The sequence below is a fragment of the Marinobacter sp. LA51 genome (genome assembly GCF_030297175.1).
Lineage (GTDB): Bacteria > Pseudomonadota > Gammaproteobacteria > Pseudomonadales > Oleiphilaceae > Marinobacter > Marinobacter apostichopi.
In genome coordinates this window covers 3673243-3730913 of the sequence record NZ_AP028070.1, presented here as the reverse complement: position 1 = coordinate 3730913, position 57671 = coordinate 3673243, and the positions used below count along the sequence as shown (strand labels likewise).

Annotated in this window: 52 protein-coding genes and 1 pseudogene (2 of these 53 only partly in view); 30 read left to right on the top strand and 23 right to left on the bottom strand. The window is 58.5% G+C overall.

Annotated elements, in window-relative coordinates:
• The 7 genes from QUE89_RS17155 to QUE89_RS17125 all read left to right on the top strand — a co-directional run.
• On the top strand, positions 1-2202 hold the 3' portion of the coding sequence (locus QUE89_RS17155; protein ID WP_286221236.1) for a ribonucleoside-diphosphate reductase subunit alpha. It extends 582 nt beyond the left edge of the window; only the last 2202 of its 2784 coding nucleotides appear in the window; its start codon lies beyond the left edge, outside the window; the stop codon is at positions 2200-2202.
• A 30-nt stretch (positions 2203-2232) separates the two neighbouring features.
• Entirely contained in the window at positions 2233-3297 is a 1065-nt protein-coding gene (locus QUE89_RS17150) for a ribonucleotide-diphosphate reductase subunit beta (RefSeq protein WP_286221235.1), read from the top strand.
• Between the two features lie 300 nt (positions 3298-3597).
• Positions 3598-4170: a hypothetical protein gene (locus tag QUE89_RS17145; RefSeq protein ID WP_286221234.1), complete on the top strand. Its 573-nt coding sequence runs from the start codon at positions 3598-3600 to the stop codon at positions 4168-4170.
• Positions 4171-4273: 103 nt separating this feature from the next.
• Entirely contained in the window at positions 4274-5059 is a 786-nt protein-coding gene (locus QUE89_RS17140) for a DUF5677 domain-containing protein (RefSeq protein WP_286221233.1), read from the top strand.
• A 76-nt stretch (positions 5060-5135) separates the two neighbouring features.
• Entirely contained in the window at positions 5136-5441 is a 306-nt protein-coding gene (locus QUE89_RS17135) for a hypothetical protein (protein WP_286221232.1), read from the top strand.
• A 100-nt stretch (positions 5442-5541) separates the two neighbouring features.
• Entirely contained in the window at positions 5542-6105 is a 564-nt protein-coding gene (locus QUE89_RS17130) for an AbiU2 domain-containing protein (protein WP_286221231.1), read from the top strand.
• Positions 6106-6191: 86 nt separating this feature from the next.
• Positions 6192-6509: an antibiotic biosynthesis monooxygenase family protein gene (locus QUE89_RS17125; RefSeq protein ID WP_286221230.1), complete on the top strand. Its 318-nt coding sequence runs from the start codon at positions 6192-6194 to the stop codon at positions 6507-6509.
• Between the two features lie 189 nt (positions 6510-6698).
• Here QUE89_RS17125 and QUE89_RS17120 read toward each other — a convergent pair whose 3' ends face one another.
• From QUE89_RS17120 to QUE89_RS17110, 3 genes are read right to left on the bottom strand one after another with little or no spacing between them, the layout of a single operon-like run.
• Positions 6699-7316, bottom strand: coding sequence for a TPM domain-containing protein (locus tag QUE89_RS17120; RefSeq protein WP_286221229.1), 618 nt, complete (start codon positions 7314-7316; stop codon positions 6699-6701).
• A 60-nt stretch (positions 7317-7376) separates the two neighbouring features.
• Positions 7377-8135 carry a TPM domain-containing protein gene (locus tag QUE89_RS17115; RefSeq protein ID WP_286221228.1) on the bottom strand — a complete coding sequence of 253 codons (759 nt, stop codon included), beginning with the start codon at positions 8133-8135 and terminating at the stop codon, positions 7377-7379.
• The gene (locus QUE89_RS17110; protein ID WP_138438254.1) at positions 8135-8752 is read right to left on the bottom strand and encodes a LemA family protein; all 618 of its coding nucleotides are present in this window, start codon (positions 8750-8752) and stop codon (positions 8135-8137) included. The genes QUE89_RS17115 and QUE89_RS17110 overlap by 1 nt, the downstream gene beginning before the upstream one ends.
• A 339-nt stretch (positions 8753-9091) precedes the next feature.
• Between QUE89_RS17110 and QUE89_RS17105 the strand changes: the two genes are divergently transcribed.
• From QUE89_RS17105 to QUE89_RS17095, 3 genes are all read left to right on the top strand, one after another.
• Entirely contained in the window at positions 9092-9424 is a 333-nt protein-coding gene (locus QUE89_RS17105) for a YnfA family protein (protein WP_286221227.1), read from the top strand.
• A 79-nt stretch (positions 9425-9503) separates the two neighbouring features.
• Positions 9504-9707, top strand: coding sequence for a DUF3565 domain-containing protein (locus QUE89_RS17100; protein WP_286221226.1), 204 nt, complete (start codon positions 9504-9506; stop codon positions 9705-9707).
• A 72-nt stretch (positions 9708-9779) separates the two neighbouring features.
• Entirely contained in the window at positions 9780-10319 is a 540-nt protein-coding gene (locus tag QUE89_RS17095) for a hypothetical protein (protein ID WP_286221225.1), read from the top strand.
• A gap of 45 nt (positions 10320-10364) precedes the next feature.
• Here the strand turns inward: QUE89_RS17095 and QUE89_RS17090 are convergent, their stop codons facing one another.
• Positions 10365-11405 (bottom strand): M14 family metallopeptidase, encoded by a 1041-nt coding sequence (locus QUE89_RS17090; RefSeq protein ID WP_286221224.1) that lies wholly within the window; start codon positions 11403-11405, stop codon positions 10365-10367.
• The gene (locus QUE89_RS17085) at positions 11402-12886 is read right to left on the bottom strand and encodes a glutamate-cysteine ligase family protein (protein WP_286221223.1); all 1485 of its coding nucleotides are present in this window, start codon (positions 12884-12886) and stop codon (positions 11402-11404) included. The genes QUE89_RS17090 and QUE89_RS17085 overlap by 4 nt, the downstream gene beginning before the upstream one ends.
• Positions 12887-12924: 38 nt before the next feature.
• Here QUE89_RS17085 and QUE89_RS17080 point away from each other — a divergent pair, with 38 nt between their 5' ends.
• Positions 12925-13263, top strand: a complete 339-nt coding sequence (locus QUE89_RS17080) for a hypothetical protein (RefSeq protein WP_286221222.1) — start codon at positions 12925-12927, stop codon at positions 13261-13263.
• 84 nt (positions 13264-13347) lie between these two features.
• Complete coding sequence (locus tag QUE89_RS17075; protein ID WP_286221221.1) at positions 13348-13890, top strand: hypothetical protein; 543 nt, start codon at positions 13348-13350, stop codon at positions 13888-13890.
• A gap of 58 nt (positions 13891-13948) precedes the next feature.
• Here the strand turns inward: QUE89_RS17075 and QUE89_RS17070 are convergent, their stop codons facing one another.
• On the bottom strand, positions 13949-14524 hold the full coding sequence (locus QUE89_RS17070; RefSeq protein ID WP_286221220.1) for a PEP-CTERM sorting domain-containing protein: 576 nt from the start codon (positions 14522-14524) through the stop codon (positions 13949-13951).
• A 475-nt stretch (positions 14525-14999) separates the two neighbouring features.
• Between QUE89_RS17070 and QUE89_RS17065 the strand changes: the two genes are divergently transcribed.
• Entirely contained in the window at positions 15000-15593 is a 594-nt protein-coding gene (locus tag QUE89_RS17065; RefSeq protein ID WP_286221219.1) for a PEP-CTERM sorting domain-containing protein, read from the top strand.
• 79 nt (positions 15594-15672) lie between these two features.
• Here the strand turns inward: QUE89_RS17065 and QUE89_RS17060 are convergent, their stop codons facing one another.
• The 7 genes and pseudogenes from QUE89_RS17060 to QUE89_RS17035 form a co-directional block, all read right to left on the bottom strand.
• Positions 15673-17277 (bottom strand): EAL domain-containing protein, encoded by a 1605-nt coding sequence (locus QUE89_RS17060; protein ID WP_434784115.1) that lies wholly within the window; start codon positions 17275-17277, stop codon positions 15673-15675.
• Positions 17278-17424: 147 nt separating this feature from the next.
• Positions 17425-18096, bottom strand: a pseudogene (locus QUE89_RS17445) (response regulator); the annotation flags it as partial.
• Between the two features lie 192 nt (positions 18097-18288).
• Entirely contained in the window at positions 18289-20403 is a 2115-nt protein-coding gene (locus QUE89_RS17055; RefSeq protein ID WP_286221217.1) for a molybdopterin-dependent oxidoreductase, read from the bottom strand.
• 115 nt (positions 20404-20518) lie between these two features.
• Positions 20519-23128 (bottom strand): EAL domain-containing protein, encoded by a 2610-nt coding sequence (locus QUE89_RS17050; RefSeq protein WP_286221216.1) that lies wholly within the window; start codon positions 23126-23128, stop codon positions 20519-20521.
• A 177-nt stretch (positions 23129-23305) separates the two neighbouring features.
• Positions 23306-23956 (bottom strand): DNA-3-methyladenine glycosylase family protein, encoded by a 651-nt coding sequence (locus QUE89_RS17045; protein ID WP_286221215.1) that lies wholly within the window; start codon positions 23954-23956, stop codon positions 23306-23308.
• The gene (locus QUE89_RS17040) at positions 23946-25040 is read right to left on the bottom strand and encodes a DUF2855 family protein (RefSeq protein ID WP_286221214.1); all 1095 of its coding nucleotides are present in this window, start codon (positions 25038-25040) and stop codon (positions 23946-23948) included. The genes QUE89_RS17045 and QUE89_RS17040 overlap by 11 nt, the downstream gene beginning before the upstream one ends.
• A gap of 78 nt (positions 25041-25118) precedes the next feature.
• A complete protein-coding gene (locus QUE89_RS17035; RefSeq protein ID WP_286221213.1) occupies positions 25119-25295 on the bottom strand; it encodes a DUF2897 family protein in 177 nt (58 codons plus the stop codon).
• A 197-nt stretch (positions 25296-25492) separates the two neighbouring features.
• On the opposite strand from QUE89_RS17035, the gene QUE89_RS17030 reads away from it, so the two are divergent.
• Both QUE89_RS17030 and QUE89_RS17025 read left to right on the top strand, forming a co-directional pair.
• On the top strand, positions 25493-25747 hold the full coding sequence (locus tag QUE89_RS17030) for a hypothetical protein (RefSeq protein WP_286221212.1): 255 nt from the start codon (positions 25493-25495) through the stop codon (positions 25745-25747).
• Between the two features lie 70 nt (positions 25748-25817).
• Positions 25818-26918 carry a mandelate racemase/muconate lactonizing enzyme family protein gene (locus QUE89_RS17025; RefSeq protein ID WP_286221211.1) on the top strand — a complete coding sequence of 367 codons (1101 nt, stop codon included), beginning with the start codon at positions 25818-25820 and terminating at the stop codon, positions 26916-26918.
• A gap of 26 nt (positions 26919-26944) precedes the next feature.
• Here QUE89_RS17025 and QUE89_RS17020 read toward each other — a convergent pair whose 3' ends face one another.
• Both QUE89_RS17020 and QUE89_RS17015 read right to left on the bottom strand, forming a co-directional pair.
• Positions 26945-27637, bottom strand: coding sequence for a glutathione S-transferase family protein (locus QUE89_RS17020; protein ID WP_286221210.1), 693 nt, complete (start codon positions 27635-27637; stop codon positions 26945-26947).
• A gap of 15 nt (positions 27638-27652) precedes the next feature.
• On the bottom strand, positions 27653-27919 hold the full coding sequence (locus QUE89_RS17015) for a hypothetical protein (RefSeq protein ID WP_286221209.1): 267 nt from the start codon (positions 27917-27919) through the stop codon (positions 27653-27655).
• A gap of 121 nt (positions 27920-28040) precedes the next feature.
• Between QUE89_RS17015 and QUE89_RS17010 the strand changes: the two genes are divergently transcribed.
• Positions 28041-28952 carry a LysR family transcriptional regulator gene (locus tag QUE89_RS17010; protein WP_286221208.1) on the top strand — a complete coding sequence of 304 codons (912 nt, stop codon included), beginning with the start codon at positions 28041-28043 and terminating at the stop codon, positions 28950-28952.
• A gap of 46 nt (positions 28953-28998) precedes the next feature.
• Here QUE89_RS17010 and QUE89_RS17005 read toward each other — a convergent pair whose 3' ends face one another.
• Together QUE89_RS17005 and QUE89_RS17000 are read right to left on the bottom strand one after the other, a co-directional pair.
• The gene (locus QUE89_RS17005; RefSeq protein WP_286221207.1) at positions 28999-30990 is read right to left on the bottom strand and encodes a TRAP transporter permease; all 1992 of its coding nucleotides are present in this window, start codon (positions 30988-30990) and stop codon (positions 28999-29001) included.
• A gap of 90 nt (positions 30991-31080) precedes the next feature.
• Positions 31081-32238, bottom strand: a complete 1158-nt coding sequence (locus tag QUE89_RS17000; protein ID WP_286221206.1) for a TAXI family TRAP transporter solute-binding subunit — start codon at positions 32236-32238, stop codon at positions 31081-31083.
• Positions 32239-32556: 318 nt separating this feature from the next.
• Between QUE89_RS17000 and QUE89_RS16995 the strand changes: the two genes are divergently transcribed.
• From QUE89_RS16995 to QUE89_RS16970, 6 genes are all read left to right on the top strand, one after another.
• Positions 32557-33708 (top strand): TAXI family TRAP transporter solute-binding subunit, encoded by a 1152-nt coding sequence (locus tag QUE89_RS16995; protein WP_286221205.1) that lies wholly within the window; start codon positions 32557-32559, stop codon positions 33706-33708.
• A gap of 76 nt (positions 33709-33784) precedes the next feature.
• On the top strand, positions 33785-35728 hold the full coding sequence (locus tag QUE89_RS16990; protein WP_286221204.1) for a TRAP transporter permease: 1944 nt from the start codon (positions 33785-33787) through the stop codon (positions 35726-35728).
• Positions 35729-35773: 45 nt separating this feature from the next.
• The gene (locus tag QUE89_RS16985; RefSeq protein WP_286222931.1) at positions 35774-36457 is read left to right on the top strand and encodes a 3-oxoacid CoA-transferase subunit A; all 684 of its coding nucleotides are present in this window, start codon (positions 35774-35776) and stop codon (positions 36455-36457) included.
• On the top strand, positions 36444-37085 hold the full coding sequence (locus QUE89_RS16980; RefSeq protein ID WP_286221203.1) for a 3-oxoacid CoA-transferase subunit B: 642 nt from the start codon (positions 36444-36446) through the stop codon (positions 37083-37085). The genes QUE89_RS16985 and QUE89_RS16980 overlap by 14 nt, the downstream gene beginning before the upstream one ends.
• An 11-nt stretch (positions 37086-37096) precedes the next feature.
• Positions 37097-38422: a hypothetical protein gene (locus QUE89_RS16975; protein ID WP_286221202.1), complete on the top strand. Its 1326-nt coding sequence runs from the start codon at positions 37097-37099 to the stop codon at positions 38420-38422.
• A 94-nt stretch (positions 38423-38516) separates the two neighbouring features.
• Positions 38517-40403, top strand: coding sequence for a monovalent cation:proton antiporter-2 (CPA2) family protein (locus QUE89_RS16970; protein ID WP_286221201.1), 1887 nt, complete (start codon positions 38517-38519; stop codon positions 40401-40403).
• Positions 40404-40409: 6 nt separating this feature from the next.
• Here the strand turns inward: QUE89_RS16970 and QUE89_RS16965 are convergent, their stop codons facing one another.
• On the bottom strand, positions 40410-41114 hold the full coding sequence (locus QUE89_RS16965; RefSeq protein WP_286221200.1) for a substrate-binding periplasmic protein: 705 nt from the start codon (positions 41112-41114) through the stop codon (positions 40410-40412).
• Between the two features lie 375 nt (positions 41115-41489).
• Here QUE89_RS16965 and QUE89_RS16960 point away from each other — a divergent pair, with 375 nt between their 5' ends.
• Both QUE89_RS16960 and QUE89_RS16955 read left to right on the top strand, forming a co-directional pair.
• A complete protein-coding gene (locus QUE89_RS16960; RefSeq protein WP_286221199.1) occupies positions 41490-42599 on the top strand; it encodes a histone deacetylase family protein in 1110 nt (369 codons plus the stop codon).
• 42 nt (positions 42600-42641) lie between these two features.
• Positions 42642-42848 carry an acetyltransferase gene (locus QUE89_RS16955; protein ID WP_286221198.1) on the top strand — a complete coding sequence of 69 codons (207 nt, stop codon included), beginning with the start codon at positions 42642-42644 and terminating at the stop codon, positions 42846-42848.
• Here the strand turns inward: QUE89_RS16955 and QUE89_RS16950 are convergent.
• Positions 42830-45625, bottom strand: a complete 2796-nt coding sequence (locus QUE89_RS16950; protein ID WP_286221197.1) for an EAL domain-containing protein — start codon at positions 45623-45625, stop codon at positions 42830-42832. The two genes, QUE89_RS16955 and QUE89_RS16950, sit on opposite strands and share 19 nt — an antisense overlap.
• Before the next feature lie 33 nt (positions 45626-45658).
• Entirely contained in the window at positions 45659-46729 is a 1071-nt protein-coding gene (locus QUE89_RS16945; protein WP_286221196.1) for a FecR domain-containing protein, read from the bottom strand.
• Positions 46730-46917: 188 nt separating this feature from the next.
• Here QUE89_RS16945 and QUE89_RS16940 point away from each other — a divergent pair, with 188 nt between their 5' ends.
• From QUE89_RS16940 to QUE89_RS16920, 5 genes are all read left to right on the top strand, one after another.
• The gene (locus tag QUE89_RS16940; protein ID WP_286221195.1) at positions 46918-48402 is read left to right on the top strand and encodes a ShlB/FhaC/HecB family hemolysin secretion/activation protein; all 1485 of its coding nucleotides are present in this window, start codon (positions 46918-46920) and stop codon (positions 48400-48402) included.
• Between the two features lie 133 nt (positions 48403-48535).
• Positions 48536-49171, top strand: coding sequence for a transcriptional regulator BetI (gene betI, locus QUE89_RS16935; protein WP_286221194.1), 636 nt, complete (start codon positions 48536-48538; stop codon positions 49169-49171).
• A complete protein-coding gene (gene betB, locus QUE89_RS16930; RefSeq protein ID WP_286221193.1) occupies positions 49164-50633 on the top strand; it encodes a betaine-aldehyde dehydrogenase in 1470 nt (489 codons plus the stop codon). Before betI ends, betB begins: the two co-directional genes overlap by 8 nt.
• Positions 50634-50660: 27 nt before the next feature.
• On the top strand, positions 50661-52346 hold the full coding sequence (betA, locus tag QUE89_RS16925) for a choline dehydrogenase (protein WP_286221192.1): 1686 nt from the start codon (positions 50661-50663) through the stop codon (positions 52344-52346).
• A 238-nt stretch (positions 52347-52584) separates the two neighbouring features.
• On the top strand, positions 52585-53802 hold the full coding sequence (locus tag QUE89_RS16920) for a BCCT family transporter (RefSeq protein ID WP_286221191.1): 1218 nt from the start codon (positions 52585-52587) through the stop codon (positions 53800-53802).
• A gap of 98 nt (positions 53803-53900) precedes the next feature.
• On the opposite strand, the gene QUE89_RS16915 is transcribed toward QUE89_RS16920, so the two are convergent.
• Positions 53901-56003 (bottom strand): PQQ-dependent sugar dehydrogenase, encoded by a 2103-nt coding sequence (locus QUE89_RS16915; protein WP_286221190.1) that lies wholly within the window; start codon positions 56001-56003, stop codon positions 53901-53903.
• Positions 56004-56277: 274 nt separating this feature from the next.
• Here QUE89_RS16915 and ahpC point away from each other — a divergent pair, with 274 nt between their 5' ends.
• Positions 56278-56841 carry an alkyl hydroperoxide reductase subunit C gene (ahpC, locus tag QUE89_RS16910; protein ID WP_286221189.1) on the top strand — a complete coding sequence of 188 codons (564 nt, stop codon included), beginning with the start codon at positions 56278-56280 and terminating at the stop codon, positions 56839-56841.
• Positions 56842-56970: 129 nt separating this feature from the next.
• On the opposite strand, the gene QUE89_RS16905 is transcribed toward ahpC, so the two are convergent.
• Together QUE89_RS16905 and QUE89_RS16900 are read right to left on the bottom strand one after the other, a co-directional pair.
• On the bottom strand, positions 56971-57447 hold the full coding sequence (locus tag QUE89_RS16905; protein WP_286221188.1) for a peroxiredoxin: 477 nt from the start codon (positions 57445-57447) through the stop codon (positions 56971-56973).
• 76 nt (positions 57448-57523) lie between these two features.
• Positions 57524-57671, bottom strand: the 3' portion of a protein-coding gene (locus QUE89_RS16900; RefSeq protein ID WP_286221187.1) for a DUF3581 family protein. The gene runs 575 nt beyond the window's last position; only the last 148 of its 723 coding nucleotides appear in the window; its start codon lies beyond the right edge, outside the window — the gene reads right to left on this strand; its stop codon occupies positions 57524-57526.

Genomic DNA, 57671 nt, shown 5'->3' with positions numbered 1-57671 from the left:
AGCCGCATTGAACGTGAGCCGGACTACAGCGCCGTCACCGCTCGCCTGCTGCTGGAGCAACTGCGCCTGGAAACCGTGTCGGCGCTGGATTTATCCACAGAGGTGCCGCTGGCGGAGATTTATCCACAAGCCCTGAGTGCCTTCATCCACGCCGGTATCCGCTACGAACTGCTGGACGAAGCCCTGGCTGCGTTTGATCTGGAACGTCTGGGCGCGGCCCTGAAACCAGAGCGCGACAGGCAGTTCGGCTTCCTCGGCCTGCAAACCCTGTACGACCGCTACTTCCTGCACTGGAACAAGGCCCGCCTGGAGCTGCCCCAGGTGTTCTTCATGCGCGTGGCCATGGGCCTGGCCCTGCGCGAGGACGACTCCAACGCCCGTGCCATCGAATTCTATGAGCTGTTGTCCAGCTTCGACTACATGGCCTCCACGCCAACCCTGTTCAACAGCGGCACCCGCCATTCCCAGCTGTCGTCCTGCTACCTGACCACCGTGGGCGATGATCTGGAAGACATCTACGGTGCCATCCGCGACAACGCCATGCTCTCGAAATGGGCCGGTGGCCTGGGCAACGACTGGACCCCGGTCCGTTCACTGGGCGCGCACATCAAGGGCACCAACGGCCAGAGCCAGGGTGTGGTGCCGTTCCTGAAAGTGGTGAACGACACCGCGGTGGCGGTCAACCAGGGCGGCAAGCGCAAGGGCGCGGTGTGTGCCTATCTGGAAAGCTGGCACCTGGACATCGAAGAGTTCCTGGAACTGCGCAAGAACACCGGCGACGAGCGCCGCCGCACCCACGACATGAACACCGCTAACTGGGTGCCGGATTTGCTGATTGAACGCATGCGCGAAGACCGGGACTGGACCCTGTTCTCGCCCAGCGATGCGCCGGACCTGCACGACCTCTACGGCAACGAATTCCGCACCCGCTACGAGCACTACGAGGCGCTGGCGGAGCAGGGCAAGATTGCCCTGTTCAAGAAGATTCCCGCCAAGCAGCTGTGGCGCAAGATGCTGACCGTCCTGTTTGAGACCGGCCACCCCTGGATCACCTTCAAGGACCCGTGCAACCTTCGCTCGCCCCAGCAGCACCGCGGCGTGGTGCACAGCTCGAACCTGTGCACGGAAATCACCCTGAACACCAACGCTGACGAGATTGCCGTGTGCAACCTGGGTTCGGTAAACCTGGCGGCTCACATTGCCGACGGCGAGCTGGACGTGCAGCGCCTGGAGCGCACCGTTAACACCGCCGTGCGCATGCTCGACAACGTTATCGATATCAACTTCTACGCGGTGCCCCAGGCCCGCAACTCCAACCTCCAGCATCGTCCTGTTGGCCTGGGTCTGATGGGCTTTCAGGATGCGCTGTACCAACTGGGCTTGCCGTACGCCAGCGCCGAGGCGGTGGAGTTCGCCGACCTGGCGATGGAGCAGCTCAGCTACTTTGCTATTCGCGCCTCCGCCACCCTGGCCGGTGAACGCGGTGCCTACGACACCTACGACGGCTCGCTGTGGCAACAGGGCACCCTTCCCATCGATTCCATCAGCCTGTTGGAACAGGCACGTCGGGAAGGGGACTTCTCCGTGAACACCGAGGCCCGCCTGGACTGGACCCCAATCCGCGAGCTGATCGCCGAGCATGGCATGCGCAACAGCAACGTCATGGCGATTGCGCCCACGGCCACCATCTCCAACATCGTGGGCGTGTCCCAGTCCATCGAGCCGGCGTACCAGAACCTGTTCGTGAAATCGAACTTGTCCGGTGAGTTCACGGTGGTGAATCCGTCGCTGGTGCGGGACCTGAAGGCCGAAGGCCTGTGGGACAACGTGATGGTCAACGACCTGAAATACTTCGACGGCTCGGTGCAGCAGATTGATCGCATACCCACCGAGCTCAAGGCCCGCTACGCCACCGCCTTCGAGATTGACGCCCGCTGGCTGGTGGAAGCCGCCGCGCGCCGGCAGAAATGGTTGGACCAGGCCCAGAGCCTGAACCTGTATATGGCCGAGCCCAGCGGCAAGAAGCTGGACGCCCTGTATCAGCTGGCCTGGGAACGGGGCCTGAAGACCACCTATTACCTGCGCTCGCTCGGGGCTACCGGGGCGGAAAAGACCGCATCGGCCGCGACACCGGCACCTGAGATGGCTCCGCAGCCCCAGGTGTGCAGCATCGACGACCCAGACTGCGAAGCCTGTCAGTAACCACTTACTTATTTTTCAGGAGGCATCACCATGCTCGACTGGGACGACGAACCCAAAACCCAGGCCACAGCCAGCGCCGGAAATACCTCCGGCCCGGCCCCGGTGAACGTGGACGACAAACGCGTGATCAACGGCGACACCGATGTTAACCAGCTGGCGCCGTTCAAGTATCCCTGGGCCTGGGAGTACTTCATGAACGCCAACAAGAACCACTGGACCCCACTGGACGTGAACATGGCCCAGGACGTTCACGACTACCACCACCGGCTGACCGCGCCGGAAAAGCACGTGTACGAAAACGTGCTGGCCTACCTCACCACCTCCGACATCCTGGCCATGCGCAACATCGGCCTGGCGGTGATGGAGAAGATGAGCGCGCCGGAGCTTCAGATCTACCAGGCCCGGCAGGTGTACGAGGAAGCCATGCATACCTGGGCGTACCAGCACTGCATCGAAACCCTCAACCTGGACCAGAGCGAGATCTACAACCGCTACCGGGTAGTGCCGGCGATCAACGGCAAGATCCAAATCGCCAACCGCCGGCTGGACGCCGCCATGCGCCCGGGCATGAACCTGCGCAACCGCGACGACCTGCAGGAATTCATCATGTCCTACCTGTTCTTCGCGGCGGTGTTTGAGGGCACCTGGTTCTATAACGGCTTTAGCCCGATCTTTGCCCTGCAGCGCCGTGGCCTGATGCGCGGCACCGGCGAGCAGCTGCAGTACATTCTGCGGGACGAGGCCATGCACTTTTCCTTCGGCCTGAAGGTGGTGAATCAGATTGTGGAGGAGGAGAACATCACCTTCGACCCGAAAGCCGTGCGCGACATGTGGGACGAATCGGAAGCCGCCGAAAGCGCCTACGCCAAGTACATCCTGCGCGACCCCATCCTCGGCTACTCCGCCGAATACCACAGCGAACAGTTCCGCTTCGTGGCCAACCGCCGCGCTCGGACTGTCGGCCTGGACGAGCCCTTCCCGGGCGCGAAAAACGTCTCGCCCTGGCTGGATGAGCAGGCCACCATGCGCAAGGAGAAGAACTTCTTCGAGACCCGGGTGATTGAGTATCAGACTGGGGCGCAGCTGGAGTGGTGATTACCCATAATCGGCCGGAGTTATACAAACCCATTCGCAAATCTCCGGTCGGCTTACGCGCGAAACCTATAACTCTCTGATATGTTTAGGGTAGTGAATGTGGCGTTCTGGAGTTATACGCCCAGTCGGTGCACGGTTTGGTGAGCTGGGTAGGGCGTATAACTCCGGCGGTAGCCGTTGGGGTTCTTGATAACTTTCTGGTTTTGGTTGTTTTTCGGAAGGCAGAGAGGGACTGGAACTGGAATTATACGAATGCGAGTTATACGAACGCGTTCGTTGAATACGCTGTTAGGTGCTTATATGACTGACGATCCAGATAAGCAAATAAAGGAACTATGGGACGACGGTCTAGCTGATGATGAGATATTTTGCATAGGAAAGATCGTCGCTCATTGGGGAGCTATAGAGCATGAAATTTTTTACCAGACCTTGAGCACGTATGTTGGTAAAAGCGGCGCAGATGCAGAGTTGCCGAAAGCGATGAATAATTTGCGTTTTAGCGCTGTTCTCAAGCTATGGGAAGAACGAGTTGTAAAAAAAGCAGAAGGATCTAGGCGCGCCGTTTTGGAAGAGCAGAAAAGAAAAATTGAGTCCTACCAAGATTCCAGAAATGCTCTTGTACATGGGATGTGGGATTGGAAGCGCGACCAACCTGATGTGGTGACGACAACGCGAGTAAAGAAAAAGCAGATAATCACTACCTCATTCAATGAGGGTGACCTTTACCATTTTTATACTGAGCTGGCTCAAATAAACCTTCTTATTCGTTATCCCGGTGGGCTCCAGGAGGCTTTTGAAGAACAGGCCTCGAACGGGCTCTACATAAATGAAGCAGAGCTTCGGAGGCTCTCTAGAAAAAGTAAGCATAGCTAGTGGGGTGGCCTGTACCTAACAAGGCCATCAAGGTTGTTCCGGGCCGTCGGCCCTCCACCGGGCGCCGCTTATGGCTGGCGTTACTGAGAAGGTAGGTCGGGCAATGTCTTTGGACGAAACGCTGTTTATAGGGAATCCAACAATTTCTGCGGCGCTGCCTTTGGACCGGATCTTGGAGCACTATGCGATTATTCGAGATGCAATCGCTACCACAGAGCATATTGTGCCCGAAGATTTGCCTGGTTTTGTGGTCAATCAATCTTTTGTCTATGCCTTTAATTCTTACAAAGCAATCAGCCTTCTTCTCCCTCAGCTTTATCATGAGTCGGCAGCCGCAGTCGTGCGCCAACTCTGGGAGGTGTCACTCAATCTTCATTGGGTCGGAATAGACACTGAAAAACGGTCAAGGGATTTCAGCAACTATACGGTCATGGAATACCGGAAGTTACTCAGTAAAGCAGATGCCAGCCATCAGATTGACGACTTCGATAAGGCTACCAAGCGTTTTCAAGAACGCTTCAGATATCAAGATAAGAGGGGACGTAATCGGTCGCATGGCAATTTCGCAATGGCCAGCATTCACGATAGGGCGACTGAGCTTGGTGAGCCTTGGGAGTCTGAATACACATTGGTCTACCATCTGACGTCTATGCATGCTCATGGAGCGCCAGGAGCTGTTTTGCATGCGATGTTTCAAGCGAGTTACCCAAATCCGGAACGACTTGAAAACAATTCAGCATCTTTAATTGCTATCCTCGCTGTCAAAGTAATGGTTCGCAATGTGGAACTGCTTCATCAACTTGGCGTGATCCCTGATGCTTCTTCCATTCGGCAAGCATTCCGGGCCTTTGAGGCAACAATTAAAACAGAGCCCGAAGGCTCTCAGTAACAAAGTGGTCAACGGGACGCCAACTACGCTGCGCTCCATTGGCGCCCATTACCACTGGCGTTAGCGAGATATAAAGATGCTTTTTCTGATCGCCGTGGTGTTGCTCCTCACCGGCACTCTCATGTACTACCGAGCGATAGCTCATCTCCGCGGGTCGCTGGATGCAGAGCAGCCTGAGCGCGGTGCTCGTCGGTTCTTTGCAGTAGAAGAGATCTCTCTGATTAGTAACCCGATACGGATGTACACTCTAATATTTCACGGGGCCGATGAAATTCTTGATGATTCCGAGGTGCTTGCTAGGGTCAGAAAAAGATTCATTTTTTCGTTTGTCGTCTGCATGTTCGGTTCTGTGGTCGCGGTCATTGGTGTTTTACTGCGCTAACAAATCGCTGTAGTACGCGGCCGATGGCCGCCCTTTTCATTGCGGCTTCGCCTCCATTACAAGGTCGCCGCTAAGCGCAGCGTTATGCACGAGGAGAATCATGTCGCAAGTTCTCAAAATGGCACATGTTTTGGCGAAACTTCAGCGCACTCTCGATGTATATGAGGGTTTGTTTGCGAGCAAGGAAGAGGCGGCAGTAATTTTCCAGAGTTTCAACGAGATTGGAGACTCTCTCAAATCAGCGCTATCAACTCACCTGATCATTGGTTGTGCTGCAATATTCTCTGACCCAGAAAAGTCATGCGGGAACGAGAACATGTCTCTCAAAAACCTTGTTTCTAAGCATGAGAGCAGTCTAGGTGAAGACTCCCAACAATTGTTGGGCGAAATTTGGGAGTCAGTTGAGAAGATGAATCTTAAAAAATTCCGCAACAAACACGTTGGGCACTTCGGGCTGGAGGAGTGTCTTGGGTTCAAACAAGTTGATCGCAATATCACCGTTCAAAGTGTGCGATCTTTGTTGAAAAGAGCTGATCTACTCATCAACCATCTAATCACTGATGCATCAATACTGCCTCAAGGAGAGTCTCTAGCTTTTTACTCTAAAATTCCGGCGCCACGCGGGACTGATGAGTTCTTAAAAAGACTTCAGAGCCATGCATAACAAGACGCTGTTGCCGGACAATTTTTCCACCGCTTCGCGGCTCCAAAATTGCCGCAAAGCTTCGCGTTAAATGCCTAGAGGGATCTATGTCACAGATAGCCAAAACCCCTGAGCCGCCATATTACGCGGTTATTTTCAGCAACCATCGCACCGAGGGTGACAATGGTTACGGGGCGATGGCAGACCGCATGGTTGAGTTGGCTGCAACCCAACCGGGCTTCTTGGGTATAGAGTCTGTGCGGGAGGACTTGGGTATCACGGTATCCTACTGGGAAAGCTTGGAATCCATCACCAATTGGAAAAAGAACGCAGAGCACCGAGAGGCTCAGCGACTTGGCCATCAAAAATGGTACTCCAGCTTTCGGGTTCGTGTTGCGAGGGTGGAGCGTGAGTACGGCATTTAACCAGTCATTCCAGTACGTTCTGCACTTCCCCCACTTCAGTAGACACGCATCGATAACTCCGTGGACTTACCCCGGTCCACTAGACACTCCTAGCCTATGATTAGAGCATAGGAGGAACTGTCATGAGCACCCTCGACACCGATCCCGCAGCGGTGTCGCGGCACTCCATAGCGTTGGCTCCCATCGTCGTTAGGGCAGAATTACCAGATGATTGGGTAGCTCGTTGCGTTCGTGGGTAGCGGGTATGTGCTCTTTCAGGAGCTTCCCGCATCTGGCAATGCAGTCAAGAAAACCCTGCCGCGTCTGGCCCTGGTGCACCTTGGCGGTGAAGTCCGCCACGATGTCTTCCCACACCGTGTTGTCCAGAATGTCGGCAATGCCCTGATCCACCAGAATCTCCACATAGCGCTCCGCCTCCGAGACGAAGATCAGCATGCCAGTGTCGCCTTCGGTATGATGCAGGTTTTGCTCCAGAAACTGCCGGCGCGCCAGGTTGGAGGCCCTCCAGTAACGCACCTGCCGGGGAATCAGGCGAGTGTTAATGCCGGGCACCCGAAACAGCAGGCTGAGCAGGATGAACGTACCCCACTGCACCAGCAACAGCATGTCGGCACCGAGCCAGCTGCCGAAGTAATTGGCAATGCCGGGTACCAGCAACGCCAGGATGCCGGCCCAGAGCAGGGGAATATAGCTGTAGTTATCTGACTGGGCCGTCAGTACTGTGACCAGTTCGGCGTCGGTTTCCCGTTCCACCTCGTTAATGGCTGCAGTAACGGCTTCCTGATCGCTCTTGCTCAATAATGTCATGATTCTTTCAGTCTCATCGTCAAGTGAGGGGGTTCAGCGCGCTTGGCTATCAATGCGGAGCTACCAGCCACCAGAGGCACCGCCGCCGCCGAAGCCGCCTCCACCGCCGCCAAAGCCACCACCACCGAAGCCGCCGCCACGGCCGCCCATGGCACCACCCAGCAGAGCTGCTCCTAACAGGGCTGCGCCACCGCGCCCACCACGGCCACCGCGACTGCCGATAAAGAACACCACGGCCATCATGATGAAGAACAACAGCGCGACCATGCCGGCGTTGGGCTTTTCCTGGGCGACACCTGTTTTCTGACCCTGGGGAACTGCCATCGGTTCACCACCGAGAACCTGGATCATCGCGGCGGCGCCGTTGAAGATACCGGCCTGGAAATCCCCCTGACGGAACGCCGGGGTAATAATGCGATTGATGATCACCGAAGAGTCGGCATCAGTGAGCCGGCCTTCAAGGCCATAGCCCACTTCAATGCGGATTTTGCGTTCTTCCTTGGCCACAATCAGGAGGGCGCCGTTATCCTCGCCCTCCTGACCGATACCCCAGTGCCTGCCCAACTGGTAACCAAAATCCTCAATGGGAAAGCCCTGAAGGTTCGGCAGCGTAACCACCACAACCTGTTCAGTACTGGCTTGCTCGTGGGTCTGAAGCATCTTGCCAAGGCGCTCTTCGACCTCAGGAGAAAGTATCTCCGCCTGGTCGACCACCCGGCCGGTCAGTTCGGGAAACTCGGGCGTTGACTGTGCCCATACAGCAGCTGGCAGCAATACCAGTAACGCTAACAGCGTGCTTTTGTGGAACTGTGCAATCATCAGAATTCCACCGCGGGCGCTTCATCCGCATTTTCTGTAGTGGCTTCAAAGTTGGCGCGGGGCTCCAGATCGCTGTACAGGATGCTGTGCCAGATCTTACCCGGGAAGGTGCGCAGTTCGGTATTGTAGCGCTCCACCGCCTGAATGAAATCACGCCGCGCGACAGCAATACGGTTTTCCGTACCTTCAAGCTGTGACTGTAAGGCAAGGAAGTTCTGATTCGACTTCAGGTCCGGATAACGCTCAGACACCGCCATTAGCCTGCTCAGTGCGCTGCTCAGCTCACCCTGGGCCTGCTGGAACTGCTGCAGCTTCTGGGGATTGTTGAGAATGCTCTCGTCTACCTGAATGGAAGTGGCCTTGGAGCGCGCCTCAATGACTGCTGTCAGGGTGTCTTGCTCCTGAGCCGCGAAGCCCTTGACGGTTTCCACCAGGTTGGGAATCAGATCAGCCCGGCGCTGGTACTGGTTTTCTACCTGGGACCAGGCAGAGGTGACTTTCTCATCGTAAGTGGGAATGTTGTTGATTCCACAGCCACTGAGTAACAGAACCAGTGCCATCAGCGGTGCCAACTGCCAGACAGTCCGCTGTTGAAACGGTTTATGAAGGATTCCCATAGTGCTTTTCCCGGTGGTAAATGCATGAAAAAGGGAAGATGCCGTGCGATCATGCCGAGGCATCGAACTACCTTTTAGTTGGGGATAGGGCCAGTGTTTTCAAGGTGGAAAGCGTATTCCAGACCCGCACCTTTTGGGCACATGACTGTTCCTTTCGCCATGGGCTGGGGTAAGTGCAAGCTGCATTGCAGAGGGCATTCGTGTTTGGGTGCCAGGGATTAACCGCCGGGTAACCGGCCATTAACAAGGCGCATCAGTACGCGGCCGTTGACCGCCGGACGCCCCGGTCGTGGCGCCGCTGTGCTCAGCGTTACGTGTGCTACCAAGGAGTAGGTTCTTTTGCCTGAGTTGAAAACCGTTGGCTTATTTCTCGTTACCGCTTTAGCGGAGATCGTCGGCTGTTACTTGCCCTATCTCTGGCTTCGCGAAGGTAAAACTATCTGGCTTCTGGTGCCAGGTGCGCTGAGCCTTGTGGCATTTGCTTGGCTTCTGTCATTGCACCCGACCGCTGCGGGTAGGGTCTATGCTGCGTATGGTGGCGTTTATATTTTCATGGCAATACTCTGGCTGTGGGCAGTGGACGGCATTCGTCCGACGGCCTGGGACCTGGTTGGCTCAGCCGTCGCTTTAGTGGGTATGGCAATCATCATGTTTGCGCCGCGCACTACATAATCAGTGCACTAAATACGTTCCAGCCCGAGGGGCTTCCCCGGACGGCCTTCTCATGTAACAAAAAAAGCCTTAGGTGACCATGAACCAACCAATCACGGGATTCCACAAAGATGAGTTCGATGACTGGGTCGCGGAACTGTCATGTGGGCATTTTCAGCATGTCAGGCACAATCCGCCCTGGCAGAATCGACCTTGGGTGGAGAAGTTAGAAACACGGAATGACATGCTCGGACATCTTCTTAACTGTAAGAAGTGCGACGAAGGCGCGCCACCCTCCCAGTGAACTAGACTGGTTAAGAACACACCCCCGGTTACACGGTGAGATCAGACCGGCTCTCTCATGGGAGTAAAAAGCATGGATATCGAACGCTTTGTTGCTGACTGCATCGCTGCTAACAGGGAGACCGATGCGCAAGCAGCAGTCAATGAGGTGCTTGCCCGGGCGGTCTCCGAGCCTGCTGCGGTGCTGGCCGCCTTGGGTGAGCCTGACAAAGCCGGGCTGAATGTTCTTCTGAGTTCACCGACGCTGACCATCTTCGCGGCTACGTGGACACCGCGTATGAATCTCATGCCCCATAACCATCTGATGTGGGCCAACATCGGCATTTATACCGGCCGTGAAGACAATATTTTCTGGAAGAGGACGCCAGCTGGCATTAAGGCATGTGGCGCCAATGCCTTGCGCGCATCCGACACCGCCATGATGCGTGAAGACGCGGTGCATTCCGTCACCAATCCTTTGCAGCGGTTTACCGGTGGCATTCATATTTATGGCGGCGACTTTTTTGATACCCAGCGCAGTCAATGGAACCCGGAAACCTTCGAAGAAGAACCCTCTGATGGCGCCACCATTCGTGACATTTTCCAACGGGAGAACGAGCGGCTGAACCTCTAATCAAATGGGTAAAGCCAACTGCGGCGATCTGGACGGGGTGGGGGTTTAAAAAATCGGCTCGCCGGTCGCTTTCACCGCATAGAACAGGCAATCACTCTTCGCAATCACCGGGTTGGTGGTGATCATAAAGGCTTTAAGGGCCTGGGCGGGGTAGATCTGCCCATCCTTCACTCGCAGAATCTGCTCCATGGTCTCGGCGCGGTTGTGGCCGATCGCGGTGAGTATGCTCAGTCCTTTTTCCCCCACCCACCCCAGCGGCTCATCCGGGGATACAACCCCGAAATTCCGCCGTTCGATGTCGGGCGGAAAGGTGAGGTCGGCCTGGCCGGTGGGCGCAAGGCGGTATTCGATGGTCGCTTCCGGCGCCAGTTCCACCCGAATCGGGTTGCGCAGCACGTTAACGTCCCACTCCGCTTTTTCCTGTGACAACACATCGGCTCTTTCGGTGTACCGCACGAGTCCCTCGTAGGCCAGTTGATGCGCCTGTTCTTCCTGAGAGCCGCCACACTCGATGGTTACCGTGGGTACCTCCTGTTCCGAATACTCCATCAACGCACCCAGGCGAAGGTCCGTCATCACGAGCCGATTGGTGAACAGGGACGCCAGCGCCTGGTGGGCGGCGTCGCTGGTGATGGTCACGGCGAAGGCCGGGCCGGTGCCCGAGGTGTTGTGCACGTCCAGCAGGCATTCTGGTTTTACTTTCTGAAGCTCGGCCAGCAGGGCCTGGGCAATAGCCCCTTCCTCGCCCTTGAAAGGTTGCCGGAAGCACCGGTTGAGGTCCAGCCCATGCGGTAGCTGGCGGTGTGACAGTGCGGGTGGGATTTTCGCAGGATGGACGCCGCCGAGCAGAAACAGCATGTTCACCTCCGGCGTGTGCTGCTCCAGCAGCCATCGGTGCAGGGCGAACAGACCGGAAGGTTCGTTCCCGTGCAGTAGCGTGGCCATGGCCCGGGTCCGCGTGCGATCGCGACCGGCCACATGAACCACCGTGGGCTTGCGCAGTCGGTCCAGCCACTCAAGGGCTGAGCGCCCCAGTGTTCGGGGTGACGGGTCATGCAGGTAATCCAAAAGGTTCGATGTGCTCACGGCGACAGTGCCCATTGATGAACCGGTGTATTGGTTTTCTGGTTGGCCATATACAGCGCCAGCATGCTCCGGAACGCCTCATCGGGACTCAGGGACTGGAACAGATTCTCCGTGATGTGGCGCTGCCAGCGCGCGCCGGTCATGTCGGTTTCAATGCGGCCCTCAATGATGTCCAGCATGCGGTTAATTTCGTTCTGGTCCACGGCGGTTCGTTTTAATGCCTCCCGGGCGCGGGGCAGCAGCTCGCGGGCCACGGTCAAGAGCGGCATATCCTGCAATTGCACCTGATTCTTGTGGGGCCAGATGATTTCGGCGCCAATGCCGTATTTGGCGGCGCGGTAGAAATTATGTTCGGTGTAATGGAAGGGGAGGATTGAGGTCAGATGGGGGATGTCGTCCAGTACCGCCAGGGCCGCGCCGATCACGAACAGCCCGTTGGCACACATATCCACAGCCGTTGGGCCGGCAGGCATGGAACGGATCTCGATGCGTAGATGACCATCGCCGATAGGGTCATAGATGGCCCGGTTCCAGGGCCAGGTGGTGCCCTGGTGCAGGCGCATCTCGGCCAGTTGCGGCACCTCGCCCCGATCAAGCACGGCCATCGGGTCTTCCTCTGACATCATTGGCAGGATGGGCGGATACAGCGAGGCGGAGGCCGCAAACAGCTCCCAGGCGCTGCGTGCCCAGCCGTTGCCGAAATAGACCCTGGGTGGGTGGCGCCAGGTTCTTCGATTGGGTGATCGGCTGTCGATGCATTGCTTGAACAGGGCAATGCGGGTTTCTTCCCAGAGGTGGTGGCCAAACAGGCTAGGTGAATTGCTCGCGAGGGCCAGGACAATGGGCGTGACCAGTTGCACGGCATTGAAATAATCGGCGAACCGGTCCGCAGGCACCCGCCAGTGCAGCTGGAATGACGTATTGGCGCCCTCCATGGTGACGTCGTCGGCCTCCAGATCAATGACATCGTTGCCGCCGATGTGAATGCTGAAAGGTTCGCCCCGTTGCTTGATCAGCGCATCGGATAATGCGTGGTAGCGGGGTTCGTCGGTCATCGCCTCCGCGCCGATATCGGACTGGCGCAGGGTGGGCAGAATGCCGATCGGTACCAGTTCTCCGCCCAGTGGTTCTGCGTGCTGGTTTATTCGTTGGATGGCCCCGAGCAGCTCCCGCTCGGTTCGGGCAAACGGAGTGCCCTTGAAGGCCTGGGGGCTGAGGTTGTATTCGAGATTGAAGCGGTTAAGCTCAACCGTCAGTTGAGGGTCCTGAACGCTGGCGGCAATGTCGGTGTTGATGGGCTGAACCCGCAGGTCGGGGTTTACAATGTAGAACTCGACCTCAGCGCCAATGGAGCTTTCTCCCTCACCGAAGCCAGGCCGGACCAGAAGGCGAGAGAATGCGGTCAGGTCCAAGCGAACCTTGGCGGCGAATTGTTCAAACTCTTCCGGCGTGAATTCGGATTTTGTGACCGACAGTCCCACGTTAGCGTCGTCTCCAGGGCTCACCTACTTTGATAGTAGTGGAAGATGCATCCGGCACGGGAGTTTTTATGGGAAGCTGGCGGGTAAAGAATCTTGGCGATGCGATGCTGGCGTTCGACCAACAGGCCAGTATTGAACAGCGTTTGATGTCGGGCTTCGCAGAGGCCGGCAGCCCGAATGACATGGCCGCATTCATTCGCCATGAATCAGAAGGTCGTCTGCATTGTGACGTGAAACTTTACTTCTCGCCCAAGGCGGATACCTTTGCACAGGAGGTGAACGCCCAACCGTGCCCTAAACCTTTCCCAGACGGTTTGAGTCTGTTGGTTGGCTCCGAGGATTGCTGGCGCTTACTTTTCCCTGAATTGAGTTCCTGATGCCACCCACGCCCGCCAGCACCCGCGCGGGTTTTGTGATTGAGCGATAAACATGACAATCCAGACTCAGCGCCGGAACATTCAATGACAGACCAGGTTCTCTATTTCTTTTCCAAGACCAGAAAACAGCGATCCAAGCTGTATATCCGGATGGGTTTGTTTTGCTGGGTGTATGTTGTCGGATTATTGCTCTATGAGAAATTTGGCGATAAACCGGTCCCCGACGACTTGTACCTGGCGATGGTCATTGCGTTCCCTGTTGCCAGTGCGATTCTGTTTCTGGTTGCCTGGTGGCACATCCGCAACCCCGCCACCTATCGGGCGATGATCACTCCAGAACGGTTTACCATCGAATACCCCAACTCCGAGTCCTGGTCGTTTGATGTCAATGTTGCCGACATCAAGCGCTTTGAGTACCGCCAGACCCTCTCCCATGCTGGCAAGGGCATCATGAATCACGGCATTCTCATGAACGACGGCAGCTTTCACCACATTTCCATGAATTATGGCAACCACATCAAGGAGATGTATAAGGCGGTTAAGTCTGTCAGCCCAGAGGTAACGTTTCCTTCCAGGGTTAACAAACGGGTTCAGGGGTTGGGTCTTGATCGGGATTATGAAAAGTAAGAGCTGGGAGCCTAAGGTCAACCCGCTTCGACAAGCGGGTTGACTCTATTCACCACTTCTACGGATTTCTTTTGCGACGAATGAAAAGGCCCAAAAGGCCGAGAGCCAAGAGATAGGCAGCACTGGGCTCGGGAACAGACGCAGCTCGATAGTCAAAGCCGACCCGGACGAAATCCCGATAGGATGATTGGGCATCGACATCACCGGAGTTGTCGACTCCAACCGTTATGGAGCTGTCAGCGAGGAGCGTGTCCAGCAAACTGCCACTGAGAGCGAAGATCAAATCGAGTGTCTGATCCACGCCACCGCCACCCGGCGTCGTATTATTGGAGCTGAGAGACAGACCAGTAATGCTATTGTTGACAATGCCGTTCTCGTTAACCCTCAAACTGCCGCCCAAACCATCCAGAGTGATCAACGCAGTTTCAAATCGTGGATCGGTGTAGTCGCCTCGAGCGAAAAAGCGAAAGAAACCGCCTGCACCGTTACTTGCAGGCAGGCTGTTGAATAAGAAAGAGAAATTTTGGCCGTCAGCGGAGATGCTGCGGGTTTGGCTCACCGATACCGGCACTGCATGAGCCGAAAACGACCATATACCCAAAATGAGAGCGATACAGAAGTTTGTAATTTTCATGTTTGTAGCCTCCATACAACGTTCTAATTCCCTTCAGGACACTTAGCCCAAGCAGGATTTGAACCGGAATATTTCATGCCTTGATTTATCAAAAAGTTAAGCTGGTAATGGGCCGAGAAATAATACACAGCTCGTTTTCTGTACATGTCGGTGTAAAGGAAACCGACATTGGGCTGACTATGCGTATTTAGGAATTCGAAGGTGAGAGTAGTTTGAAGGGCTAACTCAAATATCATTGAGCATTATGGCGTGCTGATGAATGGGTAATGAGAAATGAAAGAATATCGCCAGTATCCCTTTCGGTTCGTTTATTTTTCGAACATTTAATAGAAGATTCCGTCAGTTAATTTTACAGATAACGTCCCCATCCAATATTATTTTCTATTAAGCCACTGATAAAAAGACGATATCAATTTCTTGGCGAGATTGTTGCCCCTGTTGGATTGCGTAATAAAAAATGCAAAGGAGCAGGGAAATGCTAGCTAAAAAAATGAATGCTTCAGTGGGATTTGCGATTGCGATTTGCTCGGCTGCAATGATGGTGCCTACTGTTGTCTCTGCCAGTTTAATCGGAACGGAGATTACAGGTGACTGGGACTACGTTGACACGTCGCTGTCGCCAATTGGCGGAGCTACACCAAGTGTCGCCACAGTCGGTCCGGGTATTGAGTTCAGTACCAATCTGGGAGGAAGCGGATTCATTGATTCGGCTGATTTTAGTGGGCCGGATGGTCATCGCCTTGAGTTAAGTTATATGCGCACCGGCGGTGGTGGTACGTTTGCGGAGAAAACCTGGACCTTTAGCGACCTTGATTGGGGATCCGTGATTGGTCAACTTGATAACGTCATCTTTGATGTTGCCAGCAGTGTAAATGGAAATGCCACTATTGGAGCGATCGACGCTACTTCGTTTTCTATTACACTCCCCAGCCTTGCCGTCGCAGGCAACTCCAAGGCGTCATGGTTTTTCGATTTGGAAGTGACCCATAATGTTCCCGAGCCCGCAACGGGGATCCTCTTAGGACTTGGACTGTTGGGCCTTGGCCTGGCAAGAAAAAAATCAGCCTAAGATTTTAGGGAAATGGATATTAAAAACCCCAGGCTCGAACTGGGGTTTTGTACATTAAGAGGTGGCCTTTAGTTGAGATTCAAAGCTCAAAACACATCGCCACTTCCGGCGCCTGAATAAAGTGCCCCTGGAAATTGCGGATGCCGCGCTCCCAGAACCACGATAGCGCTTTGGCGTCTTCCACGTGGGTTGCCACGATGGGCAGGCTGGAGCCAAAGATACCGGTCAGCTGACGCAGTAGGTCTTCCAGTTCAGGTGTCTGTTCGGCGCTGGTGCCGTACTTGGAGGCCAGTTTTACAAAATCCACAGAACCCAGCTCTTTCAGCAGATCAACCGAGGCCGATCCGGTTTCGAGGTGCTCGATAATCAGTCCGCATTCCATATCCTGCACCACCTTCAGCAGCTGCCTGGCGGTGGCCACATCTTTCATCACGGTGGGGCTCGAGAGTGCAAGGTAGACCCGACGCTTACCCTTAATGCGGGCATTGCGTATGCCGGAGCTGATGAACGGCACCATTTTCATCACATCCGCCATCGAAGACGACAGTTTGATGGCCACGGAATGGCCGGCTGCGGCTTTGCCTGCCAGTTGGGACAGCCCCTGCACCGCGTGTTCGATTACCCAGCGATCCACGTCACGCAGGGTTCCGTGGTTGCCTTCGGCCAGTTGAGGCAGGAACTGGCCGGGCAGGTAAACGGCGTCGTCTTCGTCCACTAAGCGCACCAGGGCCTCGAACAGGGTGTCACCGGAATTCATGTTCACGATTGGCTGGTAGTGCAGACAGAAGGACCGTGTTTCCAGCAATTCACGGATTCGCTCGTCCAGCTGGCTGCGATTCGATCGTTCTGTCGACTCATGCCATACCACGGAGCCGTCATCGCCCTGTATGGCCTCAGCACAGGCTTTTTCCACTTCGAGTAGGGCTTTGTCTTCGTTCATGGCTGCGTTCAGCGGCAGAACGCCCATGCTGAGGGTGACCGGCTTGGGCGGCTCGCCCAGAGTCCATGTTGGGCTATTCAGGCGCTGATGGAAGCTATCCAGAAAGGCATCGGCATCTTCGGTTACCGGAGCGTTCACCTGGAATAGAAAGCTTCCTCCGCCTAATGCGCAGCCTGAGTCATTAGCCCCCAGCTGGTTGGCGAAGTGGTTTTCCATGTGCGATGTCAGGGTGGCGAGAGCTCGGGCGCCGTGCTGGGCGCGCAGGTACTCTTCCCGGTCGATTCCGACTTGTACCAGGTAACGGGATCGGTTATCCGGCGCGGCCTCCACGTAGGCGAGCAGGGTCGCCAGTTCGGTCAGGAAGTAGTCGTGGTTCTGCAGGCTCCGGCTTCCTCTGCGCTGGCTCACCAGATTGATACGTGCAGTAAGCAGTTGAGCCTGCACCAGGTGATGATGCAGCGCGGTCAGAAAACGCTGGTTGTCCAGCGGCTTGGTGAAGATGGAGTTGCCGGCCATGCTCAACTCCTCCAGCTGCTCCGCCACGTGCTGGGAGGCGGACACAAACAGGATGGGAAGGGTCATGTAGCGCGCATCCTGACGCAGAACCTTGGCCAGTTCCAATCCCTGTACGCCGGGCATTTCATGATCGAGTACCAGGGCGTCCGGCTGGAACTGCTCGATGCGCTCGAGAATCCGCACTGGCTGGGACAGGCCTTCGATCTCGTAGCCTTCGTCGGTCAGCATGGTCTTGTAGTGGGCGAGCAGATCGGTGTCGTCATCAACCCAGAGCACACGCGGTTTCGCGGTGAGGGTGTGCTCCAGCAACTGGCCGATGCGGTTTTCCAGCACCCCAAGGTCCAGTGGTTTGGTCAGATAGGTATCGGCGCCAGCGCGCAGGGCCCGCATGCGTGCGACCATGTCGCTCCTGGCCGACATCATGAGCACCGGGGTGCTGGCACCCACCTGGCATTTCAGGCGTTCCAGCCAGGCAATGCCTTCCAGTGCGCCCTCGGGAAAACTGATGTCCAGCAGAATCAGGTGATGACTGTGGTCGTCTGTGCGCTGGTTGTATGCCGCTGGGGTTTCGAAAGTCTCGGCTGTGAAGCCGCGCTGGTCCAACCAGGTTTTCAGGAACGCAGCCTGACTGAGGTCGTCTTCGATCACGGCAATTCGGTAGTGGTTCTTCGCGGCTGCCGGAGCCGCAGCAGGAGCTGTTTGCGCCGGGGCAGTGTTGATCGCCTGTTCCACGGCCCGCTCCAGTTTGCCGAGCGATGCTTCGATTAGATGGCGCTCTGCCAGAGTGGCGTCCGGCTTGTTCAGCAATTGCTTGAGTTGGTCTTCCAGCACCCTGGCGGCTTCGCTGATCTCTGGAAACTGGAAGGTGGCGCCGCTGCCTGTAAGTTTGTGGGCGCACTGCGCCATAAAGGTGAGGGCGTTGGCATCCCAGCTGACGTGCTGAAGCCGGCTCCAGGACGATTTCAGCTCATCCAGGCGGCTGGGCAGACCGAGCACATACTGTCGCTTGAGTGCTTCGTATTTGTGTCCCAAGTCGACGCCTGCCATTGCCTAACCTCTTGTTCTGCATTTGAATGATGGACGTGCGTTAGGGGCGGAGAGCAGAAACGTATAATCGCGCGCCACTTCGAATGTGTGATACACGTTTCAAATATACAGGGTATTCTCTCCCGCCGAGAGGGTGCCCTCCCGTTGTGCTAGATTTTCTCAGAGTGTAGCAGCGGTATCAGGAGTCGTCGGCTAAGGAAGAAAACAAGAAGCCTGAATCGCGACTTGGGTGCCGTTGAAGGCGGCGTTGCCGGTCAGAGCATCAATGCGCTGGGCATCGGTGACGTCGTTGATGCTTACCCCCGGCTGGGATTCAGCAACGGTCATGCCGGTGTCAGTCCGGTTGTGCCCCCAGCCCTGGGGGATGCTGACCACGCCCTCGAACATGTCGTCGTTTATCTCCACCGGCAGTTGAATGCTGCCAGTGGGCGATGCCACCCGGGCCAGCTGTCCGTCTTCCAGGCTCAACCTGGCCGCATCGGCGGAATTCATCTGCACCGTGCATGGGTTTTTGCCTTTCACCAGGCGATGGGAATTCTGGGTCCAGGTGTTGTGGCTGCGCGTCAGGCGGCGGCTGATCATGGCGTACGGGTAATCCGGGTTCCGGGCTTGCTCCAGCAGTCCGGAGGCGTTCAGCCGTGTCAGGTCGTCCAGGTAGAGCTGGGGCGCGATGTGGATAAGTCCGTCCTCCGTCTGCAGTCGTTGTTGCAGGCAGGGCTGCAGAGGGCCCAGGTCGACGCCGTGCGGGTTGGCCTTCAGCGTGGCCAGGCTCATGCCCTGTTCACCGTAGGCGCCGTGTTTCAGGCCGCCGTCCAGCATCATCTCCGGGGTTACGCCGTCGTCCTCGCGCCCGGTCAGGTGCAGGGCCAGATCCCGCAGAATCTCCCAGTCGTGCTTCTGCTCCGGTGTCTTCTCGAACAGCGGCTCGGAGAACTTGGCGGTGTTGCGCACGGCAAAGGAATTGAAGAACACATCGAAATGCGGCACTTCCAGGCCAGTGGTGGCCGGCAGGATGATGTCGGCGTGGCGGGTGGTCTCGTTCAGGTAGATGTCCACCGACACCATGAAGTCCAGACTGTCGAAAGCCTGCTCCAGTCGGGCACCGCCGGGGCTGGACAGCACCGGGTTGCCGGCGATGGTGATCATGCCCCGAATCTGGCCCTCGCCCGGGGTGAGAATCTCGTCAGCCAGGGTCGCCACCGGAAACTCGCTGTTGAAGTAGGGCAGTTTCCGCACCCGCGATTGATAGCGGCCGTAAGAGCTGGGTTTGCCTTTCTTGTCGCGCACCAGATCAAACGCCGGCTGCGGGAACATGGCTCCGCCGCGGCGATCAAAATTGCCAGTCAGCAAGTTCAGCACGTTGTTCAGCCATTGGCACAGGCCGCCAAATGACTGGGTAGAGGCGCCCATGCGGCTGTAGCAGACCGCACTTTTTGCAGCGGCCATATCCCGCGCCAGATTGCGAATGGTGGTGGCGTCGATGCCACAGGCGTCGGCGACTGCTTCGGGGGAATAGGGTTTCACCGCCTCGGCCAACTGGTCCAGGCCGTCAATGATGGATTCCAGGTGGCCCAGATCCACCCGCTGTTCTTCAAACAGGGTGTGCACCAGGGCCAGCATGAACAGGGCGTCGGTTTCCGGCCGGATGAACAGGTGTTGGTCGGCTTTTTTCGCGGTTTCGGTCCGGCGCGGATCGACCACCACCACGTTGCCACCACGGTCCTGAATGGCTTTCAGGCGCTTGCCCACGCCCGGTGCTGTCATCAGGCTGCCGTTGGAGACAATCGGGTTGGCCCCGATGATCAGCATGAAATCGGTGTGGTCGATGTCCGGAATCGGGATCAGCATGCCGGCGCCGAGCATATAGTTGGAGGCTACGTGATGCGGCAGCTGGTCGGCGGAAGCGGAGCTGTAGCGGTTGTTGCTACCCAGCGCCTTGAAAAAGCGCGGCAGCATGATGGCGTTGCCAAAGTTGTGGGCGTTGGGGTTACCCAGATAAACCCCGACCGTATCTTGGCCGTGCTCGGCCTGGAGGCCGCGGAAGCGGGTGGCAATCTCGTCGTAGGCCTGCTCCCAGCTGAGTTCCTGCCAGCCATCGGTGGTGCGTTTGAGCGGCGTTTTCAGGCGGTCCTTATCGTTGTAGAAATCCTGCAGCGCCACGGCCTTGGGGCAGATATGGCCCTGGCTGAACGGATCCTCCTTATCGCCCTTGATCGACAGGATGTTGCCGTCCTGATGCTTTATTTCGAGGCCGCACATGGCTTCGCAAATGTTGCAGGTTCGATAATGGGTCTTGAGGTCGCTCATAGGTCTGGGCTCGGTCACAGTGTTGTTGTTGGATAACCTGAGTGTGGCACAAGCCCTGGTAAAAGCAGACGGCCAGAAATGACACAAACTTGGTCAATTCCGCCAAGCCGTCCGGCTATTTATTGGTGGATCTTGGATGAAAAATGCTCAGCACCGCTTCAGGGTATGATGCCAACCATGGGTGCAGATCTGTCATCGGCATCGGGTGGCCAAGCCAGTAGCCCTGCAAGTTGTCACAGCCAAGTTCCTTCAGGAGACGGGCGGTTGCCTCGTCTTCCACGCCTTCGGCGATCACGCTGTAGCCCAAGCCATGCACCATGTTGATGGCGGTCTCGATAATCACCCGGGAGCTGTCATTGGCGCTGACATCGGTCACCAGGGATCGATCCAGTTTGATCTCGGTGGCCGGTAGTTCCTTCAGGTAGGACAGCGACGAATATCCACTGCCAAAATCATCAATGGAGATGCCAATACCGGAATCCGCCAGGCTTTTCAGCGCCAGCAGCCCTTTCTCCGGGTCTTCCATGGCCGCGGTCTCTGTTAGTTCGAGGGTCAGGCGCTGGGCGTGTATTTGATGCCGGCTCAGGACTGATTCGATATGGCCCTTCAGGCTGCGCGATGACAGATCTCGCGCGGAGATATTGATTGACAGGCCCAGTCCGGGGCTATCATCCAGGAGACTGGCTAGATCGCGAATTCCGCGCTGAACGGCCCAGCGGGTTAATTGGTGGATAACGCCGGTCTCTTCCGCCAGCGGAATGAAATCGGCCGGACTGACCCAGCCCCGTTCCGGATGATGCCAGCGAATCAGCGCCTCCAGGCCAACGACCTGGCCGGTCACCAGGGAGAGTTTGGGTTGGTAGTAGAGATCGGTCTGTTCGTTTTGTATCGCCTCCCGGAGATCCGACATCAGGGTCAGCCGGCCCTCACTGTAGATATCAAGCTCCGGGCTGTAGAAACCGGTGGCCAGCAGGCCTCGGGGTGCGGTTTCCATGCCGACGTGGGCATTTCGGATCAATAGGGCGGCGTTATCACCGTGCTCGGGATAGCGTGCGGCACCGAATTTCGGGTGCAGTTCAATCGCCAGTTTATCCAGTGGCACCGGAAGCGACAGCATTCCAAGTGCCTGGTTCAGCCCTTCCAGATCGGAGCCCGTCTTGTCGGCGTAAACCAGAATGCCAAAGCAGTCGCCGGACAGCTGATAGACACACTCGTCCCGGCCCTGATCGTCGCGTACCCGATGCACTTCCGGGAGTCGAATGGCCATGGCAGTCATTTGCTCGGCCAGGCGCTGAAGCAACCGTTCGCTGCGGGTAAGTCCCAGGGTGCGATTGATTTCATCCAGCCGGGTAATTCGGGCTACGCCCACCATGTATTTGCTCTGGGTATTGTCAGCCAGCAGCTTGTTGACCATCCACTCGAACCGGTTGCGGTTAGGCAGGCCGGTGATCGCGTCGTGGGTCATGGCTTCGTTGAGTTCCCTGCAGGCATCATTGCGGGCTTTTTCCTGGCGCAGGCTATTGGCTTGAGCGATGATTTTGTCTTCCCGCTCCCGGTACAGGCGATCGGCCAGCGCCATCGTCAGGATGAACGCCTCCAGGCCTGAGCCAATCTGCATAGCGTGCTCGGTCATGAAATTCGTTGGGAAGAAACCCAGCGCCCGCCCGGCTGTGGCCAGCACACCCACAGTAAGCGGAGTCCAGGCCAGGGTGAAAAAGGCGCCGGCGCGCACACCCGCAGCCCAGGTAACAGGGCCGGCTACGAACAACAGAGAAAAGAACACCAGCGCCGAGATTGAAGACAGCCTGACCGCATGGTTGTAGTCCAGCACCATCGCGGCGATGAAGTTTAGGACCTCAAAACCGATCATGATCTTCATGGCGAGATCAAGCCGTGGACTGTGAGACGGAATCTTCAGGAAGGTCCGGCAGAACATGACGGAGAACAAGGCCAGAACCGGCATCGAGGCCAGCAAGACTCGGGCGTGCAGTTCTGGGGAGTGTGGATAGAGAAGCTGGAAGCTATAGCCTTTGACCGAGGCGAAAAACAGCAGGTAGCCAGAAATGGCGATGGCGTAATACAAATACAGTCGTTCCCTGAGGGTCAGGAACACTGCCAGATTGATCAAGATGATGATCGTCAAACAGCCGTAGTAGAAAAAGTGAAGTTTCTGTTCGTTTGATGCTGCGCTGAAGAATTCGGCCTCGTGCCAGACCCGAAGTGGAAGAATCATCGGCCCGGCGGTCTCAATCCGTACGTAGACGGTCTTGGTCTGCCCCGGTGCCAATTTGACTCGCAAGAGCATGTTTGGATGATCGACCTGGCGCGGGTAAAAGGGCCGGCCGTCACCGGTTTTCAGCACCCGTGTGGGTCCCTGCTCTGACACAACATGGAAAATCACATCGTCCAGCTGAGAGTACGCCAGCTCGGCAATCAGGTTGACTGACTCCGCGCTGGTATTTCGAATCGCAAATCGAAGCCAGTAGGCAGAGGGTGTGTTGCCGAACGTAGCGCTGCCGGACGGCTCCCGTTGCCACGCGTCATCTGGCAGGTTGCGAATCCGGGCGAGATCGGCATCGGCTTCGGGATCTTCCCAGTATTCGAATTGGGTCTGAATCGGCGAGGATTCGGCCACCGTGATCGGCTGGGTTTGCGCCTGCACCAGAGTCCAGGTGAAACAACACACCATGAAGAAACTGAGACGCACGAGGTTTGAGAGGATCACGATCGGCTGACAAACTGCTTGGGGCCCGGAAGGCCGGTGACTGAAATTTGAAATTGATCAAACTTTAATCTTATCGTCGATCGCACCGAGGGCTGAATGATTTTATGTAGCGAAATGTGTATCAAGCGCGAACACACCCCGCCCACAGTGCGTTGGCGAGGGGCCAAGCGGGCGAGGTCAGCGGGCGGGTACCGCATAGTCACCACGGGCGGCCAGGTAATGCACCCAGAGCAGGCGAGCGGCCACCGCCCGCCAGGGTGACCAGGGTTCAGACAGTTGTTGCTGCTGATCGCGGGTGGGCAGCGTCTCCAGGCCTTTGACTTCCTGCAGGGCCACAGCCAGTGCCAGGTCACCCTGGGGCCAGACATCGGGCCGGCGCAGCGCCATCAGGTAGTAGACATCGATACTCCAGGGCCCCAGGCCAGGTACCGCCAGCAGGGCCTTGCGCCCCTCCGGTTCAGGCCACTGAGTCAGTTGCTCAAGCGGCAACTCGCCCTCGGTCACTCGGCGCGCCAGCTCATAGCAATATCGGGCTTTCTGCCGGGTCAGTCCCTGGGCTTTCAGGCCATCCTCGCCGGCACGCAGCACAGTCGCAGGTGCCACTTCGCCCAGTGCATGCTCAAGACGTTCGAACAGGGTCTTCGCCGCTTTAAGCGAGACCTGCTGTTCAAGAATGATCTGCACCAGGGTGGCGAAGCCCGGCTCCCTGGGCCACAGGGGCGGAACACCGAGGCGGGCAAGCAGTGACGACAGGTCCGGGTCTATGGCCGCCAGGGCTTCGGCGCCCTGGCGCAGCCGGTCCTCGGTGAGCGGTGCATCAGAGTTCAATAATCAGGCCCTCATCCGCCGGTACCCGTCCTTCACACACCTCCGGGTACACCTTGGCCAGATCGTGCAGCCCCGTTACCTTTCTGAGTGTCAGCCACTGCCGGCTCTGGACTGCTGTATTGCGAATAAACGCTGAGGTCTTTCGGGTGAATTCGTCCGGGCCCCAGTCCTTCATCCGCTTCTGGATGTGGCTGGGGGCAAAAAAGAATTCACTGCGGTCCCGGTTCACACCCGCACCTGGCTGGGTTTCGGTCCAGTGGGTCAGGCCAACATTGATGCAGCGCACCATGTTATCGCCCAGATGTTGGTGCAACTGCCCCAGGATTTCGCCGCTACCGGACATATCGACCACCGCGGTGGGCCTGGTGGCGTCGAATTCCGTCAGGACTGAGTAACTGAGGCACTGATCGTACAGGCCCAGCTCGTGTACCAATTCCAGGTTGTGCTCGGACGTCAGGGCTGAAACCGGTGGTGCCGAATCGTCACCCTGCAGGGCGTAGGCCAGCCCAATGCTGGTCTTGCTGGAGGCGCTGAGCAGCACCACTTGGCTGGCGCCATACCAGTCATTGTCTTGCAGCTGGTCCCAGAGACAGTACGAGGTGATGTACAGAGGCCACAGCAGCATGCGCTCGTCGTCGGTGGCGCGATCATAGCCGGGCTCTGCGCCTACCCGGGTATAACTGTTGTAGGCGATGGGTAGCTTGGCGCGATGAGGGGCGCCGTCCAGCAGACGTTGATCGGTGATGCCCGCCGGTGTGATGGTCAGGTAGCTGGCGGTTGGAAAGTAGCCAAACAGCCGGTCACCCACGGGCACCTCCTCGACGTTCGAGGCGACCACCTCGGCAAAGCCCCATACCGGAATAATGCCCCATTCGTCGTCCGGGTCTTCGGAGGGTGGGAAAAACTGCCAGTATCCGAGCTGGTCGCCAGCAGCAGCGTAAGTGATGTTGTTGGCGGTGAAAGAGAACCGTTCGATCCTGACCACGATCTGGCCCTCAGCGGGGCTGGGCATGTCTTCGGTCGCCGGACTGGTGATCAGTCGGTGCTTGGAAAAGTGGTTCCTGAGAACCTGGAACTCGGCCATCTCGACCCTCCTGTCTGCTGTCTTACCTATGGCTTTCGCCAACCTCTATGAATGGCGAAACGGCTTTATCAGACCGCCTCATTTCCAGTCATCGTCGGCTTTTTCCTGGGCTTCGAGCTCGGCTTTGCGCTTGCGGATCTTGGCCATTTTTTCGTCGGAGATTTTCATGCTGTGGGCCGAATCGCGCAGGATCATGAGGCCGCCGACAATCAGGGCCAGGGCAACGATCAGAAATACCCATCCAATGGTTGGCATGTTTTGGGCTCTCCTTGGGAGTTATCCTTTAATACGATGCTTCATAGTGACTCAGGACGCCCGGGTTCGGCAATCTGTTCCGGAAGCACTCGGGGATACCCAGGCCCACCGAGCCGACAGACATGAAATGCTCTGCTTTGCGTGCACGTCTTCCAGAAACTGAATACAAAGAGCGGCCTTTTGGTAAGCTCATGAATATGACCAAGACTAAATGGCAAGCCCCTATAGATTCAGCTCCTGACGTACGCGACGGCCTAACCCGCACTGAGCGGCTGATTCTCTACGTTATCCATGAAACCCAGCGGGAACTGAACGGACGCAACGTACCCACCGCCATGCTCTACGGCCGGGTGCTTGAGTACGTCGATCTGAGTGTGGCGGAGCTGCACGTTTACCTCGACCGGCTGGGTGTCAAAGGCGACGGCTACTCCAACCCGGTGAATCGCCGATAAAAGCAGCAGCAGTGCCCTGACCGGACTATGCTCAGAGGAGTTGACGACGACCTGGAGCGAGAGGCCTGTCATGCGTATCGAGAGCATCGCGGTATACACCGCCGATCTGCCCTATGCCGGTAAGGCTTACGCATTTGCCGGGGGCCGGTCCCATCAGGCTTTTCTGAGTACCGTGGTCGTGCTGACCACCGACACTGGTTTGATGGGCTACGGCGAAGTCTGCCCTTGTGGCCCGAACTATATGCCGGCCTTCGCCGAGGGCCTGCCCTCGTGCCTGTCGGTGCTTGCCTCCGCTATTCTGGGTGAAGACCCCTGCCACATCACTCGTATCCATGAACGTATGGAGCAGGCGCTCAATGGTCAGGCCGTGGCCAAGGCTGCCATCGATATTGCCTGTTGGGATTTGCTGGGCAAGGCAGCCGACATGCCGGTTTACGCTTTGCTCGGTGGGCTCCTGACTCCTTCCATGCCACTGCACCGGATTGTACCGCTGGCGGAACCCGCGGAAATGGAGGAGACGCTCAGCCGTTATCGTGCCGAGGGGTTCCGCCATATCCAGATCAAGCTGGGTCACAGTGTTGAGGAGGACATTGAGCTGATGCTGACCCTGGGCCGGAAGAAACAGCCGGACGAAATCTGGGTTGGCGATATAAATGGCGGCTGGCGACGGGATCAGGCCCTGCGGTTTTCCCGGGCAGTGGAGGGACTGGACCTGTACCTGGAACAACCCTGCCGCAGTTACGAAGAATGCGTGTCGATCCGGCGCCGAGCCCGGCATCCACTCAAACTGGATGAGAGTCTCAATTCCCTGGCCGACGTACGGCGCGCCATTCGGGACGACGCCATGGATGCCATGGCGCTGAAAGTCAGCAAGTTTGGTGGCCTGACCCCGTCGCGCATTATTCGCGACGTCTGTGTCGACGCTGGTATTGCCCTGACCATAGAGGACGCCTGGGGCAGCGGTATTGCCACCGCCGCCTACGCCCATCTGGCCGCCAGTACGCCGTCGCGAACCTTGCTGAATACCACCGACCTGCACAACTACAATACCTTGCAGCTGGCGGAAGGGGCGCCGGAGGCATCCGCTGGCCGGATGACCCTGAGTGACCGGCCAGGCTTGGGAGTGACCCCGGATTTCAAGGCCCTGTCACTGCACGATGTGTACGAATAACCCAGCCTGAAGCGGCCAGTCGGGCCTTACGCTGTGACCTGACTGCGCAGGTCTTCCACAATCGTGCCCGCCAGTTCGCAGTCCGCTTCGTGCCTGGGTTCAATCCAGGGTTCCGCCAGTGCCTGCTGGGCCCAGGCCTGCATGCCCGGTTGCGCCAGCATGTGCTGGATGTACTCGGCCATGGCTGGGCTGCGGTCCAGGCCATAGGTTTCAAAGCGGAACACCACCGGCGCGAAGAAGGCGTCCGCGGCGGTGAATCGGTCTCCGGCCAGAAACGGTCCGCCAAACCGGCTCAGGCCTTCCAGCCAGATGGCGGCAATGCGTTCGATATCCCGGGCCAGTTCAGGGGGCAGGGTGTTCAGGCGGACCTTGACCCCGATGTTCATGGAGCAAAGCTCCCGCAGGGCCGGAAAGCCGGAGTGCATCTCGGCACAGACACTTCGGGCCCAGGCCCGGGCCGCTGGATCGGCGGGCCAGACTTCCGGATGGCTCTCGGCCAGATGGTCAATAATGGCAAGGGAATCCCAGACATGCAGGCTTCCATCCTGCAGCGCTGGCACCTTGCCGCTGCCGCCCTCGGCTCGGAAGGCGTTCCATGCCGCCGGGTCGCCGAACGGAATCAGCTTTTCCTCGAATGGCAGTCCCAACTCGGTCATTAACAACCAGGCCCGCAGGGACCACGAGGAATAGTTCTTGTTGGCGATGTAGAGGGTGGTCATAAGCGGTCTCCGTAGTCAGTGTTTCCAGAAAGGTTTGTAGGCTTCCTCACCGAGAGTGCCTGCCGGCACGCCGATGTCCTTTTCGATCAGTGCAACGTCCATTTCCATCAGTTGCCGGCGCAGTGCCGCCCGTTGGCGAGCCCGCTGCCACCATTGACGCAGTATAGCGACTAAGGTCCTTTTCATTTCAATCTGCCGGTCCTGGCACGCACGCAACGCATCGCAGGCGGCGTCCAGTTGGCTGTCGGTAAGGCTGGTGTTGAAGCTGCTGTGAGTGTTCATCTCGTGCTTCCTCTCGTTGAGCGCGTTGCGTTATGCTGAACGCGTACCCTATGGAAAACACTCTAGGTGGTATTGCTTCGTGGGGTCTATCAGTATTCTTTTGACGGAGCGTTCGTAAAATATGAATGCCATGAACCTGAAGCTGGATCGCCTGAAATCCTTCGTTCTGGTCGCGGAGGAGAGCAATCTCACCCGGGCGGCCCAGCGTCGCCACAGCACGCCCTCGGCCGTCAGTGAGCATCTGAAGCAGCTTGAGTCGGCGCTCGGCGTCCGGTTGTTTGACCGTAACAGCCAGGGCATGGCGCTGACCCCCGAAGGCGAGCTGTTACTGGGGCCGGCGCGCAAGGCGTTGGGCGGCGTTGAGGAAATGGCGGATCTGGCCCGTCAGCTGGGCCAGCACCAGTCGGTGTCGATCACCGTTGGTATCAACGCGCCGCCGGAGCATTTGCGGGTCGATCGATTGATTCAGCTGTGCGCCCGCACCCTGCCATCGGTGTCGCTGGAGCTGCGCACCATCTCATCCAATGTCATTGTTGATAAGGTTGCCAGCGGCGAGCTGGACTGCGGCTTTGTCTACGGTGAATGGCACAACCCTCAGCTGGATTTCCAGTACCTGATGGACGTGCCGGTGTCGGTGATCGGTCCGGCCGACTCGCCGTTGCAGGCATTGCCCAGCAGTCGGGCCGAGGTCATGGAGTTACCCTGGATATGGCCCACGAACTCCTGCGCCTTCTATGGCATGTTGCAGCAGTTGATGGGGCCGGAGTGGCAGCGTTCGAGGCGCGTGGCAACTTCTGAGGATGAGTACACCGCACTGGCCATGGTGTCGGCCGGCCTCGGTTACGGCCTGGTGGAGCACTCACTGGCTACCGAATGGGCGAGCCGCAACAAGGTGGTTGAGTTCAAGGAGTCGGCACTGAGCACCACCCTGAGCTTTTGCAGCCATCGCTATCCGGAACGCAATGGCTCGATGATTCGACAGCTGGTGGCCCTGGTGGTTGATCAGTTGTTTGCCGATGAGCTGAGCAGCTAGCGCTGGCGGTCGTCGGCCATTGCTAACTGCCCAACCTCAACAGCGCCTATAGATAAGCCGGAGTTCCGGCTTTTCGGACCGCCAGCCAGGCAACTGCAACCGCCGGAACAATCAGCAGGGCGCTGATCAGCGACAGCTCCAGATTGCTCAGTGGCACCGGGCCGCCGCCGGGTATGGCCAGTAGCATGCCGCCGGTCAACAGCGCCAGCCTCACCGGCCACTGCAGGTGTTTGCTGAGGGTCAGATTACCCACACCCAACAGATAGCCCTGAATCGAGCCTGCAATTAACAGTACGCCAGCCATTGCTTGAGTAATCACCACCAGGATCTCATCCCAGCTGCCCTGGAAAATCAGCGCAGGGTTCAGCACGAACAGGAAGGGGATGAAGTAGATCACACTGCCCAGGCGCATTGCCTGAATTCCGGTTTCCATCGGGCGCGACCCGGCGACCGTGGCCGCCGCAAAGGCACCCAGCGCCACCGGTGGGGTGATGAAACTGAGCATGCCCCAGTACAGGATGAACAGGTGCACCGCCAGCGGATCCATGCCGCCGCCATTGATCAGTGCTGGCGCCAGTGCCACCGCCAGGAAGATATAGGCGGCGGTCACGGTCATGCCGATGCCGAGGATAAAGCTGGTCAGCGCGCCCATCATCAACAGCACCAGAGTATTGCCGCCGGCCAGGAAGATCAGGTCGTTGGCGATGGTGCCGGACAGGCCGGTTACCGACAGGGCGCCAACCAATAGGCCTACCCCGGCCAGAATGGCGATGAGTTCGGCAAACAGCTTGCCGGAGCTGGAGAAGAAGTCTTTCACCTGCTGCCAGCCCCAGCGCTGGTAGGGTAGGATCTGGTTGATCACCAGCAGCAGGGCGGTGGCGTAGAAGGGTGCGGTGGCTTCCTGGCGCAGGAAAAACAGCAGCCAGATCAGCAGTGCGAACACGAATATGAAGTACCAGCCTTCCTTCAAGGTTTGTCGGATGGATGGCAATTCTTCCGCAGGCAGGCCTTTCAGGTCATGGCGGGCCGCGTAGGCATCGATCTGGATAAACAAACCGAGGAAATAGAGCACCGAGGGCACCGCCGCCGCCAGGGCGATGGTGCCGTAGGGAATGTTCAGGAACGCCGCCATGATAAAAGCCGTGGCGCCCATTACTGGTGGCATCAGCACGCCACCGGTGGAGGCGCAGGCCTCCACGCCGGCGGCGTAGGATTTACCAAAGCCCACCTTGCGCATGGCGGGAATGGACAGCACACCGGTTGTCAGAACGTTGGTGATCACGCTGCCGCTCATAGAGCCCATCAGGCCGCTGGAGAACACCGCCACCTTGGCGGGTCCACCGCGAACGTGACCGAGCAGGGCAAAGGCCAGGTTGATAAAGAACTTGCCGCCGCCAGTCTGTTGTAGCGCCACCCCGAACAGCAGAAAGCCAATCACCAGGTTGGCAAAGGCCTGCAGCGGAATGCCCATTACGCTTTCACGGCTCATGGCGTGATAGATGGCAGTTTGTTCGGGTGTAGAGGGAAAGCCCTGAATCGGGCCGGGCACCAGGTCGGCAAAAATCGGATAAATACTGGCGATTGCCACGATGGTGGCAATGGGTAGGCCGCCGGCGCGGCGGACCGCTTCAACGATTACACCCCAGAGCAGGAAGCTCATCACCATGGCGTAGTCGGGGGCGGCGTATTCCCAGCCCCGATCAAGAATCTGTTCGGCATTGAACACGAAGAATCCGCAAATACCCGTGGTCGCGAGAAACAGCAGCACGTCGTACCAGGGCACCCGAGTGCGGGACGAATGCCGGTTCATTGGCCAGAGCACGTAAACCAGGGGCAGCATCAGTGTCACCACGGTGTAGAAAAACTGGCTTTCGACCTGGGTGACAAAGTTGATCAGTTGAAGGTTGAACAGGTAGTCCAGGGTTAGCAGCGTCAGGATGACTGTGGCCAGCCGGGGAATCCAGAGCCAGAAGCCCGTGAGCTGGCGGATACCGGATATGTTCTCCGGGGGTGACGGTTGTTCAGTTTCAGGATGCATGACGGGTAACTCCGAACACGTAATAGGCAGCAGGGCAGGCAATCAGATGTGGGCCGGAGCAAACGGGCAGTTTGCCCCGGCCCTGGGGGATCAGCGGAAAACCGGGTTCATGCCGGCGGCTTCCAGCGCCTTGGCGCGGGCGGCCATCCAGCCTTTGCCAAAGGCGTCCTCATCGGAGGGCGGATTGCCGGCGGTGTAGCTGTCCCAGGTTTCTTTCAGAATCCGCTGGCGCTCTACCAGCTTGTCCTGGTGCGCCTGCATCTCATCGGTCCAGTGGCCGATCTCCTTGTAGTACTTCACCACGGCATCGTGGAACGGAATCACCCACTGCATGTTCTGGTTGTCCAGACGGTAACCAGCGTTGCCGGGTGCGGCATCCTTGTACTTGTCATAATCCTCGATGAAGACGCGGATCAGGCTTTCTGCCAGCGCGTCGTCGGTGGAGGCGTTCGCCACCAGGATCGGGTAAGGGTAGCTGGCGCCAACCCAGGGCTTGTCCTTGCCGTAATCACCGGCGGCCGAGGTGACTGTGTGCGGCTGGAAGTAGGGCGCTACCTTTTGCAGTCGTGCCCAGCCCTCTTTATCGGCCGGATCCAGTTTTGGCCAGACAATGCCTCGAGGGCTGGCTGCCAATTGCTGGGGAGGTGGCGCGACACTCATGGTGAAACCAGTGTCGGTCTGGTCGGCAACGATGCCCTCAAAGGCACGACCGTAGCCCGGGAATTCAACCTTCTCAACATCGTCCCAGGTCAGTCCGCCAAAGGCCAGGAAGGCCTCGGTGCCCAGGTTCAGGGCGTCGTCGCCGCGAATCCAGGACACCCGCTTGCCACGCAGATCCTCGGGTGATTCCACATCGATATCTCCCGCGACCGCAATACCCAGGCCGAAGCTGGCGATCGAGGTGGTGATCACGCGGATTGGCTGTGGCCCCCAGTTTTCGTCAGCAAACATCAGCACACCCTCGGAGCCGTAGTAGCTGGCGATGCCACAGGCGCACAGGGGCACCCGGCCGGTTTTCAACGGTGTCATTCGGGACACGTCGTTTTCACCCGGCAGGATGCGCACTGAGGTGCCGTATTCGTTCTGCAGCAGGTTGCCGATGGACACCATCTGGCTGTAGCCGGCAGAGCCGGTGCCGTAGGCCGTCATGGCGAGGGTGTTGGGAAGTTCCACGTTGTCTGCGCTGAAAGCCAGCGCAGGCAGGGTGCTGAGGGTGAGACCCATCAAGCCTCGGGTTAGGCGTGACATAAAAAATCCTCTTATCGTCGTTGTTGTGGTGTCTAGAGGTTTTGCACAGCGAAACATTATTTTGTTATCGATTATTCAACATAGTCGCTGCAATTATGGTTTGTCAATACACCTATTTCATATGCGTTCTATATATAAAGACGCCTAATCTGGCTATAACTCAGTTTTTCAAAGCTGAATAGGGCTGTATTTTAGTATCGCTGAGTGAAATGAAATTCTGATTTTGAGTCAATAATGATTGACGGAGGCGTCAAGGAAGGTCTAGTTTCTGTGAAACGAAATAAGTGTTTCACAACAAAAATCCCAAGGATTTATCCAATGCGTCACGTCCTGCACCGTTCCCGCACTGCCCTCACCGCTGCTACCGCAGTGGCATCTTTGCTGACCCTGTCTGCTGGTCCCGTCCACGCTGAAGGTGGCTTGCCCGACACCATGACCTGGTCCTCTTATGACGTGGGTTCCGCTGGTTACGCCGAAGCGTCGGCCATTGCCGATGCCTTCGGTAAACAATACGGCACCCGGGTCCGCATCCAGCCCTCCGGTTCAGCCATCGGCCGGCTGCAGCCGCTGATCAGTGAACGTGCGGACTTCAGTTTTCTGGCGACCGAAACCTTCTTTGCCGCCGAAGGAATTCATGATTTCTCCGCTCGCCGTTGGGGCCCGCAGAACCTGCGTGCCGTGGCTGGGCGCCCGTCTTCTTTCGGTATTTTCACCGCTGCTGACGCCAACATCGAAACCCTGAAAGACCTTAAGGGGCAACGTTTCGCCTACGTGGCGGGTAACCCTTCCATTAACGTGAAGTGCGATGCCTTTCTGGCGTTCGCCGGGCTGACCCGGGCCGACGTCGAGGCCATCATGTTCCCGACTTACGCCAGCACCATGAGTTCTCTGGCGCGCAACGAAGCCGACGCCTCCTGTACTACCACGACTCCCAGCCACGTCTATGAGCTGGCGGAATCGCCGCGTGGCATCCGCTGGCTGGAAGTGCCTCCGGGTGACAAGGAAGGCTGGGAGCGCCTGCGCTCTGTGGCGCCGTTCTTCCAGCCTTACACCGAAACAGTCGGTGCCGGCATCAGTGAAGACAATCCGGTGGAAATCCTGGCCTACCGCTACCCGGTGCTGACCGTGCGTGCGAACACCAATGAGCAGATGGTGTACAGCTTCATCAAGGCGCTCGATGAGACCTACGGCATGTACAAGGACGCCACTGCGGTGATGCCTCGCTGGCGCCTGTCCGAGGCGGGCACTCCGGCGATCGACGTGCCGTTCCACCCGGGCGCCATCCAATACCTGCAAGAGAAGGGCATCTGGACCGAGGAACATCAGGCCTGGAACGACGCCCGCACTAAACGTCTTAACGCCCTGATGGCCGCCTGGTCGGATGCCACTGCGGCAGCCGAAGGCAAGTCGGATGAGGCCTTTGCCGAAATCTGGGAACAACATCGCCAGAAAGCTCTGAGTTCGCTGTAACTCGTTACTGATTCGGGGCAGGCCAGGGCTGATGCAGCGTGGGCTTGCCCTGGCCCTGTTCAGGATATTGCGCCCTATGAATGCCTCCCCCGAAGCCGCTGTTGAACAGCCGGCAACTCCGGAATCCCGCTCTGGTCGTCTCCATGGCATCACCTATTGGGCGGTGATGACGCTCGGTGGCCTCGGCTTGCTGATGGCGGTCAACCAGACCTTCAACCTGGAATTGCTCGGCTTCAAGCCGTTGGGCAATGCCTACTTGTATTATCTCATTGGTATCTTCCTGGCCGCCGCCTTCCTGTGTTTCCCAAGCTGGTCCGGTGCCGCCAACCGGGTGTCCTGGTACGACTGGCCGTTGGCGGTAGCCGCGCTGGTGACCTGTGGCTATCTCGGTTACCACGGCCTGACCATGATCCAGCAGGGCTGGGAGTTTATGGCGCCGACCGAAGCGACCGTGGCCGCCTCGGTGTTACTGGTGTTGGTGCTGGAGGGCGTGCGCCGCTGCGGTGGCTGGCCGCTGCTGGGCGTTGCCCTGCTGTTTGGCACCTACCCGCTGTACGCCGATTCGATGCCGGGATTCCTGTGGGGCAACGAGTACAGCCTGGGTGAGGCGATACGCGCCCACGTTATCGGCGTTGAAAGCATCATCGGGATACCGATGCAGGTGGTGGCTCAGCTGGTGATCGGGTTTGTGGTCTTCGGAGCAGCCTTAACCGTGACTGGCGGCGGCGAGTTCTTCATGCAGTTCGCAACGGCCCTGATGGGGCGCAGCCGGGGTGGTCCGGCCAAGGTTTCGGTGTTGTCGAGTGGGATTCTGGGCAGCCTGTCGGGCAGTGTGATTTCCAACATTCTGACTACCGGTCCGATCACCATTCCGACCATGAAGAAAACTGGCTACCCGGCCCATTACGCGGGCGCGATTGAAGCCTGTGCCTCCACCGGTGGTACCTTGATGCCGCCGATCATGGGCGCCGTCGCCTTTATCATGGCGTCGTTCCTGGGTGTGCCCTATTCCGAGATAATGATTGCCGCGTTCCTGCCGGCGCTGCTGTTCTACCTGGCATTGCTGTTCCAGGTCGATAACTACGCCGCTAAACGCGGGCTCAAGGGCCTGCCGGAATCGGAAATTCCCAGTCTGAAAGCCACCCTGAAAGATGGCTGGCCGTACCTGTTCAGTCTGGTGATGTTGATTTACATGCTGCTGTTCATGCGGCTGGAGGCCTACGCGCCTTACTACGCCACCGTCGTGTTGCTCGGTATTTCTGTGTTCAAGCGCCGCCATCGAATGAATGGCAAGCGGGCATTGGCGTTCATTCAGGATCTGACCACCAGCGTTGCCAATCTGGTGGCGATTCTGGCGGGTATCGGCCTGGTGGTCGGGGGCCTGTCGTACACCGGGGTGGCCGGCGCGTTTTCCCGCGAACTCTTGCTCTATGCCGATGGCAGCATTCCGCTGATGCTGGCGGCGGGTGCGGTCACCAGTTTTGTCCTGGGTATGGGCATGACCGTCAGTGCCTGCTACATCTTCCTGTCCATCCTGTTGGCACCGGCATTGGTGAACGCCGGCCTGAATCCGCTCGCCAGCCACCTGTTTATCCTGTACTGGGGCATGATGTCCTACATCACGCCGCCGGTGGCGCTGGCCGCCATTACTGCATCCGGTGTCGCCGGTTCCAACGCCAGCAAGACCGGCATGTATGCCATGCGCCTGGGCGGCATTCTGTTCATCCTGCCGTTCCTGTTTGTGCTCAATCCGTCACTGATTCTGCAGGGCGAACTGGCTGACATTCTGACCTCTACCGTCACCGCCATTACCGCGATCTGGCTGATGGCTTCCGCCATGGAAGGCTACCTGTACCGGGTGGGGCTCTTGGGTTACCCGCTCCGGGCATTGGTGATGGTGGCCGGCGGCATGCTGATTTACCCGGATCTTGTCACCGACCTGATCGGTTTTGGCCTTCTGGCCCTGACCTATCTGTGGCATTGGCGTTTCCGCCACCCAGTGGCGGCCGGTGTCCGTTAACCGCATACCGCATACCAAACAAGGGTCAATGAAGGGTGAATGATTGTGATGAATAAAATCTGTGAGTCCCTGCGCGCTGCGGTGGCTGACATTGCCGACGGCAGTGTAATGATGATCGGCGGTTTCGGGAACTCCGGCATTCCGCTGCAGCTAATAGAGGCGTTACGCCAGCAGGGCGCCCGTGACCTGACCATTATTTCCAACAACGCCGGGGTTGCCGAGATTGGCATTGCCTCGTTGTTGAAGGCCGGACAGGTGCGAAAGATCGTCTGCTCGTTTCCCCGTTCGTCCGGCTCGATCTGGTTTGAGCGGCTGTACGAGGCCGGGGACATCGAGCTGGAACTGGTGCCCCAGGGCACACTGGGGGAGCGCATTCGTGCCGCCGGTGCCGGATTGGGCGGGGTGTATACGCCCACCGGGTATGGCACACGGCTGGCCGAGGGCAAGGAAACCAAAGTGATCAATGGCAAAGGCTTTGTGCTTGAAACCGCGCTACCGGCTGACGTTGCCCTGATCAAGGCACACCGGGCCGATGTCTGGGGCAACCTGATCTACAACACCGCCGGTCGCAACTTTAATCCGATCATGGCGACCGCGGCGACCACCACCATTGCCGAAGTGAGCGACGTGGTGTCGGCCGGTGAGTTGGACCCGGAGTGCATCGTCACCCCCGGTATTTTTGTCGATCGCGTAGTCACTCAGGAGGCACCCCGGCATGATGCGGCTTAATTCCGATGAAATGGCGCGACGTGTCGCCCAGGATATACCCGACGGGGCCTACGTAAACCTTGGCATCGGCATGCCGACGTCGGTGGCCAATCACGTGTCCGATGATCGGCTGGTGATCTATCACAGTGAGAACGGCATTCTTGGGGTCGGTCCGGCGCCTGCGCCGGATCAGGTCGATCCCGATCTGATCAATGCCGGCAAGCAGTATGTGACCCTGCTGCAGGGTGGGTGTTATTTCGATAACGCCGAGTCTTTTGCCATGATGCGCGGGGGCCACCTCGACATTGCGGTACTTGGGGCGTTCCAGGTCTCCGAGCGTGGTGACCTGGCGAACTGGGCCACCAACGACGATACCTTTCCGCCTGCGGTGGGTGGTGCCATGGATCTTGCGGTCGGTGCCAAGCAACTGTTCGTGCTGATGCGACACACCACCAAGGCCGACGAGCCCAAGATACTCAATCAGTGCCACTACCCCCTGACCGGTGCCGGAGTGGTAAAACGTATCTACACCGATTTGGCGGTGATTGATGTCACCGAGGAGGGGCTGCGGGTGCGAGAGCTTTATGGCGATAACACCCTGGCCGACGTGCAGGCCTTGACCGAAGCCCGCCTGCTACCGCCGCTGTGAGTTGCATTTCGATGCTTAACACGCGCTCGGGGCTTGCTTACGGCGCGCTCGGGGCCGGCATTCTGTCGTTCCTGCCGGGCGTGGGCGAGCTTGGCGCGGTGCTGGTGTTTGCCGCCATTCTGCTGGGCTGGCGCGATTTGCGCCTGGTATCGCGGATGTTGTTGGGCCTGGTGCTGCTGACTCTGGGTCTGGCTGCCGCTGCCGAACCTTCGGCGCTGCCAGCGGCCGCAGCCAGCATGACCCGGCTGACGGCGTTGATTCTGACCGTGATGCTGCTGTCCTCTATGCTGGGTAAGTCCGCGGACCTGGGGGCTATCTCCCGCCAACTGTTTGCAGGGTCGCCAATGGTGCGTTACTACAGCGTTGCCTTTGGCACCGGTTTCCTGTCCATGCCCCTGAATTTTGGTTCGGTCGGCGTGATGGCCACGATGATTCGCGGCCAAATGGATGACCGGGGCGACAGTGCCACCACCCGGAACGCGTCCCGTGGCGTGTTGCGGGGCTTTGGCGCCTCGCCCATTTTCTCGCCCCTGTCGATTTCCATCGTCCTGACCATCACCTTTGTTCCGGCCCTGAAAAGCTGGGAGCTGATCGCCGTAAGTCTGCCCCTGGCGGTGGTGTACTTGTTGGTTGGCGGGGTATTTCGCGAACCGGAACCGCCGGAGCCCGCCAACAGCGTGGTGGCTGAACCCGTGTCCGGGCTGCGGCGGTATGCGCCCTGGTTACGGTTTGCCGGCATCATTGGCGCCATCTGTGTTGCCACTTTCAGTCTCAGCGGACTCTTTGGCCTGAGCTATTCCCGCTCGGTTACCCTGAGCTGCTTTGGTGCCGTGTTGGTGGGGCTGGGGTATCGCATGCTCAAAGGGGCCGAGGTTCAACTGCCATCCATGGCGCCGGTGAGCAATGAACTGGTGATTGTTGGCGGCTCGGCGTTCCTGGGCACGCTGATCAGCACCTTTGCCGCCCAGTGGCTTGGTACTGGCTTTAGCTTGCCCGGCTGGGCCTACCCGGTGGCGGCGTTTAGTGTGCCCTGGGTGTTCTTTCTTGGCGGTATGATTGGCTTCAATCCCATTGTCACCGGCACCCTGACCGGTGGCATTCTGGGGCCGATCTGGCCAGTTGGAGCTGTGCTTGGTCTAGGCACCGCGATGGTGGCTGGCTGGGGTCTGACCACTGCCGGCACACCATACTCTGCCAATTCATTGCTGTTGGAGCGCCTGACCGGGTACAGCGCCCAGGAGGCAGCGCTGCGCTGGAACATGTTGATGTCGGTATGCTGCCTTCTGTTCTCCGGAGCGCTCGCGGGGACCATCACCCTGCTGTTGTCGGGTACTTGAGCAAAAGCTCCCTCGCTGTTTCAGACCGGTTCGGGCTGAGCCTGATAACCGTTACGCTATACTCCCACCCGAACAGTATAGGGAGAGCCCCGCAATGACCGAGTATTTTGTCCAGGCGTTTATCTATCTTGTGGCCGCGGTGATTGCGGTGCCGTTGGCCAAGCGACTGGGGTTGGGCTCGGTGCTGGGTTATCTGGTCGCCGGTGTGGTGATTGGGCCGGTGACGGGCCTGGTGGGTCAGGAAGCCACCACCATCCAGCATTTTGCCGAATTTGGCGTGGTCATGATGCTGTTCCTGGTGGGGATGGAGCTGGATCCCAAGGCGCTCTGGGCCATGCGGGTGCGCCTGGTGGGCCTGGGTGGGCTGCAGGTGGTGTTGAGTATCGCAGCCGGCACGGCCGTGGCCTGGTGGCTCGGGCTGGTTTGGCAGACAGCCCTGACCGTCGGGCTAATTTTCGCTCTGTCCTCCACCGCCATCGTTCTGCAGACCCTGAATGAAAAAGGCCTGGCGAAGACTGAGGGTGGGCGCAGCGCGTTTTCGGTGTTGCTGTTCCAGGACATCGCCGTGATTCCCATGCTCGCGCTGATTCCCCTATTGGCGTTGCCGGATCTGATGGCAGAGTCCGGCACCGGGGCTGGCCATGACAGTGGTTTGAGTCTGGTTGCCCACCTTCCGGGCTGGGCCCACGCCCTGACCGTGATCGCCGCTGTGGCAGCGGTGATTGTCGGTGGCTTTTATCTGAGCCGGCCGCTGTTTCGGTACGTGGTCCAGTCCGGCCTGCGTGAGGTATTCACCGCTACTGCCCTGATGTTGGTGATCGGCATTGCCGCGCTGATGAGCCTGGTCAATCTGTCGCCGGCGCTGGGTGCATTTCTGGCCGGGGTGGTTCTGGCCAACAGTGAATTCCGCCATGAGCTGGAAGCCAACATCGAGCCGTTCAAGGGCCTGCTGCTGGGCCTGTTCTTCATCACCGTCGGAGCCGGCATTAATTTCGAGGTGCTGGTCGCGGAGTGGGGCACCATCCTGACTCTGGGGATGGCGGTCATCGTGGTCAAGGCACTGATCCTGCTGGGCTTAGCGGTGCTGTTTCGCATCCACGGCAGTAACGGCTGGCTGTTCACCCTGGGCCTGGCGCAGGCCGGTGAATTTGGTTTTGTGCTGCTCACCTACAGCGTCCAGAACTCGGTCATTTCAATTGAACTCTCCCAGGTGCTGTCGCTGGTGGTGGCGCTGTCGATGTTCCTCACCCCGTTGCTGTTTATTGCATACGATCGCGTGGTGCTGCCTCGCTACCGGCGCGCCAAGAACGACGAGCGCGAGGCTGACACTATCGACGACCGGGCCCCGGTGATTGTTGCCGGTGTTGGCCGGTTCGGGCAGATCGTGTGCCGGCTGCTGCGCGCCAACAACATTCCCATCGTGGTGCTGGATCACGAGATTGAGCAGATCGAGAACGTCCGCCGGATCAATATCCAGAGCTATTTCGGCGACGCCAGTCGGCTGGAGCTGCTGGAAACAGCCGGCATCGAGGATGCCCGGTTATTGGTCGTAGCAATCGATGACCGGGATCGCTCGGTACGCATCGTCGAGCACGTGAAACAGTTCTATCCCGGAGTCTGGGTGCTGGCGCGGGCGTTCGACCGGGGCCACAGCTATCAGTTGCGCAAGGCCGGTGCCGACGACGTGGTGAGTGAAACCTACCATTCGGCGCTGGAACTGGGTGGCCACGCATTGACCGCCATGGGTGTGCACCCGCTGCGGGCCAAACAGATGACCTGGACTTTTGTGGACAACGAAAAAGCCCACGAAGACGAGCTGTTCGAGGCTTGGCAGGAAATAGAAGAGGGCATCAGTTTCAGTCCCCGCTACGGCGAGCTGTTCATGAAACTCGAGGAAGCCCTGAGCAGTGCCATGGACAAAGACTGGGAAGAGCCCACGCGGGAAGATGTACCGATCTGGACGCCACCGGACCAACGCTGATCCACGTTATTTCTCGGCAATATAGCGGGCGGTGTACTCGTCCAGCAGCTCATTGACCCGACCCCGGTTCACCAGGGAATAGAGCCGGTCGGCGATCTGTTCCCGCAGCTCAAAGCTGTTGCAGGCAGATTTCTTGGGGAAGGTGAAAAACAGCCCTTCGGTACTGATCGATTTTTCAAGCGGCTCGAATTCGTCGCTTCTGCCTTCCCGGGCCAGTTTCACCTGGCCTTGCAACAATTCGTAGAGTACGTAATCGACCCGCCCGGCCTTTGCCATCAGAAACGACTGATCGATTGAACGCACCGATTCAATGGTCAGGTTCTGTTGGGCGTAACGGTCGAAATTCTGACCAAAACTGTTGCCGATCAGGGTGCTGCCGGTTTTGCCCAGCAGGTCCGGCCAGTGCCGATAGAGAAATGCCTGGCCTTTGGGGACCCAGATGGCCGTTGGCAGCTGAATAATGGGCGGTAGGATGTAATCCATGTACCCGAAACGTTCACGGGTCATGAAGGCTCCGGCCACCATGTCTATGTTGCCATCTTGGGCCAGGCGCTGGACTCGGGCCCAGGAACCGATGTGACGGATGTCGGCGCTGAGACCCAGTGGCTGCAGTATTTCTTGCAGCAATGCGGGAACCACTCCCGTTAGTTGCTCAGGATTAGTCGGGTCTCGCCACAGCAGGGGCGGATATTCTGAGTTGCCGCTGACCATGAGCTTGGTGCAGGGCGGGGTAATGGCCTGCGCTTGCGACCCCCCTGCAAGCAATAAAACCAGAAAAACCAGCAAGGGCCTGAAGACTAACGAAGGCGTCCCTGTCCTGAGAAAGCGCAAAGGAAATGACAGCATCAATGCTTCCCATGGTTTCGAACGGATATAACTGTCTGGAATGTACCACCGATACTCCCAACGTGGTATCGGCGGGCGCAATTAATACGAACTGTGGTTTCCGGCGGGCGCAACCGGTAATCCGACCCGGGCTTGAAGGCCGGCCGATCGGGTGTCGGTGCCCGGTTCTTTGACTATGCTTTCGGTAGAGTCGGCAGAACTGGAGACAGTCGCCGGCAACACACCGTTCCGGAGCACACTGTGGAATATCCAAGCAACGTCACGGTTTTTTACGACGACCGAGTACTTAATCATTCTCCCGATGTGAACGCCGCATTTCTGCCGGGTCGACTGGACAAGCGGGTGCGCAGCATCCTGTCGGGACTGAATGTGCAATGGAAGTACCCGGAACACCCGGGACGCATTCAGGCCATCCTCGACCTGCTGCACCGGGAACCGATCGAAGGGGTGGAGTTTGCCGGTGGCCAGGTGGCTACCCGGGAGCAGCTTGGTCGGGTGCATACCACCTCTTACCTGGATGACGTTTTCTCCCTACGTAACAAGCATGCCTGGCTCGATGTCGATACCACTGCGGTATCACCGGGCAGCGTGGAAGCTGCGGAAGTTGCCGCCGGGACCGCCATTGCCGCGGTCGAAGCGGTGGTTTCGGGCCGCACTCGAAGTGCCTTCGCCCTGGTTCGCCCGCCGGGCCATCACGCCGAGCCGGTGCGCGCCCGCGGCTTCTGTCTGTTCAACAATGTTGCCGTGGCGGCCGCTCACGCCCACGCCGAACTTGGTTGTGAGCGGATTCTGATCCTCGACTGGGACGCCCACCACGGCAACGGCACCCAGGATATCTTCTGGGCGGATCCCGACGTGATGTTCTTCGATATTCACCGCGCAGCGCCCTTTTACCCGGGCAGTGGTGGCCTGCATGAAGTGGGTGCGGGCCTGGGTGAGGGCACCACAGTGAATGTTCCAATGCCCGGTGGCGCCGGTGATGTCGCTTACCTGAAGGCCCTGAACGAAATCCTGGTACCGGCCGCCGAGTACTTCAAACCGGACCTGATCCTGGTGTCGGCGGGGTTCGATGCACACTGGTACGATTTGGCCCTGAACGTCTCCTACGAGGGCTTCGCGGCCATGACCGGGATTGTCCAGTCCCTGGCCGATCGGCTGTGCGATGGTCGTTTGGCTTTTGTTCTGGAGGGCGGTTACAACACCGAATCGTTGTCCTATGGAGTGCGATCAGTGCTTGACGTCCTCGCCGGAGGCGAGGTGCCGCAACCGAGGGTGTGTGGCATGGAGGAAGTGGATCAGGCTTCGGCCTTTCACCTCAGCGCGTTCGCCGAGGATCCACCCACGGACTGACGCACGGCTCTGTTTTAACCCGACAAGGAGGACGCTATGTTCATGGCAGAAAAATCCACCGGTCACTTGATTGAGATCGCTGATACCCACGCCCTGTTCGATCCCCATGTCAGTCGCGTGAAGGGATGCATGCATTACGGAGAGGAAGCCCAGGATCCCGAATTCTTTGACAAGGCGGGACTGGTGTTTGCCTCCGGCGAGACCCTGCCCCGGTGCTGGACCGATCCGTACTACCGCCGAAAAGGCTGAAGATCGGACAGATTCTTGGGCGCTTGCGACTCGAACTTGGTCAGCCATTGCACCAGTTCATCCACCGGCAGCGGCTTGGCGTAATGGTAACCCTGGCCAAAGTCGCAGCCCAACGACCGCAAAAAGTGCTCGTCCGCGGCTGTTTCAATACCTTCGGCCACCACCTGCATGCCCAGCTCATGGGCCATCTTGATGGTTGAACGTACGATGGTCTGGTTATCCCGGCTGTCGTCGATATTGGTCACGAAGGATTTGTCGATCTTCAGGATCGAGGCGTTCAAGTCTTTTAGATAGGCCAGTGACGAATAGCCGGTGCCAAAATCGTCGATAGCCAGGGTGCTGCCGGTCTGGGACAGGCTGCTCGCCAGTTCGATGGCCAGATCCCGCGAACTCATCAGTGCGGTTTCAGTAATTTCGAACTCGAATTGGAAGTAACCAGTGGACGAGGCCAGCAACCCCTGCAGCTCGGAGATAAAGTGGCGGTCCTGTATCAGCCGGGCGGAGATGTTGACCGCCATATGGCGGGGCAGGCCCCTGGCTTGCCAGGCGTTTTCCTGGGCTAGAATGGCCTGCACCACCCAACGGGTCAGCGGCGCAATCTGCCGTGAGTTTTCCGCCACTTCGATCAGTGTCATTACCGGTACCACCGGGCCACGACCATGAGGCCAGCGCAGCAGCGCTTCGCAGCCGATGGGTTGCATGGTGGCCAGATCGATCTTGGGCTGGTACAGCAGGTTGAAGGCATTGGCGGCGATGTTGGCGCGGATGGCCGGCACCAGTTTCAGTCGCTGGCCCGCTGCCCGACGGTCGGCGGCACCATAGCAATGGATGGCAACGCGTTGGGATTTGGCTTGGCGCAGGGCATCTTCGGCGCATCGCCACAGGTTTTTAGCCGTGTGTGAATCGGACTCTTCTGCCTCAGGCACTTCTGGAGCGGCGGTGGCCGCATCACCGACACCGATGGTACAGAACACCTGCAGGCTTACTTCGCTGTCGGCACTCAGGGGCAGGACGCGCTCGACGGCCTCCATGATCGCGTCGCTGAGTATCTGGCCTCCCTCGGCGTAACTCATGCCTTGGAGCCAGACCGCAAAACTGTCGGCGCCAACTCGGGCCACCCAGCCCGCTGGATGTCGGTCACTGACGGTGTGAGCAATCCGGGCCGCGATGGTTTGTAGTACGTGGTCGCCGGTTTGGTGGCCGTAGGTATCGTTTACTTCATGGAAGTAGTCCAGGTTCACTGACAGCAGCGCGCCGGTCTCGCCGTCCTGGAGATCCTGGTTGATGCGTGAGAACAGCGCAGGCCGGTTTAGCAGCCCGGTCAGCAGATCGTGGGTGGCCTGGTATTCCAGTTCCCGTTCGCGCTCAATCCGATCGGTGAGATCCCTCAGCACGATGGTGTACAGAGGTTCTGCAGACAGATCCACGGTGCTGATGATGGCTTCGACCGGAACCTGGCGGTTATCGCTGGCAAGCAGAATGGTATCGAAGGGTTTGCCGGAAAGGTTCGCTAATTCGGTCTCAATCCGGGGCAGCCAGTCTCGTACCTGGCTGTCAACCAACTGACCGGGTGGGGCCTTGCTCAAGGCATGCATGGCCGGATTGGCCTGAGTAATGCGGCCCCCCGGGGTCAGGCACAGGATACAGTCATTGGCGGTGGCTATGATCCGGTCATGAATGGCCTGGTGGTCTCGCAGGGTAATCTGCAACCACAGGTGTTCCAGCGTCACGGTATCCAGTCGGGCAATACTGACGGTGATGTAGACCAGGGCAATAGCGAGTGTCGGTGCGGCGATGTCAATAATCAGGTCCAGGTTCTGGAACGCGAATACCGCCGCCAGTGGTGTGCCAACCAGAGTCAGAGCTAGCCCCAGCAGACCTTTGATCCAGCTCAGGCGGGTAAATATCAAGGCGGCCAGCAGCCAGCACAGAACCAGAATTCCTGCTTCAACACCGGTGTTCAGACGGTATAGGCCGCCGCGGTTCAGGGTCTCGGCGCCAAGTGCCTGCAGCACAACCCCTGGCAGCGCCCGGTATACCGGCACTGCCAGGGTGTCCCCCAGCTCGATGGCGGTCGCGCCAATGAACACCCGCTTGTTGCGAAGTTGCGCGGGCTCCACACGCCCGGCCAATAAATCCGAGAAGCTGATGTATTGAAACGAGCGTGGCGAGATACTGAAGTCGATCCAGGTAGCCGTGTGCTGGCCGGAGGTCATGGCAATCCAGGCGCCGGGATAGAAAGTGTCCTGCCAGTTGAAGCCGGTGCCTAGCCGACGCACCAGCCCGTCGGTGTCCGGGTGCATGTTGGCCGATACCAGCTGCACGTGCCCGGCAAACTCCGGTAGTGGCGTCCGCAGCATCAGAGTGTTTTCCATCGACGATGTCCGTTGTACAAACGCGGGCAGGAAGACCGGACGTGAAACGTCGGCCAGGGCCTGCTCCAGAGCCAGGTCCTGATCCGGCACCGAGCGGGCGCTGAAGTCGACGTCGACCATCACCGAGTGCACTTCAGCAGCATCCAGCCGGCGCAGGGCCTGGGCAAAGAGCTCGCGCGGCCAGGGCCAGAGGCCAACGTCGGCAATGCTGGCGGAGTCGATTTCAACAATCACCGTGTCGGTTGCCACCGGCTCCGCCAGTAATTCAAACCACTGATCTTCGATCTGGCGACCCAGATCCTGGAGAGCGCCCGTGAACCAGAGGCCCAGCAGAACCGCCCCGGTCAGTGCGATGGCCAGAGTCGTTTTACGATTGTTTCCGCTGACGGGCGTGTTTGCCATTGTTACCCAGAAGTCCTAGGAGCAGCGTGTCATTCAGAGCGGCACCGAGCCAGAGCCGCCTAAGCCACCAAGAATTTGTTGGAGTCCGCCTTCGAGGTCATCCAGGCCGTCCAGATCTTCCAGGTCATCCAGGTCGATGTCGATGTCTAGGTCCGGACCCAGATCCAGATCGGCTTCCAGCTCGAGGCCGTCGTCTAGACCTGCGCCGATGCCAAGGTCGGCGTTGATCTCAGCGCTGATATCGCCGATCAGGTCAGACCCGATATCGGCGCCCACGTCAGTGCCTAGATCGGCCCCGACATTAAGTCCCAGGTCACTGCCGAGGTCGGCGGTCAGCTCCGCACCGATTTCGCCACCCAGTGTGAGACTGGCCAAGGATGTGATGCCACTCATGGCGCTGGAGTCGGAGGAGTTGATGCCCATCTCGGTCTGTTGGTCGAGCCCAAAGGAGGGGGCCATGCTGGCAATTTGCAGGGCTTGTTCCTGGGCAACAGCAGGCAAGGCGTCCGGAATCTGGATCAGCGAGCTGAAGCTGGCTCCGGTCCCGTCACCGGAGACACTGGCAATGTCGCCAGGATTCAGGATCCGGCGGGTGCCCGTCTTGTTATCAACAACCTCCAGTCGGCCTTCTTTCAGGGTGACAAAGGACGCCTCATCGGTGCTGACGATGGTGAATTGAGTGCCTTTAACGGTGGAGACCAGGAACGGTGTTTCCACCTTGAAGGTATCGGGTTGGCGTTCGACGTCGTAGAAAACCGTGCCGAACCACTGCTTCACGCGGGAAATCAGCCCATCCGAGCTGGCGTCATTGGTGGACAAATGAAGTCGTGTTTCTGCGCTCACGTCAAAAAAGGTGCCGGACTGGCCGATCTGGACACTGGAGTCGGGCCCGGTCTGGATCTCAACCGGCACCTTCAGGGCGTCGCCGGCATTCAGGGGTTGCCACGCATCTTCGCTGTGGTTGCGAAACTCGGCCGTGCCGGTCATCGCCTCGATCACTACGGGTTCGGCCCGGGCAACATCAGCGAAAAGCAAAAATAGAATCACTAAAAACAAAGAGGTTTGGAAGGGCACCTTGGCGGTGTGAAACGAAAGGGTGTTCATGCGCGTTCTCCCCTGAACGACAACTGGTCACTGCGGCACTCGGCCAGCCTGCAATCCTTGCGTGCGCGTTATTCACAGTTTCCCTACGCACTTAAAAATTTGGACTACCTTGTCAGAGTAGCTCAGTAACGGAGTGCATGGTGCGAGTTTCTGTTGTTGTTTGTATAATTTGTGTACATATTTTCAGTTTGAATGCACCTGTATTTGCGTCCGTTGACGACGGACCGGTCATTGGTGCCGTGGTCTTTGAAGGGGTGACCGTGTTTACACCGGACCACCTTGGCCCGGTTTACCAATCGACCATCGGTACGCGCCTGACACCTCAGGCTCGCAGCCAATTGGCCAGCAATGTTCGTCAGCTTTACGATGAGCGTGGGTTTTTCGAGCCCTCGGTGACGGTTGCCCCCCACGACTCGATCACCGGCGTGGTGTTGGTGCGAGTCGATGAGCCCCGCCTCGTAGCCATTGATGTCAGTGGCGTCGGTATGGCCGAAGCGCGACAGTTTCGGCGGGCATTTTCGCCCTTACGAGAAATAAAACCGCTCTCGAAACGGCATGTGGACTATGTTGCTCAGCTGTATGAGGCGGCCAACGAGGTTGCCATCGACGCCGAACTTCAGCCTGCGAACGCCGGTGACGGGGCCGGTGCGGACTACGCCTTGGTTCTGCGCAAGCGTACCCATTGGCTGGGCTCTTTGAGCTACAGCACCGAGGGTGACAAACGCCTGGGCCGGGATCTGGTCATTGGCCAGGTGGCGGTTGCCAATCCGCTGCCGGCGATTCGCCAGATGCGGGTGTTCGGCCTGCACACGCTGGAATCCGATGCCTACCGGGTTGCGGGTGCTGGTGTTGTGGTCGGGCCCAATGCCCGCAATCGGGTGTCTGTGGGAACCCGGGTGGGCCGTGCCGTGCTGGACAATGATCCGGCCCCCGGCCAGACGGTGTTTCGGTTCCGGGAACATGAGCTTGAATGGGGCTATGGCCTCAACGGCGCGGACCAGAACGACAGCGAAGTGTTCACCGGAATAGTCGCCCGGGACTACACCCGCACCGATCAGGGCGAACGCGAAATCGACGAGGCCCTGCGGTTGATGGATCTTGGTTTCAAGACACTGCACCAGGCCAATACCAGTGCTCACCGAGTGGTGGTAACCGGTCGTTTCGGTTTTGATGCATTGGGCGCGCGCCGCCGTGGTTCTCAGGCCGGTGATGTTGTCGATCTGTCGTTCCAGATTGCCCGGGCCGAATACACCTATTGGCGCGCCCTGCCGGCGGGCCTGTCGTCCCGGTTTCTGCTGGAAGGCCAATATTCGCCGGATGACCTGCCCACCTCCCAGAAATTTGTCATCGGTGGCAGCCAGTTTGCCCGTGCTTACGAATCCGGTGCCTTCTCTGGTGACCGGGGTGCCGGCGCCGAACTGGAGCTGCGCCGCCGGGTTGCCAGTCCCTGGGGGCTGCCGGCGGAAGTCACTCCCTATGTCTATTACGGCCTGGCCACGGCCTATCAGAACCAGACCAGTTCACAGGACTCCGGCGCCGCCGCTGGCCTGGGTTTCCGCTTCACCGCCGACCCGCTGTCCGGCTACCTGGAATTTGGCAAACCCCTTACCACCGATTCCGCCATCACCGATGAAGACGGTCGCTTCACCGGCCGTCTCACTCTCAGTTTCTGAACCCTAGTTTCTAAAACTGCCCGGTTTGAAATCCCGTTCTCTTTTCTGTAACCTTTATTTTAATTGAACGTTCAATTAATAAAAAATTGAGCGGAAGAATGACAATTGACTGGATGAAAGTAGCGAAGTCGCCATGCCGAAAGTCGGAATGAAGGACACCCGGAAGCAACAGTTAATCGAAGCGACCATGCATTCGATTGCCGAGTTGGGCCTGCAGAACACCACCATCGTTAGCATCAGCAAACGGGCTGGTATGTCTTCGGGCATCATCAGTCATTACTTCGGTGGTAAGCAGGCTCTGATTGAGGCGGCATTACGGTATTTGCTGGATCAGCTCGGCAAAGAGCTCCGGGAGCGAATGGCAAAAACCGACGGCTCCCCGGAGCAGCGTCTGGCCTGCATCATTGAGTCGAATTTTTCGGATTTCCAGCGTTCAGCGCTGGCGGCCAAGACCTGGCTCAGTTTCTGGGCAAGATCCATGCACGAACCGGGTCTTAAACGGCTGCAACAGATTAACAACGCCCGGCTGTACAGTAACCTGCGCTTCTCCTTTGCCCAGGTACTGACACCGGAAGCGGCGACGGCGGCGGCCCGGCAAACGGCCGCCTTGATTGATGGCTTCTGGCTCCGTAGTGCGATGAGCGTGGAGCCGGAAGAGAGTTTTCAGGCTGGCGAGAAGCTGTGTAAGCATTTTGTTCAGGACGCCTTGTCGCGAGCCAACACAATGAATTCAACACCTGCCCCTGGAGGTTATAGGTCCTATGGCTAACTCGGTTCCCCGTTTTCAGAATTTCGTGCACGGACGTTTTCTCGCCAATAGCAGCGGCGAGACATTCCCAGTGGTTAATCCGGCCACCGGTGAGGTCATCTACGAGGTAGAGGTGGCCGATGAGGCCGTGCAACAGGCTGCCATCGAGAGTGCTCGGGCCGGTTTTGCCGAGTGGTCGGCAATGACCGCTATGGAACGCAGCCGCATTCTGCTCAAGGCAGTGGCGCTGTTGCGTGAGCGCAACGATGAGCTGGCAGCCTGCGAAGTGCGGGATACCGGCAAGCCCTGGCAGGAAGCGGAAGCTGTGGACGTGGTCACCGGTACCGACGCCATTGAGTTTTTTGCCGGCCTGGCGCCGTCCATTGAAGGCAACCAGCAGGATCTGGGCGGTGATTTCTATTACACCCGCCGCGAGCCGCTGGGCATTTGCGCGGGTATTGGCGCCTGGAACTACCCGATCCAGATCGCCTGCTGGAAATCGGCACCGGCCCTGGCCTGCGGTAACGCGATGATTTTCAAGCCGTCGGAAGAGACCCCGATGGGTGCGATCAAGCTGGCAGAAATCTACATCGAAGCAGGCGTACCGGCGGGCGTGTTCAACGTGGTGCAGGGTGCTGCTGAAGTGGGCGCCTGGCTGACCCACGATCCGGCCATCGCCAAGGTGTCGTTCACCGGCGAAGTGGGCACCGGTAAGAAGGTGATGGAAGCTGCGTCCTCTACCTTGAAGGACGTCACCATGGAACTGGGTGGCAAGTCGCCGCTGATCATCTTCGACGACGCCGATCTGGAGAATGCCATCTCCGCCGCTATGGTGGGCAACTTCTACACCCAGGGCGAAATCTGTACCAACGGTACCCGGGTGTTTGTCCACGAAAACGTCTATGAGGGGTTCATGGACCGTCTGCTGGAGCGCACCCGCAAGAACATCAAACCGGGCGACCCGATGAATCCAGACACCAACTTTGGTGCCCTGATCTCCGAGAAACATCGCGACCTGGTGCTGGACTACATCGCCAAGGGCCTGTCTGAGGGCGCAACCCTGACTCACGGCGGCCGTGCTTTCGCACCGGACGATTCCAAGGGGGGCTACTTTGTTGAGCCCACCATCTTCACCGACTGCACCGACGACATGACCATCGTGCGGGAAGAAATCTTCGGGCCGGTGATGTCAGTGCTGACCTTCTCCGACGAGGACGAGGTGATTGCCCGGGCCAATGGTACCGACACCGGTCTGGCCGCTGGCGTATTCACCAACGATATCCGCCGTGCCCACCGGGTGATTCACCAGATTCAGGCCGGTATCTGCTGGATCAACAGCTACGGCGAGTCCCCGGCGGAAATGCCCGTTGGCGGTTACAAACTCTCCGGCATTGGCCGTGAAAACGGCAAGGTCACCCTTGACCACTACACCCAGATCAAGTCGGTGTACGTGGGCATGAAAGACCTGGACGCGCCGTTTTAAGCCAGTGACCTAACCGGGAGCAATTGCATGACAGAAAACCGATACGACTACATCATTGTGGGCGCCGGATCGGCTGGTTGCGTACTGGCGAACCGGCTCACCGAGGACGCCCGGCACAAGGTGCTGCTGCTGGAAACCGGCGGCAGCGACAAGAGCATCTTTATCCAGATGCCGACCGCGTTGTCGATTCCGATGAACACCAAGAAGTTCGCCTGGCAGTTTGAGACCGAGCCTGAGCCGTTCCTGGACAACCGTCGCATGCACTGCCCCCGGGGCAAGGTGCTGGGTGGTTCGTCCTCGATCAACGGCATGGTCTATGTCCGCGGCCACGCCCGCGATTTTGACGAGTGGGAGTCGGAAGGCGCCGAGGGCTGGAACTACCGGCAGGTGCTGCCCTATTTCAAGAAAGCCGAAACCTGGGCCTTTGGTGCCGATGACTACCGCGGCGGCACGGGTCCGCTTGGGGTTAACAACGGCAATAACATGCAGAACCCGCTGTACCAGGCGTTCGTGGATGCTGGCGTCGATGCCGGTTATTTCCCGACCAAGGATTACAACGGCGCCCAGCAGGAAGGTTTCGGGGCCATGCACATGACCGTGAAAAACGGCCGTCGCTGGTCCACCGCCAACGCTTATCTGCGCCCGGCCATGGAGCGCCCGAACCTGACCGTGGTCACCCACGCCCTGGTGCACCAGGTGCTGCTCGACGGTAAAACCGCCACCGGTGTGCGCTATGAGAAGGGCGGCAAGGTGCACGAGGCGAAAGCGGTGGAGGAAGTGATTCTGTCCGCCGGCTCCATTGGCTCGCCCCACCTGCTGCAGTTGTCCGGTATCGGTCAGCGCGAAGTGCTGGAATCGGCCGGTATTGAGGTCAAGCACGAGTTGCCGGGCGTGGGTGAGAACCTGCAGGATCACCTGGAGTTCTATTTCCAGTTCCGCTGCAACAAGCCGGTGTCGCTCAATGGCAAGCTGGACTGGTGGAACAAGCTGAAAATCGGTTTGCGCTGGATCCTGAAGAAAGATGGCCTGGGCGCGACCAACCACTTCGAGTCCTGTGGCTTTATTCGCTCCAAGGCCGGCGTGGAATGGCCGGATCTGCAATACCATTTCCTGCCGGCAGCCATGCGCTACGACGGCAAGGAAGCGTTTTCCGGTGATGGCTTCCAGCTGCACATTGGCCACAACAAGCCGAAGAGCCGTGGCTTTGTGCACGTGCAGTCGTCGGACCCGAAACAGGCCCCGCGCATCCGGTTCAATTACCTCGAACACGAGGCCGACCGGGAAGGCTTCCGGGATTGCGTGCGCCTGACCCGTGAGATCATCAACCAGCCGGCCATGGACGAATACCGCGGCCCGGAGATCCAGCCCGGGGCCGAGGTACAGAGCGACGAAGAAATCGATGCCTTTGTCCGTCAGGCGGTGGAAAGCGCCTATCACCCCTCGTGCACCTGCAAGATGGGCACGGACGAGCGCGCGGTGGTCGATCCGGACACCCGTGTGCGCGGCATCAAGAACCTGCGGGTGGTGGATTCGTCCATTTTCCCAACCATACCCAACGGCAACCTGAACGGCCCCACTATCATGGTGGCCGAGCGGGCAGCCGATCTGATTCGGGGCAGGGAGCCCCTGCAACCGTCTGACGTACCTGTGGTCATGGATGACCAGTGGCAGGGCCGCCAGCGCCCGGGAGCCGCAAAGCGGGCTTCAAGCTAGCGCGGCCCGCGCGCTCCCACCCGGAGGTGCAACGCCTCCGGGGTTTTGCAAGCCATCAGGATTTTCCTATCAGCGCGACGACTGTGCCAGTCGTTTTCTGGGCGCCAGATAGGCAAGTCCTGGCCCGTTATAAAGTAACGCGGGGGTTTGTGTCCGATTCGAATGAGCAACAGCTTCAAAGTAGAGGAGGAACACCCATGCTGTTCACAATTAACAACAACCTAAAGCGGAGGCCGTTATGACACTCTGGTTATCATCAGGTCTTATTTTCACCTTCGCGGCCATCGCGCTGATTCTTTACAAGTGGTGGGATATGCAGTGCATTGGCGTGACGCCGGTTCGCACGCTCACCTTCATTGCGATCCTGTTCACCTCCGGTCTGGACGTGGGCCTTATCATGTTTCCGCTGACCGAATTCGGCGGCTACAGCGATCTCTCTGAGAGCCCGGAATATGGCTTTGCCAACCCGCTGGCTATTGAGTTTGGCTTTTGGGCCTTCCTGATCTGGGGCTTCTATTTTCTGACCTGCTTCTACTTCGCGATCATTGAGCCGCGGGTGAAATTTTTCGAGATTCCCCTGGTGAAAGTGGTCAACAACGCGGTGATCATCGGCACCTGTGCCTTCACCGCCTACCTGCTTCTGGTGAACCTGCCCTGGTACCTGCCGCAGATCGGCGATGGCGAATCGGTGGTGCCCACCTTCTACGCTATTGTGTTTATCTCCATTGGGCTGGCGGTTTATTCCAGTTCGAAGATCAAGTACGTACGGATTCTGAGTCTGAGCTCCAGTGTGCTGTTCATTGCCCTGATCGCCGGCATGTGGGTACGGGCCTTCGCCCTGGACGAAGGGTCACCGGGGGATTTCCTGGGCACCGTTGGTCTGTTGGGTGAATATTTCACCAACATTCACCAGTTCGTGTTGCCGATTAACGATTATCACGAGTTCTACCTGTTCTGGTGGTTCGCCTGGAGCATCATGATCGGCCAGTTCACCGCCCGCTTTGTTAGTGGTATCAAAACCTGGCAGCTGCTGATCGCCATGCTGGTGGTCCCCTCCATCGCTATCGGGGTGTGGTTCTCGGTGTTGTTCCATTACCACGACGAAGGCTTGCAGGTGGCGGCGATTACCAATCTCGCAATGATCACCGTGGGTGTGTTGATGGTGGTGAACTCGCTGGATTCACTGATCCGTCTTTACACCGACAACCTGAACCTGACGGCCGAGCGACTGGGTCGGTTCAATTACGTGCTGTTCAATCTGGTGGCGATGATTGGCCTGACTATGCTGTTCCAGCTCGACTTCCTGCGGATTCAGTGGGTTGGCGCACTGGTGATCGCGCTGTACTTCGGCTGTTTCGCTTACATTGTGGTGAAAAAACGCAGCGAAGTAGCGGCCATCAAGAGCTCGCCTGAAGAAAACATTCTGGATTACCAGAAGGTTGAACTCGCCAACTGATCCGTTCAGGCGTTGTTCGTAGTGCTGTGAAAGCAGGCTGGTCCTCGGGGCCAGCCTGCTTTTTTTATGCCCGGGTTTTACTTGAACTCGGGTTGGACTCAGTTGCAGCCGGGCAACTGGTTGATCCAATCTGCCACCAGTTCGGCGCCCCGGTTATCTACCAGCAGGGTGCTGATCGGTGGCATGCGGTTGCTGTCCGTGATCACCATTCGCAGGTGCAGCAGCGAGTTGTCTGCATCTCCAGGCTGCACTAGCCGTGCGCCGCTTCGGCCGAGGTCCCCGTTAGTAGGTGCCACGTCGCAGGTCCCGGTGGCGTTCAATGGCGTGTTTGCCCGTAAGTCCATGGTGCTCTGGGTGGTGCCGCCTGGTCGGTGGCAATGGCTGCAATTGCTGTGCAGGTAGCTGCGCGCCCGGTCCTCGAGGCTTGCGCTGGTGTCGCTGCTTTGGTTCAGGCGCCGGCTGCGCTGGGCCGATGTGGGTGATGCCTCGAAGACACCGATGGAAGACAGGGTGTCGAGCTGGTTGGCGCTGATGCCGGTCTGTGGATAAGTGAATCGGCTGTTGAGCTGATCCGTTTCCAGGCCAAGGCTGGAGCCGGCTGCCGAGGTGTGGCACTGGTTGCATTCGCCGGCCGAGGGGTAGTGCCAGAGCTGGCCTCCCACATCCAGGTCCTGGCTGCCGCTAACCAGTTGGGCATCGGTGCCAGCGTGGTTCCATTGGTAGCTGTAACCAGTCCAACTGCCGTCGGCGCCGTGCAGGTACAGGCGGGTCTCAATTAGGCGCTGATCCAAGGCAAAGTGTTTGACCAGGACCGAGCCCCGCGGGAGCTGAAAATCGCCCTGGTTATCGATGCTGATGTTGGTGTTGTCGGGCAAGGCCAGATAGCGGGTTTTCTCGGCGCCGTCGGACCAGAAGGCTTCGATCGGGCGATAGGGGATCAGACCGTCGGCGGGCTGCCAGGGCGCGCTGGCCTGCACGCAGCCGGTGTCCGACAGCTGTTGCGGCAACTCGGTGTCCACCGTTACCGGATCGATCCGGAACAGCCCGGTTGTGGTGACCAGGTACAGTTCGCCCTGGTTGTCCTGGCCAAAGGAGGCGACATTGCGGCCGGTCTCCAGCAGGGTTCGGCGCTGGTAACTGCCATTGGATTGGCGCTCCAGGGCCCAGAGTGTGCCAGAACCGTAATCCGAGAACAGGTAGTCACCTTGGAGGGCCGGAATATTGTTGCCCCGATAGACGTAGCCACCGGTGACGGAGACGCCGTCTGAGCGGCCATAGGCATGCGCCGGGTCGATGAACGGGCCTGACGCACTGCAACTGCTGCTGGTGCGCTCAAATCCCTCGTAGCAGCGCCAGCCGTAGTTGCCGCCCTGGGTGATGATGTCGATCTCTTCAAATGCGCTCTGGCCAACATCACCGGCCCAGAGCGCACCGGTGTCGCGATCAAAGCTCCAGCGCCAGGGGTTGCGCAGGCCATAGGCGTAAATTTCCGGGACGGCGCCAGACACGCCGTTGCTGGCCGGGCTGCCATCGGCGTTGTAGCGAAGCATCTTGCCCAGCCGGGTCGACAGATCCTGGGCGCGGTTGCCGGGGTCGTTGCCGGAACCGCCATCGCCCAGGCCCACGTAAAGCAGCCCGTCCGGGCCGAAGGCTATGTGGCCGCCATTGTGGTTGCTGAAAGGTTGCGGTTGTTCCAGCAGGTTGGTCCGGACCAGCCCGCCGGCCCCGTCGTCCCGAAGACTCAGGCCGTTATCGGTGGATTCAAAGCGGGCGACGTAGGAGGTGACGCCGGAGCCCTGAGTAAATGACAGGTACAGATAGCCGTTCGTGGCAAAGGCCGGATCGAACGCCATGCCCAACAAGCCGCATTCTGAGCAGTCGCTGAGGGCATAGAAATTGGTCAGGTCCACCAGTTCGGTGCGAGTCTCGGTGGTGAGATTGACCCGATACACGGTGCCACCCTGCTCAACAACGTAGAAAATACCCGCAAGGTCAGGGTGGGGCAGCATCAATAGCGGGGCCGTAAACGTCAGGGACGGCGCAACGGCGGTCAGCCGCACCTCGCCCGAGCCCTCAAAGGCCAGGCAAGTGGTATTGCTGGGCCGCTCCAGCAGGCCAACAACGGTGCTGTCTGAGCTACCACCTGAACCGCCGCAGGCGGTGAGTGTCAGACAGAGGAGTAGCAGAAGGCCTGGTCGCATAGCCTGGTTCCTCCCGGCAGAGTGTTAAGTTTAGCCCATCGTTATTCCGTCACATGTTGAAGTTAGTATTTCCGTCTCCATAAACAGGGTGGCAGCCGCCCGAATTCCCGTTGTGGCCGCTTTTTGTCTGGAGGCTTTGTTGTTCCTCCACTGAAAATAGGCAATGCCTATCTCTGGGTTGGGAATTATCAATTTTATCCAGGTGCCCTGGTCTCGTACTCTGGGCGCCGTTATCCAATCGATCCTTGAATCCACTAATGAGGAGTGTTCTTTAATGGGCATTATCAACAGCGAAATTAAGCCGTTTAACGCAACTGCCTTCAAACAGGGCGAGTTCGTCGACATCAGCGAAGCCGACGTGAAAGGCAAGTGGTCGATCTTCTTCTTCTATCCGGCCGACTTCACCTTCGTATGCCCGACCGAGCTGGGCGACGTTGCCGATAAGTACGAAGAACTGCAGAAGCTGGGCGTTGAAGTGTTCTCCGTGTCCACCGACACCCACTTCACCCACAAAGCGTGGCACAGCAGCTCCGACACCATCGGCAAGATCAACTACTACATGGTTGGCGACCAGAACGGTTCCATCACCAACAACTTCGGCGTAATGCGCGAAGGTCAGGGCCTGGCCGATCGTGCCACTTTCCTGATCGATCCGGATGGCGTCATCCAGGCGATGGAAATCACTGCTGAAGGTATCGGCCGTGACGCTGACGACCTGATGCGTAAAGTGAAGGCCGCCCAGTACGTGCGCAACCACCCGGGTGAAGTGTGCCCTGCGAAGTGGAAAGAAGGCGAAGAGACGCTGACTCCGTCACTGGACCTGGTCGGCAAGATCTAAGTTTCCCTACTCAGGTGAAACGATAGATCAGGGCCTGCGTTGCAGGCCCACGATTGAAAAACCCCGGTTTTACCGGGGTTTTTTGCGTCTAAACGGGATGAATTGCCGACGGAAAAGCCGGACCAGCCGTTACAGTGCCGCCAGAATGGCTTCCGAGCTGGTGGTTTCCAGGCCCTTTTCATCGATGTTAAGCACTTCAACCACGCCATCGTTCACGATCATGGCGTAGCGCTGGCTGCGAATGCCCATCTGGCTGGCAGTCCGATCCTGGGTCAAGCCAATTGCCCTGGCGAACTCAGCCACGCCATCGGCGAGCATGACGATCTGCTCGGCGTTATGGGCCTTGCCCCAGGCATCCATCACGAAGGTGTCGTTGACCGAGGTGCAGATAATGCTGTCGACGCCCCTGGCCTTCAGTGTGTCGGCATCGACCACAAAGCCGGGCAGGTGCGCGGCCGAGCAGGTTGGGGTAAAAGCTCCAGGCACCGCGAACAGCACCACTTTCTTGCCGGCAAACAGGTCGCCGGTCTGTACCTTCTCCGGGCCGTTGCTGCCCATCACCTGCAGTTCAATGTTGGGTAACCGCTCGCCTACCTGAATCGCCATATGCCTGCTCCGATGAGGGTGTTGATGAGAGTGTTATTGAATGGTTCGTTGTCATTACTCGCAGCAATGGTATGGCTTACAGGTTACTGCCGTAATCCACACCCCGGGCCTTAAGCCGGTAAAACTCTTCCAGTACGCCGGCCATGGCGTCCGGGCAGTAGGGTCGCAGGCCACCGAGCACCAGGCGCTTGGAAACCTGGCCAACCGGTTTGTGATCGGACAGC

What these genes read in the sequence shown, in the direction of transcription:
- QUE89_RS17150 (WP_286221235.1), top strand. Translation starts at nt 2,233, where the DNA reads ATGCTCGACTGGGACGACGAACCCAAAACCCAGGCCACAGCCAGCGCC.
- QUE89_RS17145 (WP_286221234.1), top strand. Translation starts at nt 3,598, where the DNA reads ATGACTGACGATCCAGATAAGCAAATAAAGGAACTATGGGACGACGGT.
- QUE89_RS17140 (WP_286221233.1), top strand. Translation starts at nt 4,274, where the DNA reads ATGTCTTTGGACGAAACGCTGTTTATAGGGAATCCAACAATTTCTGCG.
- QUE89_RS17135 (WP_286221232.1), top strand. Translation starts at nt 5,136, where the DNA reads ATGCTTTTTCTGATCGCCGTGGTGTTGCTCCTCACCGGCACTCTCATG.
- QUE89_RS17130 (WP_286221231.1), top strand. Translation starts at nt 5,542, where the DNA reads ATGTCGCAAGTTCTCAAAATGGCACATGTTTTGGCGAAACTTCAGCGC.
- QUE89_RS17125 (WP_286221230.1), top strand. Translation starts at nt 6,192, where the DNA reads ATGTCACAGATAGCCAAAACCCCTGAGCCGCCATATTACGCGGTTATT.
- QUE89_RS17120 (WP_286221229.1), bottom strand. Translation starts at nt 7,316, where the DNA reads ATGACATTATTGAGCAAGAGCGATCAGGAAGCCGTTACTGCAGCCATT.
- QUE89_RS17115 (WP_286221228.1), bottom strand. Translation starts at nt 8,135, where the DNA reads ATGATTGCACAGTTCCACAAAAGCACGCTGTTAGCGTTACTGGTATTG.
- QUE89_RS17110 (WP_138438254.1), bottom strand. Translation starts at nt 8,752, where the DNA reads ATGGGAATCCTTCATAAACCGTTTCAACAGCGGACTGTCTGGCAGTTG.
- QUE89_RS17100 (WP_286221226.1), top strand. Translation starts at nt 9,504, where the DNA reads ATGAACCAACCAATCACGGGATTCCACAAAGATGAGTTCGATGACTGG.
- QUE89_RS17095 (WP_286221225.1), top strand. Translation starts at nt 9,780, where the DNA reads ATGGATATCGAACGCTTTGTTGCTGACTGCATCGCTGCTAACAGGGAG.
- QUE89_RS17075 (WP_286221221.1), top strand. Translation starts at nt 13,348, where the DNA reads ATGACAGACCAGGTTCTCTATTTCTTTTCCAAGACCAGAAAACAGCGA.
- QUE89_RS17070 (WP_286221220.1), bottom strand. Translation starts at nt 14,524, where the DNA reads ATGAAAATTACAAACTTCTGTATCGCTCTCATTTTGGGTATATGGTCG.
- QUE89_RS17065 (WP_286221219.1), top strand. Translation starts at nt 15,000, where the DNA reads ATGCTAGCTAAAAAAATGAATGCTTCAGTGGGATTTGCGATTGCGATT.
- QUE89_RS17060 (WP_434784115.1), bottom strand. Translation starts at nt 17,277, where the DNA reads ATGCTGACCGACGAAGGCTACGAGATCGAAGGCCTGTCCCAGCCAGTG.
- QUE89_RS17055 (WP_286221217.1), bottom strand. Translation starts at nt 20,403, where the DNA reads ATGAGCGACCTCAAGACCCATTATCGAACCTGCAACATTTGCGAAGCC.
- QUE89_RS17040 (WP_286221214.1), bottom strand. Translation starts at nt 25,040, where the DNA reads ATGGCCGAGTTCCAGGTTCTCAGGAACCACTTTTCCAAGCACCGACTG.
- QUE89_RS17035 (WP_286221213.1), bottom strand. Translation starts at nt 25,295, where the DNA reads ATGCCAACCATTGGATGGGTATTTCTGATCGTTGCCCTGGCCCTGATT.
- QUE89_RS17030 (WP_286221212.1), top strand. Translation starts at nt 25,493, where the DNA reads ATGACCAAGACTAAATGGCAAGCCCCTATAGATTCAGCTCCTGACGTA.
- QUE89_RS17025 (WP_286221211.1), top strand. Translation starts at nt 25,818, where the DNA reads ATGCGTATCGAGAGCATCGCGGTATACACCGCCGATCTGCCCTATGCC.
- QUE89_RS17020 (WP_286221210.1), bottom strand. Translation starts at nt 27,637, where the DNA reads ATGACCACCCTCTACATCGCCAACAAGAACTATTCCTCGTGGTCCCTG.
- QUE89_RS17015 (WP_286221209.1), bottom strand. Translation starts at nt 27,919, where the DNA reads ATGAACACTCACAGCAGCTTCAACACCAGCCTTACCGACAGCCAACTG.
- QUE89_RS17010 (WP_286221208.1), top strand. Translation starts at nt 28,041, where the DNA reads ATGAATGCCATGAACCTGAAGCTGGATCGCCTGAAATCCTTCGTTCTG.
- QUE89_RS17005 (WP_286221207.1), bottom strand. Translation starts at nt 30,990, where the DNA reads ATGCATCCTGAAACTGAACAACCGTCACCCCCGGAGAACATATCCGGT.
- QUE89_RS17000 (WP_286221206.1), bottom strand. Translation starts at nt 32,238, where the DNA reads ATGTCACGCCTAACCCGAGGCTTGATGGGTCTCACCCTCAGCACCCTG.
- QUE89_RS16995 (WP_286221205.1), top strand. Translation starts at nt 32,557, where the DNA reads ATGCGTCACGTCCTGCACCGTTCCCGCACTGCCCTCACCGCTGCTACC.
- QUE89_RS16990 (WP_286221204.1), top strand. Translation starts at nt 33,785, where the DNA reads ATGAATGCCTCCCCCGAAGCCGCTGTTGAACAGCCGGCAACTCCGGAA.
- QUE89_RS16980 (WP_286221203.1), top strand. Translation starts at nt 36,444, where the DNA reads ATGATGCGGCTTAATTCCGATGAAATGGCGCGACGTGTCGCCCAGGAT.
- QUE89_RS16975 (WP_286221202.1), top strand. Translation starts at nt 37,097, where the DNA reads ATGCTTAACACGCGCTCGGGGCTTGCTTACGGCGCGCTCGGGGCCGGC.
- QUE89_RS16970 (WP_286221201.1), top strand. Translation starts at nt 38,517, where the DNA reads ATGACCGAGTATTTTGTCCAGGCGTTTATCTATCTTGTGGCCGCGGTG.
- QUE89_RS16965 (WP_286221200.1), bottom strand. Translation starts at nt 41,114, where the DNA reads ATGGTCAGCGGCAACTCAGAATATCCGCCCCTGCTGTGGCGAGACCCG.
- QUE89_RS16955 (WP_286221198.1), top strand. Translation starts at nt 42,642, where the DNA reads ATGGCAGAAAAATCCACCGGTCACTTGATTGAGATCGCTGATACCCAC.
- QUE89_RS16950 (WP_286221197.1), bottom strand. Translation starts at nt 45,625, where the DNA reads ATGGCAAACACGCCCGTCAGCGGAAACAATCGTAAAACGACTCTGGCC.
- QUE89_RS16945 (WP_286221196.1), bottom strand. Translation starts at nt 46,729, where the DNA reads ATGAACACCCTTTCGTTTCACACCGCCAAGGTGCCCTTCCAAACCTCT.
- betI (WP_286221194.1), top strand. Translation starts at nt 48,536, where the DNA reads ATGCCGAAAGTCGGAATGAAGGACACCCGGAAGCAACAGTTAATCGAA.
- betB (WP_286221193.1), top strand. Translation starts at nt 49,164, where the DNA reads ATGGCTAACTCGGTTCCCCGTTTTCAGAATTTCGTGCACGGACGTTTT.
- betA (WP_286221192.1), top strand. Translation starts at nt 50,661, where the DNA reads ATGACAGAAAACCGATACGACTACATCATTGTGGGCGCCGGATCGGCT.
- QUE89_RS16920 (WP_286221191.1), top strand. Translation starts at nt 52,585, where the DNA reads ATGACACTCTGGTTATCATCAGGTCTTATTTTCACCTTCGCGGCCATC.
- QUE89_RS16915 (WP_286221190.1), bottom strand. Translation starts at nt 56,003, where the DNA reads ATGCGACCAGGCCTTCTGCTACTCCTCTGTCTGACACTCACCGCCTGC.
- ahpC (WP_286221189.1), top strand. Translation starts at nt 56,278, where the DNA reads ATGGGCATTATCAACAGCGAAATTAAGCCGTTTAACGCAACTGCCTTC.
- QUE89_RS16905 (WP_286221188.1), bottom strand. Translation starts at nt 57,447, where the DNA reads ATGGCGATTCAGGTAGGCGAGCGGTTACCCAACATTGAACTGCAGGTG.